This window comes from Rhizobium sp. 2MFCol3.1 (genome assembly GCF_000377565.1).
In the GTDB taxonomy this organism is placed as follows: Bacteria; Pseudomonadota; Alphaproteobacteria; order Rhizobiales; family Rhizobiaceae; genus Rhizobium.
The window spans coordinates 1-56,669 of record NZ_KB898369.1 but is presented as its reverse complement, the minus strand read 5'-3'; the positions used below and the strand labels follow the sequence as shown (position 1 = coordinate 56,669).

Here is a 56,669-nt window from a genome sequence, read left to right as displayed (position 1 = left end):
GCGGCCGGAAGAGACCCGATCCTGGCACCGCGCCTCTTGCGGGCGCCCGGATTGAAGCGTGGCCTGCTCGCTGCCTTGTTCTTTTACGCCTTTGCAGCATTCTGGCTGACGTTTTCGGTCTTTCAGCAAGCAGGCCTCGGCCGCACACCTTTTGAAGCCGGACTAGCAGTGCTTCCCGCAGCCGTCGGCTTCGTCCTCGGCCCCTTCGCAAGCGGACACATATTCCGGGTTTTTGGCAGATACTCCACTGCCGCGGGAATGTCCCTTGAAGCGGCAGGTCTATTCGGGACGGCGGCTTTGATCTCACTCGAGGCGTCGACGCTCCTGCCAATCGCATTGTTCTTCGTCGGCGCAGGGCAGGGCATCGCGTTGCCGAATCTTGTTCGTACAGTCGTGCAGCGCGTCGACCCGACGCAATCTGGTTTGGCCTCCGGGCTGGTGAATTCGATGCTACAGATCGGTGGAGCCTTGGCGACAGCTCTGATCGCTGGATTGTTCTTCTCGATCCTGGGTGCGTCCACCGACGCGACATCCATCGGCCACGCCTACTCCATCTCAGCGATAGCCATTGCTATCTGTCTACTTGTCGCAGCATGGCTTTCCGTCATCCACCCAATGAACGACGACGCTCGCCGCCCGAGCGATACACGCCTCGCGGGCAAGACATCGTGAGAGATACCCTGAAGGTCCAGCACAGATTGAGGGACACAACAATGCACAAGATAGATAACACTCCACTCGCCGGTAGCGAGCGCTCGTAACCGGGGCCGCCCGTGGGATCGGTGCTGCCGTGGCGCTGAAACTTGCCGAAGATGGCGCCGACGTCGCGATAACTTACGAGACGTCAGCCGAAAAGGCCAATGCCGTTGTCGCTAAGATCCGCGCGGTGGGCCGCAAGGCTATTGCCATTCAAGCAGACGCCGCGCTCGCCAAATCTGCGACGGCCGCCGTCAAGCAGGCAGCCGAAGAACTTGGCGGGCTCGACATCCTGGTCAACAATGCCGGCGTCCTGTTTGCAGGCGATTTCTCGACGCAGCCACTGCAAGAGATCGACGCGCAACTGAACGTCAATCTTCGTGGCGTCCTCCTGACCACACAGGCGGCGCTCAGATACATCCCAAACGGCGGGCGCATCATCAGCACCGGAAGCAATGCAGGATTGGCGGTTCCCTTTGCCGGCATCGCGGTCTACGCGGCGACGAAGTCAGCACTCGAAAGCTTCACGCGTGGTCTTGCACGTGAGCTCGGGCCTCGGGAGATTACTGTCAATCTGGTTCGCCCTGGCCCGATCGACACCGACATGAACCCTGCCGATGGCGCTCTCGCCCCCGCTATCCTGCCGAGCTTGTCGATCGGACGCTACGGCCGACCTAGGGAAGTGGCCGAGCCGGTCGCCTTTCTCGCTGGACCCGGTGCAAGCTACATAACCGGATCGGGCATCCTGGTCGACGGCGGCATAAGCGCCTAGTGCGACTTTGGCAGCGCTACCGCCAGACGCCGACGTGCAAAAGTCGTCGTCAACGAACGAGACAACTGCAGGGCTGATGGATGATGAAGCGGCGGTACCGCTTCGTCAAAGAGCAATCAGAGAGGACCATCCACATCGATGGCATATGTCAGCGGTGGCCGTGTTCGCTGGAGCGGTCACTTTCAGCGTTGCTAGGGAGGCAACGACTGCCAAGCAGAAACGCTCGAAATGCCGCTGCGTTGCGTTTCCCGCAACGCCGTGTGTCGTGGTCGACATCTTCTTTGTCGTAGAGGGGTGTGACAGGTTCCGCGAGAAAGACCTGCGACAGGACGGGTCCCAACCTCGCGGAACAGCATATGATAAAGAAGCTACTCATCGCATCCTTTGCGATCGCGACCATCTCCGTTTGTCGGGCAGAGACGAACCAGGGTTCTCCAGGGGCCGATCTCATCGTTTTCAACGCAAAGATATTCACTGGAAACGTCGGGCAGCCGGAAGCCTCGGCGCTCGCTGTGACGAAGGGACGGATCTATTCGGTCGGGTCTAATGCAGACATTCTGAGCCTCAAAAACGCCGGTACGAAAGTCATCGACGCGGGTAACCGGCGCCTCATCCCCGGCATCATCGACGCCCATACCCATGTGCTTAACGATAGCGGTTTCAACTTCAACATCCGGTGGGATGGCGTGCCGACGCTCGCCAGGGCGCTCGCGATGTTGAGTGAGCAAGCCTCGCGTACGCCTGACGGACAGTGGGTCAAGGTAATAGGAGGCTGGTCACCCTACCAGTTCACGGAAAACCGCCTTCCTACAATGGAAGAACTTGAACGGGCCGTGCCCGAAAAGCCGTTGATCGTTCAGTATGCTTACAATCAGGCCTTCTTGAACAAGCGGGCGATGGAAAAGCTCGGCGTCGGGACCGATCGGTTTCCAAAATTGGCCGACACCCAATTCGAACGGGATGGCTCCGGCAGATATACAGGCGTCGTTTTTGGCAACACGTGGACGTTCGTTGCTCTCGAGACCATGGTGCCGCAACTCTCCTTCGACGAAGAAGTAAGCTCGTTGACGTCGAGCATCAACGGGTTGAACCGCTTCGGTGTGACCTCGATCATCGATGCTGGCAGCAGGTGGGGATATCCGAAAGCGCAGGCAATGGTCGACGTTCTCTCGCGCGAGAAGCGATTGAATGTGCGCATGCCTTTCATCGTTTTGCAGCTGGGTAGTGGTTCCGGCGTCAGCATGACGGACTTGCAGCTTGAGGCAATCACCAAGACAGCGCCGATCAGTCCAGGGCAGAATCTGGATCCGTCGCTCGCCCACGGCCACGAGTATCGCGGCGCAGGCGAGGTCCTCGAGGCCGAAGTGCACGATCATGAGAACTTCGAGCGTCCGGCCATGATCATTCCGCCGGAGCAAATGCATCGGCTTGTGGACCACGAAATCAGGAAGCTCGTCCAAAGGCGAATGCCGTTCAGAGAGCATATCAGCTACGACGAGAACATCACTCCGTTCCTCGACGCACTGGAAGCGCTCAATCGGGAGGTTCCCTTCAATGGTTTGCGGTGGAGCCTCGAGCATGCCGAGACGGTCAGTCCGGAAAATATCGAACGGGTGAAAAAGCTCGGCGGAGGGATCGCGCTGGATCACAAGATGGCGCTTCATGGCGACGCTTTCATCAAGAGCCATGGACGAGATCAGGCCCTGCGGACGCCGCGCCTGCGCCAGCTTGTCGATAGCGGCATTCCGCTTGCAATGAGCACCGATGCATTTCGCGCCGCCACGTTCAATCCTTGGATCGGTGTGAGCTGGATGGTCACCGGGCGGTCGGTGTCTGGATCCGAAGTGCTTGCTCCGGAAAACAGGCTCACCCGCGAGGAAGCACTGATACTCTTCACCAAGGGGGGCGCCTGGTTCATGAACACGGAATCGGAGATGGGATTGATTGCGCCCGGCAATCTCGCTGATTTCGCCATACTGGACCGGGATTACTTCTCGGTTGCGGACGATCAGATCAAATTGGTCTCTTCAGTGCTGACCGTCATGGACGGCAGGGTCGTCTTCGGTGCGCAGGACTACGCCGCCCTTTCGCCGACCCTCCCAGCAATTTTGCCTGCCTGGTCGCCGGTCAAGTATTTCGGAACGTACTTTGGCGAGAAATGAGAGCTCGGATCCTCCAAGAATTCCTCACCCGGCGGCTGCCGCGCAGGTCATCTACGTCGCATGTTACGAGAACGCTTCCGCCCTGGCATTGCGACACATCCTCAACCCACGGAGAAAGACGATATGAAACCCTCACTCAGGCCTTCCGATGAAGACGAAGCCGCCACCTCGGCGCGGCAGCAAATAGAAAATGCGCTCGCGCAATACGAAGCCGCCTTGAATGCCTCGGACACGACCGCTGTCGCCAAAATGTTTGTCGCCGACGGCGTGTTCATGGCACCGAACAATCCGTCCGTCATAGGCACAGATGCGATCCAAAGGGCGTATGACGGAATATTCGAGACAATAAGCTTTGGTACGGAATTGACCGTGGCAGAGGTCGTGCAGACGGCATCAAACTGGGCGTTCGCGCGTACCAACTCGAAGGGCTTTGTCACCCTCAAAGCTCTCGAACAACGCGTGCCAGACGCAAATCACGAGCTGTTCATATTCCAGATGGATGCAAACGATCAGTGGAAAATAGCTCGCTACTCCTTTGCGACAACGAATCCGTTGCCGCGCTGATTTAGAGTTACGCAGTCGACGGCGCCCGAAGTGGCGCCAGCGGCCCTTCCTTGATGTGAGAGCGACATCAGATACTGCCGCTCTCGTCCCAAGGATGCCTGTCGTCGCACGGGCGACCGACATAGTCGATGAGCATCTGTGTGAGGATCTTCACTTTTTCCGTCGGGTAGGGATTGGGCGCCCGCACGACAAAAATCCCTGCCGGGGGCACGGGGTATCGGTTCATGACAGCGATCAGCGCCCCTGAAGCGATGTGATCTGCAACAAGTGGTTCCGGAAGATAAGCGAGCCCCACCCCCTCCAGGGCGGCTGCGACAAGTGACAGCGCATTGTCGGCGATGAAGCGTCCATTGGGGCGCACGGCAATGACATCTTCCCCATCCATGAATTTCCAAATCTCTGCCTCTCGCATGGCAACCCGATGGGTCACGATCTCCTGAGGCGTCTTTGGGACACCCTCAGCATCAATGTAGCTCGGGCTGGCTACAAGCTTGCCAACCATGGGTCCGATGCGCTTCGCAACGAGATTGGAATCTGGAAGATGTCCCACCCGGATTGCACAGTCGAAGCCTTCTCCTACGAGGTCTACGAAGCGATCAGTATATGATGAAATCACCATGAGCTTCGGATATCGTCGCGCCAGGGCGGCCAGAACCGGAGCGAAATGTGTAGGTCCAAACGATAGCGGAACGGCAATTCTCATTCGCCCCTGCAAATCGCCTGCCGGCGAAACCGCTTCCCGAGCCATGTCCACTTCGGCGCAGATGCGGGCGGCATACCCTCTAAACGTCGATCCGGTTTCGGTGACGATCATGCCGCGTGTTGTCCTTGCAAGCAGTTGCGCGCCCAGATCCGCTTCCAACTGGGTAATCCGTCGACTGATTATCGTTTTCGAGATGCCAAGACGGAGCGCCGCCGCCGAGACCCCACCCGCCTCAGCAACGTCCAGGAAAATCCTCAGATCTTCTATTTCCAAGGTGGATCCTTTCTTGACAGGAGACGGCGCAGGTTCGGGCTTTGTCGGATGCGCTCCTTGGCCCTTTGAGCAATGCGACACAGGACGGCCCGTCGTCCACCAGGGCCGTCCTTGAAATGAAGATGGCTCAGGCGATCGCGCCGCCATCCGCGGTAAGCGTTGCGCCCGTGATGACGCTTGCAGCCGAGCTTGCCAGGAACACCACGGCATTCGCGATCTCCTTCGGCTCGCCAAAGCGCCCGAGCGACGTCAGGCTTCGCTGAAAATCTGCTGCCCCGCCGTCGGCCGGGTTGGCATCCGTGTCCGTCGCACCAGGCTGCACGAGGTTCACGGTTATGCCGCTTGGTCCAAGTTCGCGAGACAGGCCGCGCGTGAAGGACGTCAGGGCTGCCTTCGACATTGCGTACGGCGTGAGCCCCGGGAAGGGCACCCGCTCACCGAGCGCGGAGCCAATCGTGACGATACGGCCGCCGTCGCGCAGATGCGGGATGACTGCTTTCGCAAAGAGCACCGGCGCACGCACGTTGACGTCCATCAAGGTTTGATAATCGTCGAGGTCCAGATCGGCGATGTTTCCTGAATGGCCGATCGCTGCGCTATTGACAAGGATGTCAAGCCCGCCCAACGCAGCCACGGCCGCTTCGACAGCCCGCGCGATCGCCTGCGGATCGGCGCTGTCGGCCTGGATGGCGACGGCTCGACGGCCGCGGCTTTCGACGGACCGGGCAACCGCCGCAGCCTTCTCGTTAGAATTTTGATAGGTGAACGCCACATCGGCACCATTTTGCGCAAGTGCTTCGACAATGGCCGCTCCGATGCCGCGCGAGCCGCCAGTTACCAAGGCGCGCTTTCCACTCAAATCGATCATAGGATTGGGTTCCTTTCTTCGTAGTCGTGAATTCGGGAGGGCCTCATCCTTGCGTTTGCTCCCGACGGATGTCGCCCATGTCGTGGATCTGTCGTTGCGATTGAAGTGGCGATGAATGCGACAGCCTGTTGCGCGGTGGGGAACGGCGCGCTCCATCCCGCTTGTTGCAAGTCGCGCAACACATCGTTGCCGATCGCAAACCCTTTCTCGGGATCACATAAAACCTACATGCCCCTACAAATTGCTCGAAACATGGAGTGAAGATGAAGGCCGCCGTCTACGACAATCCAGGACCACCGTCTGTCCTCAAATACGTCGATGTGGCTGATCCGGTCTGCGGGGCGGACGACATCCTCATAAGGGTGGAAGCAATCTCCATAGAAGGCGGAGATCTGATCAATCGCAGATCGACATCCCAGGTACCTCGGTGGGTGGTCGGATATGCAGCTGCCGGCACGGTCGTGAGTGTCGGCAAGGACGTGACCAACCGTGCCGTCGGCGACAAGGTCGCGGCTTTCAGCATGCAGGGATCGCACGCTGAGCTCTGGGCTGTCGCTGCTTCGCGAACATGGCTTGTTCCCGCAGGGCTGGAGATCGCAAAGGCGGCCGGCCTACCCATCTCATTCGGCTCGGCCTATCACAGCGTGATCACCCGAGGCGGTATCGGCAAGGGCGAAACCGTCCTCATCCACGCCGCGGCCGGAGGCGTAGGGCTCGCGGCAGTACAGCTTGCCAATAAGGCAGGAGCGACGGTCATCGCCGTCTTAAGTGGGCGCGAAAGGCAGGCGCGTCTGAGCGAACTCGGCGCCACCTTCGTTGTGGACCGAATGCAGCACGACGTCGCACGCGAAGCACGCCGCCTGACCAATGGGAGAGGCGTTGATCTGGTCATCGACCCGGTCGGCTCCACATTGCAGGCTTCACTTTCTGCGCTCGCACCGGAAGGGCGTCTGGTCTTCCTTGGCAACGCCGGCGGCGGAAAGCTTAATGTCGATTTGTGGCAACCAATGCAGAACAATCAGACGCTCCACGGCGTGTTCATGGGATCCATCTTCGAACGGCCATCTGTGCATGCAACCGTTGACGATCTCCTTGCCGCCGCCGCAGCCGGCAGGATCGAGTTGGTTATCGACCGATCCTTTATGCTCGAAGACGCCGCGCGGGCGCATCTCTATGCCGAGAGCGCCAAGCCGCTCGGGCGGGTCATCATGGTGCCATGAAATCGGAAGGTCCAACACATGCTGAAACGGGTTTCGTTCAAGAACAGAGGTATCGAAGTCGTCGGGAACATTCACCTGCCACCGAATTTTGACGAGGGTCGCGCGTATCCCGCGATCGTTCTTTCGACGCCCGGTAGCAGCGTCAAGGAGCAGATCGGCGCTATCTACGCCGAAAAGCTCTCAGGCCTGGGGTTCGTAGCGCTTGCCTTTGACCCGTCTTTCCAAGGCGAGAGCGGCGGCGAACCGCGTGATCTTGAAGATCCAGCCGCACGGGTCGAGGACATCCGTTGCGCGGTCGATCACCTGACGACGCTCGCCTATGTTGACGAGGATCGGATCGGACTTCTGGGGATCTGTGCGGGCGGTGGCTACGCGATAAAGGCAGCCCAGATCGAGCCGCGCGTCAAGGCAGTGGGCACCGTCGTTGCCAACGACATTGGCGAAGCGATGCGGCGGCTGCTTCCCGACTACCGTCAGACCCTCCGGGACGTCGCAGCCGAGCGAACCGCGCAGGCCCGCGGTGCCCCACCACGCAGAGATCCCTGGATTCCTGACAGCCTCGCGCAGGCCAAGTCCGCTGGGATCACCGATGCCGAATTGCTGGAAGCGGTCACGTTCTACCGGGAATCGCAGTATCGGCATCCGAATTCGACGAACCGCCTGCTATTCATTAGCTATGGCGGTTTGCTTGGTTTCGACGCATTCAGCCTTGTGCCGGACTTACTCACCCAGCCGCTGCAGGTCGTCGTTGGTGGACGCCGCGGGCCGACCGGTCAATACGAAACGGGCAGGCGGTTGTTCGACCTGTCTCCGTCGAAGGTGAAGCACTTCCTCGAAGTCGAAGGTGCGGGACATTACGACTTGTACTACAAGCCGGAATATGTAGATCCGGCAGTCGCACGGTTGGCCAATTTCTATTCAGAGCATCTGGCATCCTAGGATTTGAAGGCTTGCTAGGAGGCGCCGGAATCGAAACACTCGATCAACATCTCGGTCAGCACGCGGACCTTCTTGGCAGGATGCTGTCCAGGAGGCCTGACCACGAAGATGCCAGCGGTGGGAGGCGGATGGTTGGGCATCACTTCCACGAGTGTCCCGGAGGCGATGTGCTGGTCCGTCAGACCATTTGGAAGTCTCGCAATGCCTAGCCCTTCCAGGGCGGCAGCAAGCAATGCAACTGCGTTGTCGGCCTTGAAGCGGCCTTGCGGGCGCATGTTGACCACCTCATCGCCATCTGTGACCGGCCACACTTCCGTTCCCACCATGAGCGCTTCATGCTTGAGAAGTTCGTCCGGCCTTTCGGGCGAGCCGTTACGGGTAACGTAGTCGGGGCTGGCGACGAACTTCGCATAAAGCGGTCCAACGCGCCTCGCAACGAGATTGGAATCTGGCAGGTAGCCGATCCTGATCGCACAGTCGAACCCCTCGCTGATGAGATCGACGAAGCGGTCGGTGTAGCACGACGTGACCTGGAGTTGCGGATGTCGGCGCGCCATCTGAGACAAGACAGGGGCGAGGTGGGTCGGCCCGAACGACAAGGGAGCAGCGACCCTGATGCGCCCGCGAAGCTCGCCAGCAGGCAAGACGGTCTCGCGAGCCGCGTCAATGTCAGACGATATCCTCGCCGCGTAATCGCGAAACGTCTCGCCTTCTTCCGTCAATGCGATGCCGCGCGTCGTTCGTGAAACGAGCTGTACCCCAAGATCCGCCTCGAGACGCGCGATGCGCCGGCTGACCATGGACTTGGAGACGCCAAGCCGTTGCGCGGCAGGCGTGACGCCTCCAGCATCCGCGACTTCCACGAAGGTTCTGAGATCGTCAATGTCCATCCAGCGTTCCCCCTTCTGCAACACAGCTCGCGTTTTTAAGGGCTACCGCATCAGGGGGAGCGATGACAAGGTTTTCGTGGAGCGCTCGGTTGTGGGCGTTCAAACCCATATCGCCGAACTTTTAGCAACAAGGATGCTCCATGACCTTTCGTAACGGCCTCGCCTCGCTTCTGCGCCCCGAAGATTCCGTGCTCGTCCTCATTGACCACCAGCCGTATCAGCTTGCGAACGTCAACAGCCACGAGCCGACGATGGTGGTCAACAACACGGTCGGCCTGGCGAAGGCGGCAAAGGCCTTCAACGTTCCTACTATCCTGACGACCGTGATCGCGGAACGCGGCGGCAACCTGTTCCCGCAGATCGCCGACGTCTTCCCCGGCCAGGAAATCATCGACCGGACGCTCATCAACACCTGGCAGGACCCCAAGGTCGTCGACGTCGTGAAGGCGACGGGCCGCAAGCAATTGATCATCGCCGGCCTCTGGACTGAGGTGTGTGTCGCTATGCCGGCAATACAGGCCGCTGGCGAAGGCTGGGATGTAACCGTTATCACGGACGCCTCGGGAGCGGTTTCGCACGAAGCGCATCAGCTTGCAATCCAGCGAATGATTGCAGCCGGTGTCAACATGATGACGTGGCTGGCACTCGCAGCCGAGTGGCAGCGCGACTGGGCCCGTGCCGAACAGGCTGCGAAGATCACCGACGTCATCGTCCAGCATTCTGGTGGTAGCGGCATTGCCTATCTGTGGGAGCAGCAGCTGCTGAACACTCCCGCGCCCAAGGCTGGTGCTGGAGCCTAAGCACGTTTAAAAAGAGGAGTTGGTGCGACACGCGTCACCGCTCCCCGCCGTGAAGGGATGGTCATCGGCCGAAGAAAAGGAGTTTGATATGAGCTGGAATCCCGCGATCGAACCAGGATGCCCCGATGAGGTCGGCGTGGAGGCGATCGAGACCTTGATCGTTCCTCGCGCCCGCGACCTAGGCGGCTTCGAAGTCCGACGGGCATTGCCTGCGCCGAACCGACAGATGGTCGGCCCGTTCATATTCTTCGACCAGGCCGGTCCCGCCGAACTCCTAACAGGGCAGGGAGTCGACGTTCGACCCCATCCGCATATCGGTCTCGGCACAGTGACCTACCTATACCAGGGAGACTTCCATCACCGCGACAGCACCGGTGCCGACCAAATCATCAGGCCAGGCGAGTTGAACTGGATGGTCGCAGGCAAAGGCGTGTCGCATTCGGAGCGAACGAGTGTGGCGGCAAGAAGCGGCCCGAACAGCCTGTTCGGAATACAGACGTGGCTTGCTCTTCCTGATAGTCACGAGGATGTGGCGCCTTCCTTCGAGCACCACGGCAGGAACGCGCTTCCAATGATTGAAGACCAGGGCGTCTCGGCGAGGCTCATCCTCGGAAACGCCTACGGTGCGCGCGCTCCCGCCAGGATGTTCTCCGAGACCTTCTATGCCGACGTCAAACTGGATCCACAGGCCCGTCTTCCTATGCCGGACGATCATGAAGACCGCGCCATCTACGTCGTCGAAGGTTCGATCTCGGTCGCCGGCCAGGAATTCGCTAAAATGCAGATGATGGTCTTCCGTCCGGGTGACAGGATAACAGTGGCAGCCGGCGAACGGGGAGCCCGGATCATGATACTCGGAGGCGCTACCTTTTCCGGCTCGAGATACATCTGGTGGAACTTCGTAGCGTCGTCGATGGAACGTATCGAAGAGGCAAAGGAGCAATGGCGGGCCGGTAAGTGGGGCGAGGGCCGCTTTGACCTTCCTGCCGACGACCGCGGTGAATTCATACCCTTGCCCGATTGATGCCTAATGTAACATTTGGATGCGAGAGCCCGGCCTAATGCCGGGTAACAAACGGCGCTAATTCGTGGGAGAGGCTCATGCCGGCAACAATGGACGAAGTGCATCAGGCGGACGAGGCGTTGTTTCGGGCTGTTGATGCCGCGATCGACGCGGCCGTCCTTGCTACCGGCGACAAGCTCCGTTCCCTCGGTGTGCCTGCTTCGCCGCACGACTACTTCAGCGACGCTGCTCTTCGTCACCTCTTCCTTCGGCTGTGCGGCGCTGATCGCCGAACATTCCAGGACGGCGATCCCGAAGTCGCCTGGAAGATCCTCTACGCCGGCAGCAACGTCGCTAGACGGTGGGAGCGGCAGCAACGCCGGACGGCAACTGTTCGAAAGAGGCCGGACGGCCCAGAAGACATCGCGAAGGATCAGAGCGAAGAACAGGAGTTGGCAAGATCGGCGGAATCCTTTGCCCTAAGAGCCGTCCTTCGCACATTGATTGAGCACGCGCGTACCACCGATGCCCAGATCGACGCTCGGCTACGGGCGATGGTTGAAGCCCATGCCGCTGAGCCGACCGAAGGCTCCCAAGCAGAGCGAGTGTTTATAGAAACTGCGCGAAACTACATGTCGACCTTCACCAAGACGCCGGACTAGAGAAGCGCATTTCGCTGAAGGATAATAGCATGAAGAAACGAGGTGCTGTCGGCAGTGCCGCCGACAAGGAAATCGCCGATGTCATCACGGGCGCGGATCAGATGTTGGCCAAAGCCATTTCCGCCGCTCTACGAGAAGTGAGCGATAAAGTTGCCGAGAACATGGCGGCGATCGGACACCAGGCATCAACACCCGCGCTCGAATATTTCGCTGCGGTCGTTCATCAGCGCATGTATTGCCTCATGTGCGGCGCCGATCCGGACACATTGGCGGGAGGCGATCCTGAAATCGCATACCACGTCATTCGCAACAGTCAGAATATAGCGGTGCACCATTGGGGGGCTGAGATCGCGGTCTATCCGGCCAAATAATCGGATATGGATCGCTGAACAAGCGGAGAGGCGCCGAAAGAATTCGACCTATTTGCGAATTCGCTTTTGACTGTCCCTTGTCAGCTTGACTTGAGCGCTAGAGATAGCGCGTACCTTTCAGGTGGGCGTCAGTATCGATCGGTAGCTGCGGGTGGCTGGATCAAAGAGGAGATTCGATCACATGTCTCGACACAAAGGCATTCTTGTAGGGCTTGGATTGCTATGCATGGCAACTCCATCGCTCGCCGCCACCACGGTTCAGGTGACTGAAGGAGGAGAGGGCGGCGGACCGATGACATTGACGGTGGACCAGTCGACCGTGAAGGCTGGGGAAGTGATATTCAAAGTCCACAACGATGCGATGACGGAAGAACATGAAATGGTGCTGGTCAAGCTAAAGGCTGCAGACCAGCAGATCCCAATTATTCAGTCCAAACACCGGGTTGATGAGAAGCAGCTTAAGAGCCTTGGCGAGGTTTCCGACCTCAAGCCGGGAGCGGACGGCACCCTAAAGGCAAAGTTGGCACCAGGATCTTATCTCCTGCTTTGTAATATCAAGGGACACTACGAAGCGGGGATGCATGCCGTGCTGACAGCGGTTAAGTGATACTGCGCCGGCAGCGCCTTGCTGCCGGAACGCACTCTCGGCTGAGGAAAGCAGTCCACAGCACGGGGTGGGCGATGCGTGGTTGAAAACTCTACAACGGACCGACCTCCGCGACGTTGTCGAATCACTGTCGGTTTTGCGGCGTCCAGTGGTCAAAGCACTGCTGTCAGCGAGTCGTTCCAGCTGTTCAGCCCTAAGGCTCCGACACCAATCATGTGGTTCCCCGCTTCGCTCGACAGGCGTGTTCATCGACCTCGACGTGGCGCCACAACTCACGGTCCCGGCTGAGCTGCATCATTAAGAGCAGGAAAAGCTAAAGTAGCGTACCGCGCATTGCCGACAAAAAATGCCATTCTATTGACCCCTAGCAGGCTGTTAAGATAGGCGCTGGCAAATACGCTGTTGTCGTGTTTCACTCGTTTTATGGCGATTTGGAGATGACGGATGCGTGACTGCGATGTGAGGGCAGGCGAACTCTTCAGCTATGTGGATCTGGAGGCTTGTGTTCGAAAGGATCATCCTCTACAGGGCATCCGGCAGATCGTGAACGAGGCGCTCGTTTCCTTGCAACGCGAGTTCGCGGCACTCTATTCTCCGATTGGACGGCCCTTGATCGCGCCTGAGAAGCTTCTGCGGGCAAAGCTTCTGCAAGCCTTCTATTGGATCCGTTCCGAACGGCTTTTGATGGAACGGCTGAAATACGACCTTCTGTTCCGCTGGTTCGTCGAAATTGCTGACGATCCAGCATGGGATCATTCGGTGTTTTCAAAGAACCGCGACCGGTTGCTGGAAGGCGACATCTCCGCGAAGTTCCTGGGCGCGATCCTTTCCCAACCTAAGGTAAAACGGCTACTGTCCACAGACCATTTCTCTGTCGATGGCACGCCGATCGAAGCCTGGGCGTCGATCAAGAGTTTCAGGCCAAGGAATGGCTCAGGCGACCGACCATCCGACGGTGGCGGTCGAATGTGGAAGCAGGCTCATGGCGAAAGGCGTTCCAACGAGACGCATGCTTTAAAGACGGATCCAATTGCAAGGCTTTATAAGAAAGGCAAAGGCACGGAGGCCAAGCTGTGCTTCATGGAGCACGAACTGATGGGAAACCGCCGTTGCCTGGTGGTCGATGCCCATCTGACAGAGGCCAGCGGAAATGCTGAACGGGTAGCGGCGCTGCACATGATCGGGCCCTTCACCGACGGGACACAAGCGATCACGCTGGGTGCCGACAATGCCACCTATGACACAAACGACTTCGTTAAAGATCTACGGTCGATGAAGGTGACACCGCATGTGGCGCAGAACGTCAATGGTCGCCGCTCGGCTACCGAAGGACGCACAACACGCCATCCTGGCGACGGGGTTAGCCGCCGCATTCGCAAGCGCATTGAGGAGGCGTTTGGTTGGATCAAAACCGTCGCGGGACAGGGCAAGACGAAGTTGCGCGGACGCGACCGTGTCGGATGGGCTTTCACATTCGCGGCCGCCGCCTACACTCTTGTGCGGCTGCCGAAGCTCATGACGGAGACAGGCTGATGGCGAGAGTTCCTGCTTTCGCCAAGGCCTTCGCCGGTCGCTGGCGCATCGTCGAGATGGACAACTGGGACAATGACGCTCTCGATCTCGTAGAAGAGGCGCATCTGACATTCCAGGGCACGGCCGCCGGCGAAATCGCGTTCGTTGCTCTCAAGGGCTTTCTCGATGTCCGCTACGGCGCGCGCAGTGTATCAGCCTGTGCGGAGTTCTCGTGGGAAGGACAAGACGGGAATGACCGGGTCTGTGGTCGCGGATGGGCAGCACTTGGCTCTGCTGGACGCCTTGTCGGTCATATCTATATCCACAACGGAGACGATTTCGGCTTCGTGTGCGAACGCGACTGACGTCTTCAACACCCTGCAAGGGCACAGCCGACTGCGCATCAGAAAAGGACGTAATGCGGCACCGGCAAGCACCAACCGATGCCCCGCCAGCCGGAGACGGGTGGTAGTGCGTGGCGAACGATAATGCGCTTCTGTGAAGCCGCCATGCTTTCCGGAGCTCGCTCAAGCCGACGCGTGTCATGCGTCGGTGGGCGGCAGCAGCATTTCTTGGGCGCTGTTTCCATCGGGCTGCATCGCGTGACATCGGCATCCCGCGGGAACCGATTAAATCCTCGTGAGTTTCACGATGGTAAAATCAGGAGAAAACAAGATGTCAACTACACCGAGAGGCCGTTCGCAGGATCGCGCTCGCGTCGCAGCAGGCCAGGACCACGAAGTGAGATACGAAGCAAAGAAAGAAGAAGTCTCCAAGGAGGCCGTAAAAGGAGTCGTAAGGAAGGCGGGCAATTCCCGCAAAAAGGTAGAAGCTGAACTCGGTCGAAAATGAACATCGTCTCGGACCTTAGAACACTTCCACCACTCGAACGGCGCGCCGTTCTTGAGCGACTTGCAACCACGCTCTCTGACACCGCAGCACTTGCAGCCTCCGAAGGCGAAGACGCGCTCGAGTTGGTGATGCGCTCGGTTGGCTTGGCGTTGCGCGAAGTGGCAGCTGATTTGGCGACGGTCGACGTCGTTCTCGCTGAGGACGTCGCCGTGCGCGCGATGAGCCTCATTATGACATTCCACGCCCGACACCCTCATTTACTGGCCGGGCCGACGCTGCACTAAAATCGGTATCGTTTTATCGGCGCCCCGTCACCTCCGTCCGCAGACCATGTCCTTCGAACCTGGCAGCATAGCCATCAGGAGAATCAAAATGTCGATCAAAGTTGAAGGTAGCCAACACAGCATCGACGACGCATCACAGTGCGTCACACTCGTGGAGGTGGCGGTCATCTCCGCTGGTCAGCGTGTACCGATGGGCTTGATGAACAAGGACCAGGCCCTTGCGCTTCCGGATGAAATCGAGGTCGAGGTCTCTCATCCCGAACACGAAGCGGGTTCGACAGACACCTACATAAGCCGCGACGAACTCAAGGAGCATGTCGAGGTGAACGGAGGATGATTGCCTGGTCGCAGACCGATCCATGAGCATTTGCCCGACTGGCCGTGAACGACAAATCGGACCACTGTGGCCCACGCTCTCGGCACCTTTCTTCGACAAGCGGACAACGCTCCCGGCGGTTGAAGTTGCCGCGAATAGCGGTTTGGGTGCTTGTCAAGGTGGGATCGGTCTTCGTCGCACATTGACGAACACCGATCATCTCCTACCTCCTCTTTTCATGGAGGTTCCCATGCGCAAAGACAACGAAATTCCTCTGATGCATCCTGAGCTCAAAAATCGGCTTGGAGATTGTCGAGGGATTGTGCAAGACGCCAGCTCCGCTCCAACGTGCTGTGGCGGCCATCGTTGAAAATCTCAAGGTGAAGGACCACTAAAGGCCGCTGCCTAGTTCGCTACCTCCTTCGGCGATGATCTTCTGACGCTCCCTGGAATTGCAAAACCCGCGTTGTGACCTATCTCAAATGCTGCATTGCACAAGGAGAAAGAGATGGGTCCCGATCTGGCGATGGCTTGCGGCTGATGTTCCGATTTCCAAAGTCATTATCGAAGGTGCTGCGCACGCAGAGGAAGATTAGCAAGCTCTTCGAAGTCAAGGTGCGGGCGCCAAGGCGCAAAGCCGTGCGTACCACAAACGCCATATTCGAGATGACGTCAAAATTTGGCTCCAACCCTGGAAGGCTCCTCATGAAGTCCTTCGCAGCCCAGGACTTGCTGCCGAAATCGCCGCTCGTGGTCGTGCTGCACGGATGCCGCCAGACGCCGGAGAGCTTCGATGCCGCAAGCGGCATCACCCGGCTTGCGAAGGCGAGGGGCTTCGCCGTCCTGTTTCCGCAGCAGACGGCAAGCAACAATCCACACCGCTGCTTCAACTGGTTTCGGCCCAGCGCCGTCGCTCGTGACCGCGGCGAGCTGCTATCGATCAAGCAAATGATAGCGCATGCATGCTCCAAGCATCGCTGCAACCGCTCGCGGGTCTTCATCGTCGGCTTGTCGGCGGGCGGGGCTATGGCCGCGGCGCTCGTCGCCAATTATCCCGACACCTTCGCCGGTGCCGCCTTTGTTGCAGGAATGCCGGTCGGCTCGGCACGCGACGCCCTTTCGGCATTGGGGGCAATGAACAGGGGAGCGACTGCGCCTTCGTCAGGGTGGGGGAGCAACGTGACAGGGTTGTCCGACCTTAAGAGATCCTATCCACCGATTAGTGTCTGGCAGGGCACGCTCGACACCGTGGTCAATCCCAAGAACGCGGATGCCATGCTCGAGCAATGGCTGCAGGCCAGCAATGTGGATCCGCTTATACAGCGAACGGAAACGAAATCGTGGGGCACGCGCCGAACATGGGGCGCCAAGGGTAGCAACCCGATCGTATCTTATTCCATAAAAGGGATGGGACACGGGTTTCCGGTGAAGCGCACCTCGAGGAAAAGCTCGGGTGCAGGTGATCCGTATGTCTTGGCGGCAGGGGTGTCAGCGCCACTGGAATTGATGCATCTGTGGGGCATCTGAGTGAAACTCGAGATGCTCAGCGTCGATCAACGTAACAGGCTATCGCCCACTAACAGCTTCTCTTCGACTTCAGTACGGAAGATCCCGACCCCAGTCGTTGAGGTTTATCTAAACTGCGTCGTATGCGCGCGCGAGACGTTTCGATCAGCCGCGTTTTAAACCTGTGTTGAAAGCCTCGATGAAGGCAAGCGAGCGATGTCTGCATCTGGCGCTGAACCCTGGAGGTTTTGACGGACCGCGATCGAAATCTCGAACTCAAGCCGGGGGCGGTAGCGTTTGCAAACAAGGAATTCTTTCGTGGACGGCCAGGCCGATAAGACGCACCCTCGCGCTGCGTCAGCCTCCTGGCGTTGCAGTTGAGGGTCGTCGGGCAGATTGAACTGGAGACGATCAAGGTGCCGAACCTGCGATTTAAAGCCCCGGTGCGCCGGAGGCGCTGGCCTCTTTGCGGAACTCGCTCGTCTGGGCAGACCAGTTCGGCGCATCTCTGGCAACCACCAGAAGACGATTGATCCGCCGGTCTAGGCGTTGAGATGACCGAGCCGCCAACTCGAGGGGAAGAAACACCATCCTCGACAGGGGTGCTTGGCTACCGGTTGGCAAGCCCACAAGCCACCTCAAGAAATATCGATCGCGACGGCCGATTGTTCGCATTTTATTAAACATGTCGGCAAATACTCCGCGTCGAGGGGCAATCTAATTGTGGGCACGCGAGTTTATCTTGCGACGACCATCTAGCGGAGACTGCCATGTACCAGCGTACGGTTCTCATCGTCGAAGATGAAATCCTGATCCGAATGATGCTTGCCGACACCCTCCTTGAAGAAGGCTATGATGTCGTCGAGGCTGCGAACGTCCTTGAAGCCGTGGCTGTCCTTGGGCAGCGGAAAATAGACGCTGTCATAACGGACATCGATATGCCGGGCGGCCTAAGTGGCCTTGATCTAGCACGGATGATTTCCACCGCTCACGTGAAGGTTCCGGTCATCATCGCATCTGGCAGACATCGCCTTGGGCCCGCCGAACTGCCCGGAGACGCCGTGTTCGTCCCCAAGCCGTACGGACTGGATTTCATTGCAGAAATGGTTGCAAGCATGACTGAAAGCGAGGGCCGTCGGCTCGCGAGCTAAAGCGTGTCGCATCTATTCAGCCTCATATCCTGCTGCCTTGAAGAAGTTTCGGCATTCGGTGACGGAGAAGAGGGTGATGATGTCGCCGAGCGCTTTGGTGATTGTATCGAAGCTTCGAGCGGCCGCTTTCGCAGGAGTAACTTAAGTTTCGAGAATGCCATTTCGATGGGGTTCAGGTCCGGCGAACAGGGCGGCAGGAAGGGAAGCCTTGCGCCTTTTGTCTTGAGCAACTGTTCTGCCCTTTCGCTTGTGTGGAAGCCGACATTGTCGAGGATGACGACGTCGCCGGGCGATAGTGTCGGCACAAGTTGTGTCTCGATCCAGGTTTCGAAGATGCGACTGTTCATTGGAGCATCGACGATCCATGGTGCGGTCAGGCCATGGCAGCGTAGACCGGCAATGAAGGTCTGCGTCTTCCATTTCCCGAAGGGAGCATAGGCGGCAAAGCGACTGCCTTTGGCAGACCACCCAGTGCGTTTTGTCAGGCGGTGTTGGTCGACGTCTCATCGATAAAGATGAGCCGCGACAAGGCCTTGTTGAAGAACCGCTTTCGGCGGTTGATCCAAAGGTCACGAGCCTTGGCGATCTCCGGCCTGCGCTGCTCGCTTGCCTTGAGACTCTTTTTTATTGCTTAGCCCAAGCCGGTGCGAAAACCGCCCGACCGTAGCGCGATGGATTTCAATGCCGCGCTCCGCGAGTGCAACGCACAGCTCATCTAAAGTCGTTTCGCCATGCGCGGACATCCGCTCGCGAACCCAATCAGCATGAGCCATAAGCTTCGCGCCACCAGGAGGGTGGCCCTGCTTTGCGGCGGCGAGAGAACCGGATGACCGATGCAGGATTATCATGTTATTGACGAACCGAGGCGAAACCCGGAAATGCCGAGCGGCTTCACGGTTGCTATGCCCTTCATTTACAAACGCAACGACACGCTCACGCAACTCGATCGGATGCGGCTTGCCCATGGTGTGGCTCCTTCCATGGGCAAAAAGAATCACGGATCAACTGATTTGGAAATCCCGAAGCTGGTTTGGCGCGACACGCTTTAGAAAAGCGCCCGATCAAGTTGGGTGGGAAGCTCCGGATGATCGCGGTCAATCTCGTTCCATGTCCCTGCGACCGACTGTGGTCGCAGGGATCGGCGTCAGTCCCTGACTGTCGCGTCGGGCATGCTTAAGAGCCTGTCGAAAGCAGCACGAGGCTGCGGGGCGCCAGCCCGTAGATTTGCGCGTCCCCGACATCTTGGTTTTCCGTATCAGGATCGGCTGTCGTCAGCTTCACGACCCAGCCCTGTCCTGGAGGTTCAGGCAGACTGAAGTCAACGACGCCGTCGTGAGGATTGAATAAGATCAATACGTCGCTCATGCCTTCTGTCGAGGAACCCGCCGCCGTCAGGCGCAGGCCGATCGTCGTACTCCCCTGGTCGGCCCACTGCTCTTGTGTCTGCTCACCGCCGCCCGGATTAAGCCAGGTCACCGTGGTGCCGTCGCGCCAGCTATCGCGCCGAAGAATTGAGTTTGTCTGACGCAGTTCTATAAGCCTAGCAACGAAGTGGCGAAGGTGATCTGCCGATGCTGGCAGGTTCTCCCAATGCACCCAGCTCAACTCGCTGTCCTGGCAGTAGCCGTTGTTGTTGCCCATCTGGCTCCGGCCGAATTCATCTCCGGCGAGCAGCATGGGCGTGCCGTGCGACAGAAACAGAGTTGAGAGGAAATTTCGTTTCTGCCGGTCACGGACATCATTGATGCCCGGATCTTCTGTAGGACCCTCGACGCCATAATTGTAGCTACGGTTGTCGCTGTGGCCGTCCTTATTGTCTTCACCGTTGGCGTCGTTGTGCTTTTGGTCGTAGGAGACGACGTCGTTCAACGTGAAACCGTCATGCGCGGTTATGAAGTTCACCCCTGCCCATGGCCTGCGGCCACGAAGATCGTACACGTCGCCGGAGCCTAAAACACGCGCCGCAAAGTCGCCGGTAGTGCCGTCGGTGTTTTTCCAATAATCGCGCACGGTGTCACGGTACTTGTCGTTCCACTCGGCCCAACCTGGCGGAAAGCCACCGACCTGGTATCCTCCAGGGCCGATATCCCAGGGCTCCCCGACCAGCTTCAGGCGCGACAGCACAGGGTCTTGTCCAACGGCGTCAAAGAAACCGCCACGTTGGTCGAATCCCTCCGGCTCGCGGCCAAGGATGGTTCCCAGATCAAAACGGAAGCCGTCGACATGCATCTCCTGCGCCCAATAGCGCAAACTGTCCGTCACCATCTGCAGGACGCGCGGGTGGGAGGTGTTTACCGTGTTTCCGGTTCCAGTATCATTGATGTAGTAGCGCGGCTGGTCGGGCATCGTTCGGTAGTAGGAGAAGTTGTCGATGCCTTTGAAAGACAAGGTTGGTCCAAGCTCGTTTCCTTCGGCCGTGTGGTTATAGACCACATCGAGGATGACTTCGATCCCGCCGTCATGGAACGCGCGAACCATGTCGCGGAAGCCGTTGACGCCCTTTGGCCCGCAGTAGCGCGATGCCGGAGCAAAAAAGGCGAGGGAGTTGTATCCCCAGTAGTTCTTCAGTCCCTTGTCGAGCAGATGTGCGTCGTCCGGGAACCAGTGGATCGGCAGGAGCTCGACGGACGTCACGCCCAGGCTGCGGATATACTCGACGATCTTTGCGTGTCCCAATCCTTCGAAGGATCCACGCAGTTCCTCCGGAATGGCCGGATGAAGTTTGGTGAAACCCTTGACGTGTGTCTCGTAGAAGATCGTTTTTGACCAAGGAACTTGCGGTTTTGCATCGCTTTTCCAATCGTAACCTGCCGGATCGATCACGCGGCATTTTGGCATCGATTGCGCGCTGTCCGTCTCGTCGAAGGAAAGGTCTTTTTCCTCGCTGTCTAACTTATATGCAAACTGCGGCTGGCCCCAGTCGATGTCGCCGTCGAGTTCGCGCGCGTATGGATCGACAAGCAACTTGTTCGGATTGAATCGGTGGCCTCTTTCGGGATCGTACGGTCCGTGAACGCGGTAGCCGTAGAGTGTCCCAGGCTGAAGGCCGGGTACGTAACCGTGCCAGATCTCGTTGGTGAATTCCGGAAGTGTGATCCGGTCGGTCTCGGTCTTACCCGTCTCGTCGAAGAGGCAGAGCTCGACACGCTCGGCGTGCGCGCTGAAAATCGCAAAATTAACGCCATCGCCGTCGAAATTCGCGCCGAGGCGCGTCCAGTCGCCTGCAAGCACCTGTCTACTTCCGTGGTAATCTGTCATGGGAGTCCTCAAAGAGATTTGGCGCCTTGAAAACTCGGAGACTTAGAATTCGTTCCGCAACCTTTTCCAAGGCGGGGACGGGAACCTAATGAATGGAACGAAGTTGCGCAGACCAGGGTATCTGCCAAGGATTGAAGCCACGTGACACAGCTATCGTTCGGCCCTCTTTTCGAAGACGAAAACATCACTTTCCGGTTCTGGGCACCGAAGCACAAGTCCATCATTCTACGGCTGGCCGGTATGCCAGATCTGGCAATGGAGGCTCACGACAACGGTTGGTTCACTCGACGCGTGGACGGCGTCGCCCCCGGCTCGCGTTACAGCTTCGTCCTGAGCAACGGCCTCGTCGTTCCGGATCCGGCGTCGCGCTATCAGCCTGACGACGTCCATGGCGCCAGCGAGCTTGTGGGAGGAAAGGAATTTCCTTGGAGCCGGCCACAGTGGAAAGGCAGGCCGTGGAATGAGATGGTCATCTACGAACTGCATGTCGGCACTTTCACCGAGGCGGGAACGTTCACCGCCGCGATCGAGCGACTGGACCATCTTCGGCAACTCGGCGTGACTGCACTGCAGCTCATGCCTGTCGCCGACTTTCGAGGCGGGCGAGGCTGGGGTTACGACGGCGTTCTGCCCTACGCGCCAGAGAGCAGCTACGGGCGACCGGAAGATTTAAAAGCGCTGATCGACGCCGCCCATGAGCGCGAGATCTGCTGCTTCCTTGACGTCGTCTATAATCACTTCGGACCTGACGGGAACTACATCCCGGCATACGCTCCGCTGTTTTCGGACAAGCATTCCTCTCCTTGGGGCGACGGCATGAACTACGACGACGAGGGATCCAGCGAGGTTCGCAAGTTCGTCGTCGAAAACGTTGCCTACTGGATCAACGAGTTCCGCTTCGATGGGCTTCGGTTCGACGCCGTCCACGCAATCAAGGACGATAGCGATCAGCATCTGCTAGCGCTTATCGCTTCGACGGCCAAGGAAGCCGCGGGTGACCGCCATGTCCACCTCATCGTCGAGAACGAGGACAATTCGAGTGATCTGCTTGAGAGGGACGCGAATGGCATTCCCAAGCTCTACACCGCACAATGGAACGATGACATCCATCACGTCCTGCACTCGGCAGCCACCGGGGAGGACTTCGGCTACTATGCAGACTACGCTCACGACCCCGACAAAATAGCTCGGGCCTTATCGGAGGGCTTCGTCTTTCAGGGCGAGCAAATGCCATACCGAGGTTCGCGCCGCGGTCAACCCAGCAGACATCTTCCCCCTACAGCCTTTATCTCGTTCATTCAAAACCACGACCAGGTGGGCAACCGCGCGTTCGGCGACCGCTTGTCGAACGTAGCTTCCTTGCAGGCGATAAAAGCACTGGCCGGCGTCTATCTCTTGGCCCCTCAGATCCCCATGATCTTCCAAGGCGAGGAATGGAATGCGCGAACGCCGTTTCCGTATTTTTGCGACTTTGACGAAGAGCTGAACGAAAATGTTCGCAAAGGCAGGCGTGAAGAACTGTCTCGACTTCCCGGTTTCGACGACGAGAGTGCGAAATTGACCCCGGATCCGACCAGTCTTGAGACATTCTTGAGCGCGAAGCTGAACTGGCAAGAGCCAGCGCAGGCAGACAACGCGGCAATGCTCCATACTTATCGGGAACTCATGGCGCTGCGACATAGGGAGATCGTTCCCCATCTTGACGCCTGTCACACCGAGTACGCCAGAACATCGGGTCAAATCGTCGAAGTTTGCTGGTCGCTCGGTATCGATCGCCGACTCCGACTGGTCGCTAACCTTTCTTCAGAAGTCCAAAGACAACAGGGAGTTCCGGCGGGGCGATCGATATGGTCGACAGGCTTGATAGACACGCGCGCAATCGGAGCGTGGTCGGTTGTGTGGACCATCGACGGATAGGCTCGTCGATCCTGACGGCATTTACGCCCACGCCTCGCAAGTCAGGCACGCACAACGTGCGGATTAGCCTCGCAGAAGACGTCGCCACACCGCATTCTCAATCTATCGCGGGAACCCAGCCTAATCCTGCGAGTTGTGCGGTTTGGATGAGACGATGGGAACGGCCGACATGAGGCGATAGCTCCCAAAGTGGAAGGTACTCCATCCCGGCAACAGGTCGGGATCTGCGTTGTTGAACAATTTGAAAGGAGTTCGAAGTGGATAGTCGGAACGTCTGGATTATTAATCGCGCCTACGCATTGTGGGAGCAGGCGGGGCGTCCCTTTGGACAAGACGAACAGCAGTGGAGCCGAGCAGCAATGGAGTACGACTTGCGCGACGCGACGAGCGGGTCCAGCGACGGCGCGGAAGTCATCGAAGTGCCAAGCGACCAGCCTGCCTTGGCCGGCGATGTCAACCCAAACGTTTTGATCGTCGAAGACGAGCCACAGCTCAGATTTGATACCGTGGACTTCCTGGAACGGGCGGGCTTGCGCACTTTGGAAGCCTCGAATGCCGACGAGGCGATGGTACACATGAAGAATAATGACATCGCCATCCTTGTCACAGACATCAACATGCCGGGATCCATGGACGGGCTAGGTCTCGTTGCAACCGTACGCAGGCGCTGGCCCGCGACCCGGATCATCGTGACCTCCGGTCTGATCAGGCTCTCACAACGCGACCTGGACGATGGAGTGGCTTTCGTGCCAAAGCCTGCCGGCGGCCTTGAACTTCTCAACCTGGTTGCTCGGTCAGCATAGCCACAACTTACTTTGAGCGATCTCAGCTCCGCCGCCTACGGCGGAGCGACCTTGAAATTCACCAGATTGCGTAAGGTGCACAGCTATCCCAAGGCTCCAAAGGCAGCCCTTTTTTTGTGCAGTAGCGATGCTGTGTGCCGTCCAATGCCAGACGCCGTGAGGGTATAGCGCAACGTTACGACCCACCAGTCTTCGAAATCGGAACCAAGCGCCGGTCTAAACATTGCGGTTTCTAAAAGGAGTTGTACCACATGGAGCTTCGGGGAAAAACCGCACTCGTCACCGGTGCCGGATCCGGGATCGGTAAGGCGGCCGCAACGAGGCTAGCAGCGGAAGGCGCCCGCGTCGCGGTGCTTAGCCGCACGGCAGAAGAGATCGAGAAGACCTGCGCAGAAATCCGCTCGGCGGGCGGTGAAGCTATTGCATTGACCGCCGACACCAGCGATGAGGCGGTAATGCGCAATGCTGTCAGTGAGCTTGTGGGCCGGTTCGGCGGCATCGACATCGTCGTTGCCAATGCCGGCATCAACGGTGTTTGGGCGCCGATCGACGACCTTAAGCCGCAAGAGTGGGACAAGACGATAGCGATCAATCTGCGCGGCACCTATCTGACCTTGCATCTCACCGTGCCGCATCTGAAGGCGGCCGGCGGCGGCTCGATCATTGTCGTTTCATCGATCAACGGCACCCGCACCTTCACCACACCGGGCGCCACTGCCTATTCTGCGACCAAGGCAGCGCAGGTTGCGATGGTCCAGCAACTGGCGCTCGAACTCGGCAAGCATCGCATCCGCGTTAATGCCGTCTGCCCCGGCGCGATCGACACGAGTATCAGCGACAATACGGCCAGCCGAAACAAGCAGGAGACCGAAGTCCCGGTCATCTGGCCGGAAGGCGAAATACCAGTGACGGGCGGCAAAGCGGGAAAGGCCGCGGATGTCGCCGAGACGATCGCGTTCCTTGCCAGCGATCGGTCCCGTCACATTACCGGCACGCCGATTTGGATCGATGGCGGTCAGAGCTTGTTGCGCTAAGGAAGGTCCAATCCTTGGCTTCTTGAACTTGGATTTCTCTGTGCCGCCAGATGCCACGATGACATGATTTTTTCCCACCTTCGGACGGCAATCGTCGGGATCAAGGTTAGTCATCGCGGAACAAAAGATCGCTGGAAGGCATATCCGTGGCATATTTCATTTTTCGCGACCAGTGAAAGGAGCATCCGATGGCAACCGAAAAGGAAAACAAGACCTCAGCAGAAAATAGCGCAAAGATTGGCAGTCCCATTCCGCGCGCGGGGGTCGATAAGAGCGCGACATTGGGCGGCGTGCAGTCCCATGGCGACTTCGACGCGCAGGAAGAAATTAGTGCTCTGCGCAGAGAACTTGAGATCGTAAGACAGCAGTTCGTCACCGCTGCCGACGCGGTCAAGGGGGGCGCGCGACAGGTGGCACGCCAGACCGAGGCGACGGTCAAGCTATACCCGGTGTCGACGCTGGTGACCGTTGCCGCTCTCGCGGGAGCGTTCGCTTTTGCTGTCGCAGGTCTCAGGGCCACCCCCTCGCGCTCACGCTACGAGCGGACGCTAGACGATCTCCGCGACATGTTCGACAAAGTGCGAGACCGCTTCTAACCAAATGTCGCGATCGACGCCTATCCCGACGGCTTCACCATGAAGCCTCGGGGCACCGCTTGGCAAGTTTAACGTCCGGCCGCACGTGGCGTCCGCCTCACGCTGACGTAATCGGGCGTCGAGCGGTAAACCCGTCAGCGTCAAATGGAGTGCCATATGCAAGACGACGTTTGCTACACGGCCTGCCTGACGTTCTTAAAGCCCGAGACCGAGGTCGAAGCGGAGCGCTACAATCAGGCTCAGGCGCAAGTGCGGGCTGCCCTGGACAAACTTCTCGAAGCGGCAACCGATGCGGGCTGGGGCGCGCAAGAAATCGTGGTGGCGATCGTCGAGGGTGGAGCCTTCCTGAAGGAGACGCACATCGCAGCCTCCACCGGTCAACCGTCGGACTGATCGCTAGCACGGTACGCCATCGGACATTGGGCACGGGGTGCTCGCGACGACCGGAACCGTATCGCCAGCCACACGTTTCTATCGCTCGGTGTTACAACGTTTGCAGATTTCCCTCACAGAGTTCTCCGCAACGAGGTGGTCGCATCAAGACACAAGACCGTCTGATCCAAAGGCGTTGCATCCACGTAGCTTCTCCATTCCCAGCATTCCTCCCGGCGAAAGTTTCCATGACACGTATTGCCATCATAGGTTCAGGCCCCACGGGCATCTACACTCTCAAAGGACTGGTGAGCTCGCCGCGACCGATGTCGATTACTGTCTTCGAAGAGACGCCGGACGCAGGGAAAGGGACGCCGTACCATCCGGCCGTAAACGACCGGGCAATGCTCGCCAACATCGCAAGTATTGAACTGCCGCCGATCGTAGAAAGTCTTGTCGACTGGCTTCGCTCCCATCCTCTCGAGCGTCTCCAGGAACTGGGCATCGGAACGGACGACATCGGCGAGCGCGAATTTTATCCGCGCGTCGTTCTTGGCGAATATCTCGCCGACCAGTTCTGGAAGTTGGCGAAGAAGGGTCTTGAGGCCGGCCACTCGATAGATGTGAGGGCGAGCCATCGGATCTTGGACATCAAGCTCAATGCGACCGACATCGACCTGACCTACAGAAGCGGGCGCGGCGAGGAGGGGCGGGCGACCTTCGATCATGTCGTCATGGCGACCGGGCACGACTGGCCGGAAGACACGGAGATTTCTCCAGGATATTTCTCTTCTCCCTGGCCGGCTGCGGCGATCAAACGCATCGGCCCGGTAGCGGTTGGCGTTCTGGGGACCTCCTTGAGCGGTATTGACGCCGTCGTCTCCGTGGCGACCTCTCACGGGATGTTCCTGCGCGACGACGCCGGATCACTGAGGTTCGAGGCCGATCCGGATGCTTCCGGTTTTCATCTCACGATGATGTCGCGAAAGGGACTGCTTCCGGAAGCAGACTTCTACTGCCCGATCCCGTACCTGCCACTGACGATATGTACCGAAGAGGCTGTTCGCCGTCTTATCCGTGAAAAACCGGCCAGTCTTCTGGACGACGTGTTCGAACTCTTTAGGCAGGAAATCGCCTACGCGGACCCGGATTACGCTGCGTCTGTCGGACTAGGGCTTGCAACCGTCGAAACCTTCGCGGAGCGGTATTTCAAGGCCAGACAGGAGGCTGATCCATTCGTTTGGGCAGCCCGCAACCTCGCCGAGGCCAAGCACAACAAGGAGCATCGGATCACCGTCGAATGGCGCTACGCCATTTTGCGCATGCACGAAGTCGTTGCCATTGCTGTGCCGCACTTCAATGTTGACGATCTGAAACGCTTTCACAAGCACTTCAAGACGGTCTTTGTCGACGATTACGCGACCGTCCCGCATGCGTCTGTCGAGCGACTTCTCGCGCTCCACGTCGCGGGTCGACTTGAGGTCGTTGTGCTGGGTGAAGACTACGAGATCAAGCGACCTGCGCACGAAAGCGGGGCCGTGGTCGAGATCGCTGGCAGCGAGAAGAGGTTCGACGCCTTCATCGATGCGACCGGCCAGCATGCCCTTTCGGCTTCCGACCTCCCATTCCCCAGCCTTCGAAAGCCAAATGCGCTGAAGAAGGCCCAGACCATGGCCACCACCGTCGACGGTGATCAGACGCTGAAACGAACTGGTGGCATTGATATCGACGACGACTTCCGTCCCCGCGTCGACCCCGGCGTTTCGAACAAACTCTACTGCGTGTCGGTACCATTCCTCTTGCACAAGCTCCCGTTCGTGCAGGGCATCACGAGCGCACACGAAATGGGCCTGAAGGTGGCTTCTGCAATCACGGCTTCGCTGGACACCGGTTCAATGTTGCTTCAGTCCGGATCAACAAAGCAAAATTTGTCCCCAACGGAAATCGTCGCGGGTTCCGACACCGTCGCGTAGACCCCGAAACACCGGGCGCGCTTCCTGACAATGGTCCGTAGGATTTCCGGATCCTCCGGCAGCCCTATTTGCGGGATCATGGTCATCCCGCATCTTCTCGTTGCCTCGGTCATGGTCCCTTTCAAAACGCCGGCGGTGAAAGGCCTGCCAAGTACCTCATCGTCACGGAAAACTTCGTCGACGACGATATTCGGCCGAAACCTGCGCACATCAAGGTTGGCGCCGGGAACGGATGTCTGCAGTTCTTCGATGGCGGCTGAAGAGACAATGTGAAGGGGACTGACGTCGTAGCGTGATTGGATCATCACAGGCCCCGATTCAATTTCGATGACAGCGCCCAGTCGTCGGATCCCACACGGAAATCCGAAATGCGTGGACAGAGCGTCGTCAAGCGCCGGATCCGATAAATTGGCCGACCACGCTGGACCCGCCAGTACACCGCCGTCCCTGTGCGAGGCGACAAGTTCAAGGGCGGGTCGCCATCTTGCCAGTTTCTCCGGGGCAGCTATCTCCCCAGAGACGAGGTCCACGAGCATATACTCGCGATCACCGTCGACCCCTTTCGCACCGACCATGATCTCGTCGACGCTTTCACCTCCGACAGAGGCAACCGGATAGCGCCACAGTTCTCTGATCCTGGTCAATCAATCGTCTCACTGAGCTTGAACGGTCTCCGGCGGCTGACGCACGCCGGAGACCCTTTAGGATGCCTTAGCGCCGGATAAGCCTGCCAAGTGCGATCAGGATGCAAGCTCCGATGAAACCAGCGATGAGATAGCCCAGCCAGCCACCGAGCGCGATCCCGAACAGAGACAGGATCGCATTCGCGACGATAGCCCCGACGATGCCGAGGATGATGTTCATGAACACGCCCATGTTCGACTTCATGAACTGCTCTGCGAGCCACCCCGCGATGCCACCGATGATAATCGCTGCGATCCAGCCGACGCCTGCCTGTTCCATTTCGTGCTCCATGATCTTGAGTTGCAATGTCGAATTAGCGCGGCAGCGGTTCTGTTCAACGCTGCTCACTGCAAAAATTGAGGCGACACGAGGGCCCGCGGGCAATCTCATTAGGGCCGGATGGCAAAAAACGCCAAGCGCGGATCCAGAGCCCGGCACCGCGATTAGCGCGCGTAATCGAAAGCTCGACCGTCGATGAAATGTCGCGATATAAGAAATCAGAGTGTGGGCAGTGAGATTGGATCGCTCTGGACCGACATTCGGACAGGCGACTTCACCATTTAAACTCAATCTCGGAGGAGGGCCGGCCACGGAGATGAATGAGGACGCACGGACGGAACATTCTTTGTCGAGCAACGTATAACCAAACGGCCAAGATGCCGCAGTCCACGCCAGATAATTGAAGTAGCCGGATGAACTACCTAATCGATCGCCTCAGTGCTGCAGACCGCGACCACCTAATGAGCTTTCTCGAACCCGTGCGATTGCCTAAGGGGATGGTTCTATCCCGGCCGAATGAAAGCCCGTCATTGGTGTACTTCCCGTCGTCTGGAATCGCTTCTGTCGTCGTCGTTTCGCCCGAGGGACACCAGTCAGAAACCGGCGTGGTGGGTCGCGAGGGTTTCACACCATTGTCGGCGGTTCTTAAAACCGGATCTCTGCCATTCGAGATCTTCATGCAGGTCGATGGAGATGGTATGGCAATCTCGCCGGAGCGCCTGTCGGCTGTTCTAGACGCGCGGCCGACCATCTTGGCCCACCTGCTGCGATATTCCCAAGCCTTCTTCGTTCAAAGCGCGTTCACGTCGCTGTCAAACGCCAAGCACACCGTCGAAGAGCGTTTGGCACGATGGCTGCTCATGTGTCACGACAGGGTCGACGGGGACCGTATGTCCCTCACCCACGAATTTATCGCGTTGATGTTGTCAGTGCGACGCCCGAGCGTCACCACGGCCTTGCATGTCCTCGAAGGAAACCGGTTCATTACATCAAGTCGGGGTCTCGTCACCGTGCGTGATCGAACAGCATTGGAAGAATTTGCGTCAGACTCATACGGACTTTCGGAACGAGAGTACGAACGTTTGCTCGGACCACTCACAAAGGGAGCACGTCCCTGAATTTGACAGTAGCAACGACGGTGCCGTGAGCGTCGCTGATCTCAAAACTCTGACCGTTGATAGGCTCGCCGGCGCGAAGTTTCTCTGCCATCAAATCCCTGGCGCTCGCTTTAGCTTCTTCGATCGCAAGTTCGACGGTTTCGAACTCAGATCCGTCCGGATCAACAAGCAGGTCTTCGCCGTCTCGGATGTTTAAGAAATACCGCATGCCTATCGCCTTAAATGTATAAGGCCCGCGGGTTGGCGCGGGCCTTAGTTTTAATGGCTGTTCTTATGGCTTTGCTGGCCCGCCTTGACGTGCTGCTCATGCGACCCGCCCTGCTTGCCAGCAGACTTGCCGTCGGAAGACGCTGACTTAGCCGTCGAGGACTTGCCAGAAGAAGCCTGCTTCGAACTCGACTTGCTCTGACCAGCCTTCACGTGCTGCTCATGCGATCCGCCTTGATTTGCCATAGTGTTTCCTCCGTTTGTTCGAGACCTTCATGGTCCCTTTCTTCAAACTTCGTCATCTCGACCTTGTTCCGCGACTGATCCCAGTTTCGGCCGGACGAATGCACATGGGACTTCGATCGTAACCGGCCTGCGCCTGGCGGATCGCTCGCCTGGAGCGTCGTCTAAGCACTCACCTCGAACCTTTAAGACGCCTCACGAATGTGGCGGTGAAGACGTCGCTGGCAGTTTGAACCGGGCGAACTCTCGCCCTAATGGCGCCTGCGAGACTGAGGGGCACTATATTGCGGGTCTTCATCCCCGTTTTCCGCCATCGATGGTGGAACCTCGCTTCCATCATGGCGTTTCTCGTCGAAATCGTTTCGGAGATTATCATGGCTGAGCGAACAACCCGAACTCAAGGTGTCACACCAACCGTAGAAGACTTTATATCCGCCACGTCAGAAGTCAGTGGAGAGACGGACGAGGAAAAGATCGAACGCATTCGTTCGCGCGCCTACGAAATCTGGGAATCCGAAGGCAGCTTAGATGGCCGTCACGAGGACCACTGGCGGCAGGCCGAGCATGAAATAATGAATGATAACGGTCCTCTTCATGGCGACGACGTGCCGAACCTCGCCGCCTTGCGCGAGGCAGCGCGCCAGCATACCGACACCTTCTTGGTTGCCAGTGATCTTGAAGATGCAGATCAACGGGAAGCCACTCCAGGTGTTCGAGAGCAGAGCTAAGAAATCATCTGGCTTAGGGCCGGCAGAGAGCGCCAATGACCGCAAAACGAGTTCTCACATATAGCGTGCTCATTGTAGGCTTCGGTGCCGCAGGCTATCTCCTTTATCACACCTTCCGAGAATATTCGCTAAGCGACGTCATCGGATCTGTGAAAGAGATTCCTGCCCGAAATCTGGCCACTGCACTAGTCTTTGCTTTTTGTTCCTACTTTTGTCTTACCGGCTTCGATTGGGTTGGAGTTCGATACGTGAAGAACGATCTCGCCTATCCGAAGATCTCACTTGCTTCGTTCATCGCACTATCGATCGGTCAAAGCGTTGGGCTGGCTGGGCTAAGCAGCGGCGCATTGAGATACCGGTATTACGCCCATTGGGGGCTGAGTGCCGAAGATGTTGCGAAGATCGTGTTATTGTCGGGCGTGACCGTTGGCATCGGTTTAGGGACCCTATGTGGCATCGTTATGATCCTAAATCCTTCCGACGCTGCCAAGGTCCTGAGACTTAGTGAGGGCACTGTGACAGCAGCTGGTGTCGCCTGCGTTGCGTTTAGTGTGGCCTACCTTGGGTTGGCTGCCTTCGTCCGAACGCCTCTTCGAATTCGATCTTGGACGTTTCAGATGCCAACTCTTCGGCTTGCCGTCGCGCAGCTCATCGTAGGGACTGTGAATTTCGCGTTTGTGTCTGCCTGCTTGAGGGACGTAATGGCGGTCGGTTCGGATGTGACTTTCCTGAAAGCGGCGACAGCCTTTTCCATGGCGAACGTGGCTATCCTTGTTACGCATGCGCCCGGAGGCTTGGGCGTCCTTGAGGCGACGGTGCGCCACGTGATGGGCGATCAGGCGTCAATCGGTTCGCTAGTCGCATTCCGCGTAATCTACTTTTTCATCCCGTTTTTTATTGGCCTTCCGCTCGCTCTTATAGCGGAGGCTACATTCGGAGCACGAAAGGCGAGGGCTGGCGCGTCTGCGTCTCCTGGATGAAGGGGCTTCCACTCTCCTTGCTGGAAGAAAAAAATCGGCCCTGGCTGTCTTGCGGCCGCCATCCGAAGCAGCGATTTAATGATCTGACTATGGCAATGTCGGAGATCGTACGCATGACCGCAATCGGGCAGCTTTGACGGAGTTTAAGCGTTAGCCTCTGGCAAATGATCAGAGCCCTCATGAAAGCGTCAACGGCAGACATCAGGTAGATGACGATATCCGAGCGACAGGCAACGATCGAGCTGCTGGCCACAGCATTGCAGCGGAATGCGAAGCTGGCAATGGACGACGCGGATGATGCGCTGGGAATGATCCTGTACTCTGTCAGCATGGTGATGATGGCGACTGCAAACGATCTTACTGAGCAGGACATCGTTCTCGCCGAGAGTGTTGTTCTTCGAGCCCTTGGCCACCTCACTGCTTTTCTTTGCCGCCACCCGCACCACCCAGTCGGACCCATGCTCCATTGACCATACTCTGTGTGTGGAAAGCTGATGCACGACTGATAACCTTGGCTGGCAATTCGCCCAACGGCAGGGTATTTTCGTTTGGCTACCTCGACGCCCCTTAAGCTTTTTACTTTTCGTTAGCCATGTCTGGAGCCGTCTTGCGTGCGAAGGAAAACTCTCGTCTGTCGGGAACCTTCGACCGAGAACTGAGTTAACAAGTCGAATAGACCTGTTGAACTCGGGGATCTGTTCACTCTGCTAGCCCCTCAACAGCAGAGATCTGAAAAGCCCACGCCTCCACGTCGTGGGCTTTTCTTTTGCGTAAAATCGGGCGTAGGGTGCTGTCGAGGTGAGGGAAAAGGCCGCCCTATGCACATGCGTGAAACAAGGTGCCAGCGCCCTTCGCCTTTGTCGTGCTGGGGACGGTTTCGCCTAAGACGTGTAGATCTTCTGCCCAAGAGACTCTGGCATGACCGGCGCCGACAACCGCCGCGCCCTCCAAGCCCACCATGCGTAAACCGTCATCGTTTTAGTCAGTCTCTGTTTTGGCTCAGCCGTAACCTTCCAAACACCGAGGCCGTACGTGAGGCCAGTCCAGGATTTCAAAATTGCAGCGCAATCCAATCGCAATTCCACTGATAAAGAGCGTGGCATCGCCATCTGGTTTTGATCGGTCAAAGAGCGCTACGGCTCGAGCTTTTTGGTGCTATGCAATGTCTACGCGGCTACACCTTCACCATGTCGTCAAACGCGTCCTTCTCTATCCACGCGACCGTTCTTCAAGAATCCGCTTCCCGTCTTCGGTCAAAATGAGCGTTGGTTCGCCGTTGAACGCAACCTCGCGTAGGAGGGATCTCTGCTCAAGTGTAGCAATGGAGGCTGACGGGATACGCTTGTTGCCAACAAGCCAGCCCCGATTTGACCGGTGCTGACGGCGAAATCTCGCAATGGCACCCAAGTTGTCGATAGCAGTTTTCGAAATGGATCCACCTTTGACCATAAAATAGCTCCTGATCACGTTCTTCTAATGTTCATGTGCGCATGCGAGTGATTGTTTTCAAGTGGCTGGATATGGACGGGCCTGAGAGCAACGGCCTTGGAACTCCGAGGGGTCGCAGATGTTTGAGACTACCACGACATGCTCATGGCCGCCTCCCGCGTGAGCCTCGCAAGTCGTTCAGACCGGCCCTCGGGGAGCTAGGCGAGCGGGCCCTGAAATCAACCTGTTGCGGCCCTTGTGCGAATGCCGCTTCCTGCATAGGTCATTCAAATCGACTTCTCCTTGAAAGTGGGCCAGAGCGAACAATGATCCTCACCTTCGACGCCGTTCGCAAATCATACACATCCACGCAGGGATCGATTGAGATCCTGAGAGGAATCGATCTGAGCGTATCGGCCCGCGAGAGCGTCGCTCTTACAGGAGAGTCTGGAAGCGGCAAAAGCACGCTCCTTCACCTGGCTGGGTGCCTCGATCGGGCAGACAGTGGCTCTGTTGTCATTGACGGCGACGATCTGAGCCAGTTCTCCGAAGAACAACGGGCTCGATATCGAAGAAACAAAGTCGGCCTTGTGTTCCAGCAGTTCAATCTCATTCCGTCGTTGACGGTCGCGGCCAATATTTCCTTCCATGCGAAATTGGCGAAGCGACAAGACAGCACCTGGGAAACGACGCTGATCCAGGCTTTGGGATTGGAGCAGTACACCGCGAGGTATCCAGAACAGCTATCTGGAGGGCAACAACAGCGCGTCGCGATAGGTCGAACCCTCGCTGCCAAGCCTCGGCTCATCCTCGCCGATGAACCGACCGGGAATCTGGACGAACAAACCGGTGACGCCGTACTTGATTTGATGCTTGATCTGGCGAGAAGCACGGGAGCGGCGCTGCTGCTTGTTACGCACTCAACCCGCTTAGCGGCTCGACTGGATCGAACCGTACTCCTTCGTGATGGGAAGATTGTCGAATGAGCGTTGAAGCGTTCACCGCCCTTGTTTCGCATTGGCGCCGCAAACCCCTGCAGCTCCTTACGCTGGTGATGGGTATCGCACTCGCAACAGCGTTGTGGTCGGGTGTGCAAGCGATCAATGCCGACGCAAGGGCAAGTTATGCTCGGGCCGCTTCGGTTTTGCAGCAGGCAGGGTTAGCGCAGATCGTGGCTGAGGATGGTACCGGCATCTCAACCGACATCTATGGAAAGCTTCGGCGCTCCGGTCTTAAAGTCTCGCCGGTTATTGAAGGGATGGCGCGCCTCGGGACAGCCCGCATCCGCTTGATCGGCATAGATCTGTTGACCATGCCCCGAGATAGCCAACCGCTCACCATTGAAAGCGGAACCGACCTTACGAGCTTCTTCCACCCGGGAGGGCAGCTTTTGGTGTCCAGGGCCACAGCTGAACAGCTCCGTGGCAAAACGGATATGAACATGCGGATTGGCGAGAACGTGCCGGAGGGCGCAGCCTTCGTGGACATCGCTGTCGCAGATCGGTTGCTAGACAAGCACGGTCAGATCGATCGTCTGGTTGTGGCCCCGACAGAACGCCTAGCTGCGATTTCTCTCGATGAGCTCGCGCCTGGGCTTGTTGTTCGCAGACCGGCCGAGCAACCGGATGTCGCGCGATTGACCGACAGTTTTCATCTGAACCTAACCGCGTTCGGTTTCCTGTCGTTTGTTGTCGGTCTCTTCATTGTCTACTCGGCGACCGGTCTTACCTTCGAACAGCGACGTGGCACATTTAGAACCCTGCGATCGCTCGGCGTTTCGCTCCGTCAACTAACAGTAACGCTTATTGTTGAGCTTTCGATCATCGCTCTGGCATCCGGCATCATCGGGGTCATACTCGGATACGTGATTGCGTCGATCCTGATGCCGGGTGTCGCGGCGACCCTTCGCGGGCTTTACGGGGCCAATGTCTCCGGGTCACTCTCAATCCGCCCAGAGTGGTGGCTCGCGGGATTGGGGATAGCGCTTGCCGGGATGGCGATTTCTTCCGGTCAAAGTCTATACCGGGTCTGGACACTTCCTATTCTCGCCGCCGCGCAGCCAAGAGCTTGGGCGCGAGCGTCCGCACGGGGACTGATCATCCAAGCAGGGATTGGGGGTATGCTTGTGTTGCTTGGTGGCGCGTTGGCGCTGGCGGCTTCGGGCTTGGTGGCTGGTTTCGCGGTGCTTGGATGCCTGTTGCTGGGAGCAGCACTGATGCTTCCCTCGGTTCTAGCATCCATATTGATCGGCATGCAGCGTTTGTCACGCGGCGCCATAAGTGAATGGTTTTGGGCAGACACGCGAATTCAACTCCCCGGGTTGTCGCTGGCCCTTATGGCGCTTTTGTTGGCGCTGTCGGCTAACATTGGGGTTGGCACGATGGTTTCCAGTTTCCGGCTGACGTTCAACGCGTGGCTCGATCAGCGCCTTGCCGCGGAGCTCTACGTCACCGCCAAGGATGAAGCCCAGGTGGCGAGGCTAAGGGCCTGGCTTGCCTCACGCTCGATCTCCGTCCTGCCAATCTGGAGCACGGACGGCGATGTCGCAGGCGAGCAAGTTCAGGTTTTCGGGGTCGCGGACGACCCAACCTACCGCGAGCATTGGCCTCTGATCGCATCACAGGGTCACGTTTGGGACACGGTCGCACAAGGTGAGGGCGCCCTCATCAACGAGCAGATGTGGCGGCGCGGAGCAGCGAAAATAGGTGACCGAGTAACCATGCCCGGCGGCTGGAATGCAAAAGTCGTTGGGGTGTTTTCTGACTACGGAAACCCAAACGGACAGGTCATTATCGGGATTGACGCTTTGATTGCTCATTACCCGCAGGTCGCCAAACTCCGATATGGCGTGCGTGTCGATCCTGAAAAATCAGCTGATCTGAAGCGGCAATTGATCGAGGACTTCGGTCTCCCGGAGACTGGTGTTATAGATCAAGCCTCCTTGAAGAGACAATCGCGAGCGATTTTCGACCAGACCTTCAAGATCACGGGTGCGCTGAACGTCCTTACCTTGGCGGTAGCCGGGTTCGCCATGTTCTCCAGTCTCCTAACGCTCTCCGGAATCCGACTTCCCCAACTGGCGCCAGTTTGGGCAATGGGAGTACGGCGGCGTGATTTGGCTTTGTATGAGGTTGCCCGAACGCTGGCCCTGTGGCTAGCTACGTTTTTCGCAGCGATACCCGTCGGTCTGATATTGGCTTGGGTGCTGCTGGTGATCGTGAATGTTGAAGCCTTTGGATGGCGGCTTCCCATGTATATGTTTCCCATGGACTGGCTGTTGCTCGGTGCAATTGCCCTCCTTGCGGCTCTCGCTTCTGTGTTTCTTCCTGTCCGTCGTCTTTCAACGATCAATCCGTCCGACCTGCTTAGGATTTTTGCAAATGAACGGTAGATCAGCAGCTTTGATTTTGGTGGTCGCCATGATGGGTTCAGCGGGAGAAACGCGAGGGCAAGGCTTTGCCGGATTGGGATCGGACGCCCAAGGCTTCGCTATTCCAGAGCGCGTCCATGAACTAACTTTCCCGAAAGATCATGAAGCACATCCGGAGTTTCGCATCGAATGGTGGTACGTGACCGCCAATCTCAAGGGGCAGGACGGGAAGCTATACGGAGCGCAGTGGACGCTTTTCCGATCAGCACTTGCCCCGGCAAGCAAGGCTGGCTTCGCGGACCCCCAGATCTGGATCGGACATGCCGCTATCACGACCCGCGAACGCCAATACGTCGGGGAGCGACTAGGCCGTGGCGGCGTGGGCCAAGCGGGGGTCGAGGCTGCGCCGTTCCGCGCCTGGATAGATGAGTGGACAATGTCGGCCGACGACAATTCCACCTCCGATCCTATCGCCAACCTCTCACTCAAAGCCAGCGGGCTGAGCTTCAGCTACGCTTTGGACCTGAAAGCGAACGGCCCACTGGTACTCCAAGGCGATAGCGGGTATTCGGTGAAGTCGGCAAGCGGGCAAGCGAGCTACTACTATTCCCAGCCGTTTTACGAAGTCTCCGGAACAATCGAGGTGTCGGGGAAGCCCATCACGGTGAGTGGCAATGCGTGGCTTGACAGAGAGTGGTCCTCGCAACCACTGGCTTCAAACCAGAGCGGGTGGGATTGGTTTTCGCTGCACTTTGCCAGCGGCGAGAAGCTGATGGCTTTTCGTCTGCGCGATGACAAGGACGGCTATATCTCGGCAAACTGGATCTCTCCTGATGGACGCACAACACCGCTGACTGCAGACCAAGTTCATCTCACGCCACTGCGGACCACGACGGTCGATGGGAAGCAGGTCCCGGTCTCCTGGCGGATTGAAATCCCTTCGAAATCACTCGATGTGCAAACTCAGGCAATAAACGATCAGTCTTGGATGACTACATCCACGCCGTACTGGGAAGGTCCTATCTCGTTTAATGGCTCTACCACCGGCGTAGGTTATCTCGAAATGACGGGATACAGGTAAGCACCGCAAATAGTGGTTGAACATCGACCACCTCCGTTGCGTTGTGATTTTTAGATCGTCAACCGAAAGTCCGTTCTGACCATGCAGTGCGACAGGCCAAAAGACGAGATCCCATCAACGCGGCTCTGGCGTGCGCCATTATTCTTGCCAGTACTGTCCGCCGTTCTGCTCGCAATGGTGGCCGAAGCAATGGCTGGTAGCTATATGGCGCTTCTTGCTGTTCAAAAGATCGGGATGTCGCCCCTGGAGCTTAGTGCTTTCCTGACGGTGCCTGCAGTAACGGGTATTGCGGTCACCACACTGTTTGGCCATCTCCAGGATCGCAAGCCGGTCGTCTGGCCGTTGCTCCTGTCGCTTTTTGCAAAAGTTGTCGGCCTTGGTGCTTGTGCATACATCATGCAGACCTGGCTGCTGATACTCGGTGCAGGGATTTTCTTCGGTCTCAGCGCCGCTTCTTTCGCGCTATTATTCGCGGTTGCGAAGGCCAAACTTGATCAGCTCGGAGAGCCGGCTGTTTTGCGTGGAATGGCGCTATTAAGGCTCGTAGCTTCGCTTAGCTGGACCATTGGCCCTGCGCTTGGCGCAGTCTTGATCTTTGCGACGGGATATGAGGGCGTCTACCTAGGAGCGGCATCTTTGGCAGCTTCCGCTTTAGCCATAGTGACTTTCGCGCGTATGAGAGTGTTGCCGTCTGCCGACGAAAATAAAGCGCAACTGTCGGGAAGCACGCTACTGTGTGCCGCCCCAGCGCTACTTGCGCTCGCAGCGTTCCACACGGCGATGTTCATGGGATCAAACGCCATGTCGATCGTGGTTGCGCAAGACCTTGGTACACAGAGCGACGTTGGGATACTGTTTAGCTTATGCGCCGGTTTGGAAGTGATCGTGATGGGAGCTTTCGTTGCGTGGCCCTCTCTGTCGAGCAAGCATTGGCTTCTCTTGGTCGGCTTCCTGCTGTTCGGCGGATATTTTCTAATGGCAATCGCCTGGCCCACCATGTTGTCTCTCTACATCGGGCAGTTGCCAAGGGCAGGGGGAATCGGCATCATCAGCATCGTTGGCATGGAAATGGTGCAGGCCATGCTACCTGGCAGGCCGGGAACAGCATCAGCCCTTTTCGGGAACACTATTAGTGTCGGTTTTCTGCTGTCGGGTCTGGGCACCGGCACATATGCTGATGCCTTTGGATACTGGTCTCTGTTCACGCTTTGCGCAGCCCTTTGTGTGTTCGGGGCGATGGTCCTCGTGTTCCATGATGTTCGAACCTGGCGGCGGGACGGCGACGTTGCGCGGCAGTCGAATAGGGACGATCGGAAGTGACAGCATCTCACCATTTTTCGTTGCAAGTCGCCGTCGGTGGCCTTGGAAATTTGTCATGATACACCTCGCCTGCGGAATTTTCATGAGGGATGGCCATCTGCTTTTAGTTCGCCGATCAGCTTAAAGATTGGTACCCAAACCGATGGGACATCGTAGGCGGCCACGTCGAAAAAAATGAAACCGTCAAGGATGCACTCGTCCGGGAATGCGTAGAGGAGGTTGGTCTTAGCCCAACCAGCTATGCCTCTCTCGCCCAGTTGCCTGAACCAAAAGAAACGAAGCACGAGAAGGCCCGTTACCACGTGTTTCTAATAACTAAGTGGGAGGGCGGCGAACCAAGGCTGTTGGGCGACGAACATACCGAAATGCGCTGGATTGCCCCAAACGCAGCGGCTGCGCTTCCAGATCTTTCCCCCCGCAGTATGCCAGCGTTTTCCGAGCTTTGTCAGTACGAAACTGACCCCTACGACGTCAGCTGACCCATCGTCCGACAAGAATTTTCAGTTTTTAAGGGCACAATACCGGGAGGACGGACACAACGGTCTCTGCTGCAAGCGCGACTTCACTGCTTTCGCGGTGGCAGCACTATCGCCATGATATCGTTCCAGGCTTGGTCTCATCGTCGGGCGAAGTCCGCGCGCTCAAGACAGCCTGCAGTAGCAGGTCAGACAAATCCGAAACTGACCTAATTGAGAGCAGAGGCGTTGGCTTGCCGCCAGTGAGGATAGAACGTTTCGTCGCCGATGATTGGTCAGGAAAACAATCAACACGACAGATCGCAGAGCGGAATGCGACAAGCTCCAACAAGGCGTCGCCTAATCATCGACCAGGACGCTCCGATCATTGAGGAGATCAAGCCGGCCCGTCAACAATCTGAGCATCAAGCTCCACCGCTGAAAGCCAGCCGCAACTGCAGCAGGGCAGATTTTCCCGCGGCAAGGTCGACGAGAAAAATCCCTGCGATCTCCTTTAAGGTTACGAACCGTGATGCTGAACGTCGATCCCCGCGCAGAGAACTGACTACAGAGCGCCAAAGCGCCTGCACCAATGCCGCGCCTTTATCGGGTGGCTCCCCAGAACCATGCTACCGCAGCGACGATACCGACCGCGGTAAGCGGGCGTTCCTTGACGATGTCTTCAACACTCTTGAGGATTGACTTTGCTTCAGCCTTCCCAACAGCCACTGCACCGCTAGCAACTTCGGAAGCTTGGTCCGACAGGCGCTGAGCGTCACGGCGAAGAGCGCGGACGCCTCCATGATGCTCAAGCCCGCCGAGCTCACCGGTCGACCTCAAAGCTTCGTCTACAAGCGGAGCACCATCACGAGCATCAGTGGACTTTCCACCGACGGTGGAGGCGACTGACGGCTGGACCGCCGAAACGGGATCAGACGCAGGGAAGCTGTCTTCTAGGCCCTGTTCGATAGTATCGGGGTTTGCAGTGCGCCGCCGGGACTTCTCTGCATTGTACGACTGGACTGCGGGGGATTTGGTCGGATCTGCCATTTTCTGTTCCTTTTCTATTATGACTTTTATAACATCCGGCTGCGATTTAGGTTCCGGTGCAGACTCATTCCACGAGCAAGGCTTGGAGAGCCACAAGCAAAGCTTGGCGGGTGTAACGGCTCCGTCCTACGATCTCTTTTCGATCTGGTCGAACGTAAGTCTCAGTTCCACAATCGGTCTCCTTTCAGCGTCGAAAATCTCGATACTCATCATGTCTGCGAACTCATCGGGCGATCCTTTTGCCACCAACTCGCGGAGCAACGTCCTACCCTCGGAACGAGCTTCATCAAGAGTGTCGATCTCGTGCTGGATCTCAGTGACGTCGCCTACGCTCCCGTCTACAAGCTGAAAGATGAATGTGGGCATCAGTTTGGCTCACAGACTGATGTCGGCGACGATGACCTGAAACAACGGCTTACGGCGCTTGGCCGCCATCAAGAGGTCGAGCTCCACTGATGACGGCCCGAAGCGTTGGAACAGATCTTCGGCATCGTGCTGATCCAAGGCGTATTTCGCGCGAAACTCTTCGAGTGAATATGGCTTGCCTCGTAGAGCTCTCCCACGCTCTGAAACCTTTTCTTTCATTTTCAGCCTCCTTCGTTTGGCGGGCAAATGCCGATGAGAAGGATTTGTTCCGCTTGCAAAGCGTTGAAAGGGATTGGGATCGCACAAGCCAAGTCGCATCGCGCGGGCTGGCGTCTCGAATTTACGTTCAATGACCGGCGGTGGGAACGAAATCCGGTTCTAGAGGTTACCGCGAGATGAACCAGACCCTTACTGACATCGATACAATTGCCGTTGAGGCCAAGCTCGCGTCGGGCCTTGTCTACGTTCCTGGATTGGAGACAGGGATCACCCGAAAAATGGGAGCGAGGGGATTTCTGTATTACCAGCCGGATGGTCGTCGGATTACCCAGGCTGCCGAAATAGCGCGACTGAACGCGCTCGCCATTCCGCCTGCCTACACCGACGTCGTCATTTCCACGAACCCGTTCTCGCACCTGCAAGCTATCGGAAAAGATGCGCGAGGACGACGCCAGTATCGTTATCATGCTGACTGGCATGCTGAACGAGGCAAAGCGAAATTTGAGCGATTAGCAGACTTCGCGCACCATCTGCCAGATCTTCGTGAAAGGGTCGACAACGATTTGCGGTCGCGCGGGCTGAATATGAGTAAGGCGCTAGCAACAGTGGTCTGGATGCTGGATAACCTCTACATCCGCATTGGCAACGCCGCATATGCGCAGACAAACAAATCGTTCGGCCTCACCACCTTGCGAAACCGCCATGTGCAAGTCGAAGGCGGGAGTGTGAAGTTCCGCTTCAAAGGCAAATCCGGCAAGGAATGGAATTTGGCCCATAGTGACCGCCGGATAGCCAACGTCGTTCGCAAACTACAAGAATTGCCTGGCCAGCATTTATTCCAGTACGTCTGCGACGAGGGCGGCTGTCGTCAGATTGCCTCCAGTGATGTGAATGCGTACATCCAGGAAGTGACCGGCGAGGAATTCAGCTCTAGGCAGTTTCGGACCTGGGGTGCGACTTGCATGGCAGTGGAAGCATTAGCCTCGGCCGAGGTAGCGGACACAAAAAGAGCGCTCGCACGCCAGCTCAATGAGGCGGTAGATCAGGTCGCCGCCAAGCTCGTCAATACGCGATCCGTATGCCGGTCGTCCTACATACATCCAGCTGTCTTTGAGGATTTTGAAGCTGGCACTCTCAGAGAAGTGCTCAAGTTCAAAACGCGAAGCGAACGGCTCCTTCAGTGGATGGACGAAGAAGAAATTCGGGTCATCAAATGGCTGAAAGCGAGAAAGCTTAGCGACGTCGCTGAAGGTCCGCAGCCGGAAAAACGACCTTAGGTTTATTTGGTGTGCATGCCTCAGCGATTAAAGGGCGTCACGCCGGACCCAGACACTGACACTTCCGCCATTTGTGGGGAAATTGGCACGACCTTGTTCGTCGACAGTCACTTCAGCCTCATGATGACCCAAGAAGTCTATGAATAACGCATTAGACTGGTTTGGACCGAGATCAACCGAGATCTCTGCGGCCGCACCATTGGACATGACAACCACGCAGCCAGGCTCGGTTTCGGTTCCATGACGAGTGAAGCCAATCACGCTGGGATCATCGAATTGATCGAGCTGCGGCCCGTTAGCGAACCGCTGACGCGCCTCGATTAATTTGGGCAAGCAACCGATTGCTGGCATCTTTACCAGGTGCTGGCTCTCGTCGTTGCCCTTGTCGCTGTATTCCGCACCGTACAGATCCGGATAGAAAACGCATGGCGTTCCTTGTTCGCGAAGCAGGATCAGTGCGTAGGCCAGCGGCTTGAACCAAGGCTCAACAGTAGCTTCCAGCGACTGCAGTGGCTGTGTGTCATGGTTGTCGACAAGCGTCACGGCATGCTGGGGGTTGGCCGATACAAGCGACCCGTCGAAAATGGTCCGCATGTCGAAATCTCCACCCGCCTTGGAGGCATCATGGAAACGATGATGGAGCGCGACGTCAAAAAGCATAAGCTGCTTGTCGACGAGTTCCAGATAGTTCGTGAGCGTTCCCATATCGGGATGCCAATATTCGGCGACGACGAATAAGTCGTCGCCGACAGTGTCGCGCATATGGCCGACCCAGTCCTTGAAAAACCAAGCTGGAATATGCTTCGCCGCATCCAATCGGAAGCCCCCAACCGGAACCTGGTCGGAAAACCAGCGTCCCCAGTATTTCAGCTCTTCATAGACGGCCTTGTTGCGGAACTCGACATCAGCACCCATCAAGTAGTCGAAGTTTCCAAGCTCATCATCAACTTCGTCGTTCCACTGGCCTTCGCCATACTCATTCATCAGTCGGAACACACCACTTTCATTGGGCTCTTCGATCAGGTCGACGCCGCTGAAGCACTGTTTGTCCCAGATGAACTCTGAGTATTTTCCGCCGCGACCGGGGAAGGTGAAGCGCGTGTAGGCGAGAGCCTCCACGTCGTCTTCCGCGATTTGCCTACGATCGCCTGCATCGACGCGTCGAACGACCACCGGTTCTTTTTCGTCGGCACCCATCTTGTGGTTCAGTACGACATCGTGGATCGGACGAATGCCTTGATCCACAAGGGCCCGGCAGCTAGCCTCAAAGGCGGCCCTGTCACCATACTTGGTCGCCCTGCTCCCTTTTTGATCGAATTCCCCAAGGTCGAAGAGATCATAGGTATCGTATCCTACAGAGTACGCTCCTGATGCACCCTTGTAGGCGGGTGGCAACCACACGTCAGTTATCCCCAGCTCCGCGAGATCTGAAGCCTTCTCGGCAACCTCTTTCCAGAGACGGCTCTCGCCGAGCGAGTACCAGTGGAAGAATTGGAAGAGCGTCCGCTTGATCATCATTGCCCCTGAATGAAATTTGTTATGCGGTGGAATGACTTGGCCTCAAGGCACCATCTGCGGGAACGACTTACCGGACTTTGCCGGGCAGACGGCAGTTTGTCAGCAGCTCCTGGAGGGTTGCAAATTCTCCGAACAGCTTCAAAAGATCGCGTTTCTGCTTGTCGTCCAACCCCTGGTGGTCGGCAAACTCGACCACCCTCAGCACCTTGCGAACTCGGTCCGTTGTAAAGCCTGTAGTTTGAAAATGATTACTCACATTGCCCCCTCAAATTATGCGCGGAAGAAATGTGTTTCGCGGCAATTGGTTCCACAGGCATCGAGCGGAAAATGAGGAATGAAGCTTTTTTTGAGAAGCTAACCCAAGTTTATCATGGCCGCCTTGCTGGAAGGGGGTAGCGACTTTCGCGCAGCTCAAATTGAACCACTGTCAAGGACTTCTGGAATTGCGCTCGCAGCACCGCAATAATCTATTCTGCGATGATCAACGGTGATGATGGCAGTCGTCTAGGACGGATGCGACCACCAAAACCACCCTCAATTCAATCCAGGGCACCGTTGAAGTGGTTTCGGCTGGTCTAGCCTAAGTCACGGCGTGGGCCACAAAGCCGACAGGTCTATCGTCTTCTGTTTAATCGACGGAGTGGGCGTGGATTACCTACCGGGGTTGGCAGTTGCTCGACTGCGGCTTACGTTACGTCAGATCCCGCTGCCACAGATGCCACAGTCCGCCACCGAAAACGATGAGCACGACGGCTGCGAGTAGAAAGGCTGTGACTGGGGACGGCAGATACAGGTAAATGCATATCATAGCCATAATTGCGATCCCCCCAAGGGCGATAACGGTTCCACGTCCCATGTCAGCTCCCCTGGTCGTTGGTCTAAAAACGCTCCTTGAGACGCCAAGTTCCCTCTCTCCGATCGTCCGCTCGGCATCACTAGAACGCTTCCACACCCAGGTGGCAACTTAATCTCGTGAATGTCAGGCTTCACGCCAGTCATGTTAAATCCAAGTTTAGCGACCAAAGTTTAGAGGAAAGCTTTTACGGCCGAACGCGTTGAGATCGCACAACAATGCACGTTGTAGGTGGTGCGGGCGCAGCAGCCCGATATCAGAGGCGATCTCCTGGAACCATCCTTGCAAACGAAGCTTCTTTCCGCCCTGGTCATTGCGCTGACGAAGTGGCCGGCAGAAACTTCCGCCTTCTTCAAGCCAGGAGAGTATATCGGAGGCTCGAGTGCATCGCTCAGGCGAGGGACACAATCACCGAGATCCTGAACCTTTGGAACCGCCTCCATATCAGTCCGATCCACGACGACAAATATCGTAAACGCGGCTTGTCGGGATCCCAGGGTTCTGTCGTCAGCCGAGATCGTCTGCATTCAATAACACGTGAAAGCACTCGAACTGCCTGAGATCCGATCTAGATATTTGCTTTTTTGGAGAAATGAATGCGGGTTCTGATTGTCGAGGATGAAGCGCTTATCGCCTTAGAGCTTGAGCGGATTGTCACAGAAGCTGGGCACACAGCAGTTGGGCCAGTCGCCACCGTAGAGCAAGCGCTCGCTCACGCGCCTCGTGTGGATGTGGCACTAGTGGATTTGGGGCTATCCGATGGCATGAGTGGGGCAGTTCTGGCCCGTCGTCTCACGGACCGTTATGGGATCAGCGTGGTATTTGTCACGGGATCCCCGGGTGACGTCGGACACGGCCTTGATGGGGCAGTCGACGTAATCGGGAAGCCATTTTCGGATGATCGAATTAGGCAGGGGCTCGAAAAGGCCGACTCTGCATCGAAAGGACGAGCTTGGAACTCTTCCATACGTTGGTGATATCACGGATCATATCAATGATAGGGTTTTGCCTTGTATTTTCGGTGCGCGGCACGGCACCGGTGCCAAACGCGTATCACCAGAGCAGGTGCACCAAAGCGATGCGATCGATCTCCATCAGATTATTTCCCCGAAATGCCGTGCGAGTGTATGGAAGCTAGATCAAGCCTTAGAGGATGGATAGCAGTTGCTTCCCGAGGATCAAGCTTTACATATCGATCATCTCACAATGAGGAGTACGCCGATATGAATGCTTCGTCTGGCGACCGGTCCCAGCCTCTTGCACCGGCGCATGTCGCCATGATTCAGAAACTTGTTGCCGATTACTGTCTGGTATCCAAGGTGCAACCTGGCGGCGCTGAGGCGAGGGATGCCGCAAAAGAGCTGCTAAAATGGTTTCAGGCAGGAGAAACGGACGCTACCCGGCTTAGGGAGCTGCTGTATTCGCGAGGTCCTTCAGATGAGCATTCGAGACTTTAACTGTTGTCTCTCAGTAGCTCTAGCCGGATTTGAATCAGCGCACAGGATCGGTCGCCTATCTCACGTCACCCTTGCTCACGAGCTTAATTGGCAGGAAGGGGACCAACGCATTTCGTTACGCCCGCAGAGCATCAACAGGACATGACGATGCTCACTGACTACCCGAAAAAGCTAAAGAGGCGCTGCTACTGCTGACACATTACAAAATCACAGGCCCTACAAGGGTGCCGTGCTTGTTGTTTGACCTGTCGGCAGTGATCACAGACAAAACGGTTCACCTCTGTCGCGCAATTCAAAGATTGCAGTCCACGCGATGCCTCGAACCGCCGTCAACCTAAAATATTGGAAGCTCTATCTCTATTTAGAGCTGCGATGCTGCCGTAATCACCAAAGCGACATAGGCGGCTACATAAAGCTCGTTCGCAAAGCCCTCACCTATCATCCCTCCTGTGCTCGGCCCAGATCTGGCACGAGCACATTCCTGACGGCGACTATGCCCGAACCTTAGGCCCTAATGCAAAATGGAATGCAGAAACTAATTCGCCGTCATGCGCCTAATTTCTGAGAAGATATCTTCTGGGCGGTACGGTTTGCTGAAAAAAGGCGCGTTCACGGGTAAGAAAGCAGGATCAGGACTGCTATGGCCCGACGTCACGATGATATGGATAGGGGGCCAGCGGTCTCGAACGAATGCGGCCAAGCGCAAACCGTCCATCGTTCCGGGCATATCGACGTCTGTAAAGACGAGCTGGATCTCTAAATTCGCTTCGAGTACGGTGATCGCATCGTCGGCGTTGGCGGCTTCGAACACGATGAAGCCTTCATCTTCAAGGCCGGCGACAATTGACAAACGCGATAGGGGTTCGTCTTCGACCACGAGGACGGTAACAGGATCAGACATGGCAGCTCGCTGTTTCGGAGGAAGCTCCCGAACAGTTCGCGAGCATTTGTACGATATCGTACATAGGTGCCCTTATTAGTCGATATTGCAAGGTCTCAAAACTAAAAAATCCTTTCGACTTAGGGACTTCCGAATACCCCGCGCGATGAAATCTATCCGAAGTGGCTGCGTATGGTTTCTAGAGCGAGCTTTGGGTTTCACCTTAATGTTCCGCTTAAGTTCCCATCCATCTTTCATATCGCTCTGGAGTATGCGAAGTTCCCCTCCCGTATCTGAGGTAATATTCATGCATTCGAAAGGACCGCGGTGGCACTGTTAACCGATACCACCGAGTTCAGGAGTTCGCTCGCCAATTTGACGAGAGCGACGGCTGCTATTTCGCGCGCGCGCACGCTTGACGATGTAGTTGCGACGATCCGTGCAAGTGCGCGTTCCCTCGTGGGCTGCGAAGGGATCGCCGTTATTCGGCGCGAAGGCGACCTCTGTCACTGCGTCGAAGAAGACGCCATCGGGCCGTTGTGGAAAGGTGCGAAGTTTCCTGCGTCCGCATGCATCTCGGGCTGGTCGATGATCAACCGGCAGACTGTGGTCGTTCCCGACGTCCAGCAAGATGAACGTATTCCGCACGAGCTATACGCCGACACGTTTGTCCGGTCTGTTGCCATGGCGCCAATTGGCCTCGCTGACCCCGTCGGCGCGCCTACTGGTCGCAGCCCTACGAGCCGACACGCTGGGAAGTCGAAACACTAGAGGCCCTGGCCGAGGCGGCCGCTACTGCCGTTGATAACATCGGCTTTGCGGCAGGGTTGAAGTTAGACAGATCTCCAACGTCCCTATCTCCACGTTCAGCGGGCGACTACCGAGCCGACATCGAGGCAATCGCTGGGATAGCGGCTGTTCCGACGATGCTGGACGTCGCGCTTCGGACGACCAAGATGGGCTTTGCGGCGATCGCTCGGGTCACGGAGACGCGTTGGATCACCTGCAGCTCCCTGGACAACGTGGGCTTTGGGCTGAAGCCTGGCGACGAATTGCCTATCGAGAGCACGCTTTGCAACGAAATCCGTGATCACCGGCAGCCGATCGTCTTCGACGACGCCTCTGTGGATGGTCGCTACAGAGATCATCACACGCCCCGGATCTACGGCTTGAGAAGCTACATCTCCATGCCTATCATCCGCGAGGATGGCACCTTCTGGGGCACGTTGTGCGCGATTGACCCGAACCCGGCGAAGGTCAACGACCCGCAGGTCATCGGCACATTCAAGCTGTTTGCGGAATTGATCGCGCATCATCTGGACGCTGGCGACCGCCTCCGTGCTACTGAGGCATCTCTTGATTTGGAGCGGGAGCTCTCAGATCTGCGAGAGCAGTTCATCGCCGTTCTCGGCCACGACCTTCGCAATCCGCTCGCCGCAATCGACGCGGGAACCAGCCGCCTTCTCAAGGAAGGCTGGACTGAACGGAGCCCGCTCGTCCTAAGCCTGATGAAGGCAAGCATCTGCCGGATGACCGGCCTTGTAGACAACATCATGGACCTCGCCCGCGCGCGGCTGGGGGGCGGCATCTCACTGGACCTGAAGGAGGCTGATCTGGGCGAGACGTTGCAGATCGTGGCCGACGAAATTCGTTCCGCCCACCCCGCCCGTGCAATTCATCTCGAACTGGATTTCCAGCGGCCGGTAGTGGTCGACAGTCTCCGGATCGCACAATTGTTCTCGAATTTGGTGTCGAATGCCGTCACTCACGGGTTGCACGAGCATCCTGTCAAGATCGTGGGGCGGCATGGCCCTGACGGCGTTGAGGTCAGCGTGCGAAACGCGGGCCCAGCCATCGGCAAGGACGACATGGAAAAGCTGTTCCTCCCGTTTAAGCGCGGCGGTGCCTCTCGTGGAGGACAGGGCCTGGGTCTCGGCCTCTATATCGCTATGGAGATTGCGAAGGCTCACGGCGGAACGATCGACGTCTCGTCCGATGAGACAGCAACGGGTTTCACTTTCAAAATGCCGAACGGCCGCTAGAAAGCACGATGTCCGGAAGCGTGCGTGTAAGAATTGAAAGAGTGTTGTTCGATGCGCGGTCAACGACCGGATCACGCTCGATTTCAGTCGCTCTGCTCGAACCCGGCGATCGGACCCAGCATACGCTGCATCCTTGATCGTCAAAATTTCGGCGGGCTTCTTGCCAGAGAAACGGCTCGGTGTTCTCTCCGGGCAAGCCTGGGTCACCGGCACGCTTGAGAAAAGCCTCCTTGACGAACTGCGGCTTAAGGGGAGGGCGGTCTGTGACATAAGAATGTTACATTGTATCGCCTGCGGATACCTCGAGTCCTACGCCAGCGAGGCAAGCTCTCGCTAGCGATAGCCGCAGTCAACCGGCTTGTTTCGCGTCGAGCGTCAGACCATCGTTACCGCAAAGCCGGGGGTCGGATCGCTTCTGGAAAGTCCTGATAGGACTCCGGTCGCAGAAACCGATAGCTTGCAAGCCTCTTCCATCGGCTGTGGCTGGATATGCACCACCATGAACCATAGGAGGCGATACCTCGACCCCCGTGCCGAAGCCGTTCACGAGCAACCGGCCGGCAAGCATCTCCAGTCTCGGGATGAGGGGCGAGCGTCGTCCAGATCGTTATTGTCAACGTGAAGCGCGACGGTGAGCTGGCCTTCGGAGGGCGCCGACACCTGTTCCAGCTTGTCGAAATCCTTGCAGCGTACGACAAGCCCCGCCGCGCCCTTCTTGCAGCTCATGATGCGCGAGTAGCGAGGCGGCCGACGTTTGAAACAGTGCCACAACCCCGTCGTACGCGCCACCAGTCTTTCCCTTGGCGAGCATGCAAACCTCGGCATGTCGTTCGAGACGGCCGACGCCCTCGCCAAACGCCTTGGCGATCGAAGGCGTCAGCATCGTCTGTGCACTGGTCTCAGGAAGCATCTCCCTAGCTCTTGCAATGACGGTTTCTAGCCCTTTGCCGTCAACGGCCAGGATCAACCCAGGATTGGTGCGGAACTGGCCTGCTCCGAGTGCTAAGGATGCTGCGATATCCTCGGCACGGCTAGCCAGCGCGACCGGAAACACCATGACGGAATTGATGCTGCTCATTTCAGCGTAAACGGGGATCGGATGCTTGCGTTCGGACGCGATCTTCATCAGCGCCGTCCCGCCTCTTTGCGAGCCTGTGAAGCCGACTGCGCGGATCCTTGGGTCGGCGACGAGCTGCTGCCCGACATCAAAGCCGGTGTCGAATAGGAGCGCGAACGTACCCGCGGGAAGCCCTGCCAACAACAGCTCGTGTTACGAGCCTTCGGTGAAGAGTTTGTCGCCATAAAGAGATCTGGCCTTCCTGTGAGAACGCGCGCCGCCAGCGAGCTTAATGCTGGCGGCCAATGCTCCACGGTCGCGCTGCTAAAGCCTTCAGGCGGCGCGACTTTCTTCCTTTTCGGGGCGGAACGCCGCGTCCTTCGTCATCTTAATCAGATAGGCCACGAAAGTCATTTTGTTCAATTCGGCAAGTTTCAATGCGGCATCGAGATGATCGAGAAGATGCAACTTTGTCATGGTGCTTCCAGAATTTTAAACATATTTATGTTCGCAACTAAAACTTAACTGAAGCTTACGCTTAGGTTGTAAAATATAGCGGCCGCTGAAACAGGAAGCTGCAAGCATTGAACCAAGTCGGCATCTGCGCGGGTTAACGCATGACTAGCGAGGCTAGCAGATAATACTTCAATTCTACACACACGCTCGACCCTCCGACGGCCAGTTGTCTGGCTGTTATACGGCCAGTATGACGGCATCATTGCAGCCGCGCTTGCTGAGCATCGTTCAATCCGCAGAAACCTTAAGGTTTCCATGCTTGGTGCGAACGTGATAATTGAAGGCTACACAACCAGCCTCGAGGAGGAGTCCTTCGCTTTGGAGCTAGCCCGCTCGATCACGACCTCATGCCAAGTAGTGTCCCGGATGCTCGTTCATCCCGCAACCTAGCTTGTAGGAATGGCTGCCCAAATCCAGCTTTTGGCGGCGGCGTACGACGGCTGCCATCACGCTTTACTGTTTCTACCCAAGATGTAACCGTCTCGCTGTTCGTCGATATCCACGCGGGTCAGACGGGAGTTTGTCTGCGCTTGTGCCTGTCCAGCGCGTTCATGACGATGCAAAGCGAGGTCGATCCGTCCTCGAGCATAAGGGTGGTTGGTCGCCCGCAATATTCAGCCGGAAAACCAGTGAACTTATCGAAGATCGTCCAAGTTCCGTCGGGCTCCATACGGGTCGAATATCGGTCAGTGACGTAGGATCGCATCGTTATCTTCCGTTTGTAGATCGCACGCTAGACGCCCCTCGATGACGCAGAATTAACACAATCGAGCCGTTGGCTTGCGCATTCGTCTCAATTCTGCCTCACCGAAAGCACGGTCTCAATCTATTTTAAGGTGCAGTCTCTGCAAAAGGAAACTTACTGTGACCGAATTGTTTCGGTGGAGTGCCCATGCTCGCAGAACCGGATCGCCCTCCAGCCAAGTTCCTTGAGGTGTGCATTCACGCGCATATCCCTTGCCCGATTGCGCTCGATCTTGGTGATCCAGAAGTCAGTGGTCTTCTTACTCAACGGCAGATGAACTTCGCACCCCTGCCACAACAGCCCTCAAGAAATACGGCGATCTTCAAGCCCGGAAGCGCGAAATCGCAGGTTACCCGCTTCATGCCTGGGATTGGATAGTGAATTCGATATCGGAGCCTGTAGACGTGAACCCGAGACCGGACCGCGCGCTCGAGGCGTTGTCCTAGCGCGGTGTTCGTTGCATCCGGCAGCGAAGTACTTCGTTGGCTTGGAGGTCTACGCACATGTCGATGGCTTACTGGCGACCTGCGGCAAGAGCACGAGGTGAACGCCGCAACATCTTTTCGCCCACACCGGAAACAAGAACTTTTTTTTAATAGGTTATCCGCGTTTGTTGGCATATTGAGTCCGGGAGACTTAGGCTCAGAAAGAATTCGCCGCCCTATGGCGTAAGGTCACCGACGCAACAAATTGGAATCTCGCACGTTTCTGCGTCTGACCCAGATGGAGAACACCCATGTCAAAGCGCGAACTTCTCGATACCGCAACTGACAAGCTCTACGTGCGGCGCGATGAAAAGGGACAGTTCAAGGAGTCGACGGACGTCGGCCGCTCGCTGTCGGCAGACCAACGCCAAAAGTCCAAGACGGTCGCAAAGCCTGGCGAAGGTGACCGCGGCGATCATCAAGGCAAGCACTGAACCTCCGAACGCGAATGGCACGCACCGTTCTTATCTCAGGTGCCAGCATCGCTGGTTGCGCTGCAGCCTGGTGGCTAGGCAGAAACGGCTTCGACGTCACCGTCATCGAGAAGGCTTCAGAGTTCCGCGACGGCGGGCAGAACGTCGACGTGCGCGGCGAGGGCCGCAAAGTCCTACGACTGATGGGCTTGGAAGACGCAGCGCTCGCTCTCGGCACCGGCGAGACGGGGATAGCCTGGGTCGACGAAAACGATGACGTGGTCGCGAAGATCGTCACCGAAAAACTCGGCGCAGACGGTCCGACGGCCGAGATGGAAATCCTGCGAGGCGACCTATCGGGTCTCCTCTACGAGCCGGCTCGCGCGCGGGCGGACTTCCGTTTCGGCGAGACAATCAAGTCAGTCTCCCCCGCCAGCGGGGGCATCTCCGTTAGCTTCGAGAGCGGTACGAATGAGGAGTATGACATCGTCCTCGTAGCGGAAGGCGTCGGCTCCTCGACGCGCGATCTGGTTTTCAGCGGCCAGAACAATCCGCGCTGGATGGACATGACGATGGCCTATTTCACAATCCCGCGGGAAGAAGGTGACGACCAGCTATGGCGCTGGTTCAACGCCCCCGGCTGCCGAAGCGTCTCGATCCGTCCCGACATGCACGGAACGATGCGGGCGAACCTCGCGATCCATAGGAAGAACGGTGACGAAGCAAGCTGGGATCAGAGCCGCCAGAAGGCGTGGCTTCGCAACGAGTTCCGCGATGCCGGTTGGCAGACGGCGCGTGTCCTTGATGCAATGGGGACGACGCAGCACTTCTATCTTGACGTCCTGAGGCAGGTTCAGATGCCGAGGTGGTCGCGGGGCAGGGTGGTGCTGCTCGGAGACGCGGCGTGGTGCGTCACGCCTTTGGGCGGCGTCGGGGCGACGCTCGCTATCTGCGGCGCCTACGTGCTGGCCGGCGAACTTGCGACAAACGGTGATGTCGAGGACGCATTCCGTAAATACGAGAACGTCATGCGGCCGTTCGTCAAGAAAGCCCAAGGAATTCCAAAGATCGTGCCGAGGCTGGTGCATCCGCGCACCCGAATGGGCATTGCCGCGCTTCACGGAGTCCTTCGCATCATGGCTTCGCAATCTCTGCAAAAGGTGTCAGGCGGCCTCTTTGCGGGCAATGCGGAAGCGGCAGACCTGCCTCAGTATCCGGCCCTCTCAATTTGAGCGAGATTGATGTCGGTCCCGTCTCCAATCGCTCGCCGCGCGCTCCGCTTCCGAAGACCGGCGTATTCGATACCATGTTGTGGGAGGTACGTCATGAGCAGCGGTGAAAGCTCCGAGGAACTCGACACCGAGCGTCCAGAAAAGAAACGGTCGTTCGACCTGGTCGAGGCGACCGCTCACGTCGCGGTCGACCATCACTCGTTCGAGCGGGTCCCACCCGCCGCGACCGTTGGCTCGCATCTGCCGTTCGATCTTGACCCGATACCAAAGGTCATCACTTTCGATTGCTACGGCACTCTGGTGCGGTGGTACGAGGTCCTGCTGCGGGAGATAGCCTCGACGCTGACCGAGTACGGACGAACTGACACCGACGCAAAGGTGGTTCTCGACGACTTCTCCGCTATCGCCAAACAAATGACGGCGGACAAGCCCCATAGGCTCTACAAAGAAATCCTCCGCTCAGGGTTCGACACCGCCTTTCGAAATCACGACGTCGAGCTCAGCTCGGACAATATCGAACGTATCGCCAACGCGCCCATGATGATGGGTCCGCATTCAGACGTTCCGGATGCCCTGCGGCGGCTCCGGGAACGCTACAAGCTCGCGATCTTCACGAACTCCGACGATGACCTCATCGCACCGACGGTCGAGCGTATCGGCGTTGCCTTCGACTACGTCATCACTGCGGAGCAAGCGCAGGCCTACAAACCGTCGCGCGAATTCTTCGAGCACGCCTATCGAACGATGGGCGTCAGTGCCGACGAAACCGTTCATGTCGCAATGGGAATGTACTGGGACATGAAGGCGCGCCACGAAGCGGTGGCCCGGCCTCGAGCGGCAAGCGCTTGACATTGCCAAAAAACCTGCTAGGGTGAAAGGTGAAGAAATGTGTGAACTTGCCCTCAAAAAACTGACCCCGCTGGGTCGAATTACCGGCTTGTGCGTCCTCGCATTCGCCGCAGCGTCCATGGTTGCCATGGCGTCGGACGTGAAGCTGGACCTGTCCATGCGGATCGCGCGCCACGGAGACCACGCCGAGGTTGCACTTGCGGCCTAGGTGCCTGTCGTCGCGGCTCTGCCGAGCTGGGCTTGCGTGGCGTCTGGGTCAACCGGCGTGGGGAGCAGGGAAACCCGGACTGGCGGCCTTATGCCGAAGTTCCAGACGTCGGCAAGGCGGCCGAATTACTGTTGGCTCCATGAAAACGCGTCCCTCCGCGCGCTGTCAGAACGACGCTGTTTGCCCATGGAGGTCGAAGGAACGTCGCGAAAGTGATGAAGCGCCGAACGAATCCGACGCTTCCAATGTTCGATCAGGCGCTGCGCGCCTGTTCCGGGTGTCGACCTTCGCCGAATTCCTCAACGATTTTTGCGCAGAACGCTGTAAGGTCATCAGGCTTCCGGCTCGTGACTAATCCCTGATCGGTCACGACCTCCTGATTGACCCAGGTGGCCCCTGCGTTCTCAATGTCTTTGCGAATCGACGAGTAGGACGTGACCGTGCGTCCCTTTAGAACGTCCGCTTGCACCAGGAGCCAAGGCCCGTGGCAGATCACGCCGACAGGCTTGCCCTGCTCGAAAAAGGATCGCACGAACGAAACGATATGATCGTCCGCCCGCAGCTTGTCGGCGCCGACGGTACCGCCAGGAATTACAAGTCCGTCGAAATCGCTTGCCGAAACATCCTTTACGGCCTTGTCCACGGCGTATCTGCCGCCCGGATCGAGATCGCCGTTGTTGGTCTTGGCCTCGCCGGCCTCGATCCCGACGACCGTGACCGTCGCGCCGGCAGCTTCGACTGCTACCTTGGGCTGCTTGAATTCGGGTTCCTCGGTGCCGCGCGGTGCGATCAGGACGGCGATCTTCTTCCCTTCGAGGGTCATGGCTATCTCCAGTTTGAAATGAGGTTGGGACGGGAGTGTCGAAGTTGAAACACGCCTGTATGTTCGAAGTTCCGTCCGAGCATGCCCTAAATTCAAGTACGGTAGAGATCGTAGAAAGTCTTCACGGGTTGCAGGTAGCGGGCGTCGCCGAATTCGATCAACGGTGGACGTTCGACCCTTTCTCGGCGATGACGCCAACAGCAGCCCCGCCATGCGCCGGCGGGCGATCTTGCGCCGTTCATCCATATCGATGTGGGAGTAGGTGTGTTTCACTGCAGCTTCCTTGCGAGGGACAACCCATTGGTGTCATTCGTAGGTCGCACTTCATCCTTGAACCCACCCGGTTTGGCATGTCGCACTTGGAAATAGAATGTACCCGGCTACAATCAATGTCAAAGCTGAATAGGGCTGCGACGTTGTCAGCCATTTAGAAACGCGACACTGGCTGCTCGGATCAGCCCCCGATCCGACCGGCTGGGCCGGGTTGAAAGGGCGGAGCGGGGGCGGGTGATGACGCTCCCTTTCGGCTTTAGCTTTCTCTGTGGCAATTGTTTCGTCGTCGGCTGATACTCGCTTTTATCTGAATAGAGCGGGTAAGGATCAAAGCTGCACGATGCTTCCGGAAATCAAGCTGCAGGGTGACGTCGATGTCGCCGCGCTGTCACCTCTTCTTCGCGGCATG

At 57.5% G+C, this 56,669-nt stretch carries 57 protein-coding genes and 1 pseudogene (1 of these 58 running past the window's edge); 39 read left to right on the top strand and 19 right to left on the bottom strand.

What is annotated here, in order from left to right; genetic code table 11:
* From D460_RS0125175 to D460_RS33770, 4 genes are all read left to right on the top strand, one after another.
* A protein-coding gene (locus D460_RS0125175; protein ID WP_018901371.1) for an MFS transporter crosses the window boundary here: on the top strand, positions 1-672 show its 3' end. It extends 780 nt beyond the left edge of the window; 672 of the gene's 1,452 nt are visible here — the last part of the coding sequence; the start codon falls outside the window, past its left edge; the stop codon is at positions 670-672.
* A gap of 118 nt (positions 673-790) precedes the next feature.
* Entirely contained in the window at positions 791-1,468 is a 678-nt protein-coding gene (locus D460_RS0125170) for an SDR family oxidoreductase (protein ID WP_018901370.1), read from the top strand.
* 356 nt (positions 1,469-1,824) lie between these two features.
* Positions 1,825-3,630: an amidohydrolase gene (locus D460_RS0125165; protein WP_018901369.1), complete on the top strand. Its 1,806-nt coding sequence runs from the start codon at positions 1,825-1,827 to the stop codon at positions 3,628-3,630.
* A gap of 123 nt (positions 3,631-3,753) precedes the next feature.
* Positions 3,754-4,194 (top strand): SgcJ/EcaC family oxidoreductase, encoded by a 441-nt coding sequence (locus D460_RS33770; RefSeq protein WP_018901368.1) that lies wholly within the window; start codon positions 3,754-3,756, stop codon positions 4,192-4,194.
* Between the two features lie 67 nt (positions 4,195-4,261).
* Here the strand turns inward: D460_RS33770 and D460_RS33765 are convergent, their stop codons facing one another.
* A complete protein-coding gene (locus D460_RS33765; RefSeq protein WP_018901367.1) occupies positions 4,262-5,170 on the bottom strand; it encodes a LysR family transcriptional regulator in 909 nt (302 codons plus the stop codon).
* Positions 5,171-5,297: 127 nt separating this feature from the next.
* Positions 5,298-6,038, bottom strand: coding sequence for an SDR family oxidoreductase (locus D460_RS0125150; protein WP_018901366.1), 741 nt, complete (start codon positions 6,036-6,038; stop codon positions 5,298-5,300).
* 263 nt (positions 6,039-6,301) lie between these two features.
* On the opposite strand from D460_RS0125150, the gene D460_RS0125145 reads away from it, so the two are divergent.
* Positions 6,302-7,258, top strand: a complete 957-nt coding sequence (locus tag D460_RS0125145; protein WP_018901365.1) for a zinc-binding alcohol dehydrogenase family protein — start codon at positions 6,302-6,304, stop codon at positions 7,256-7,258.
* An 18-nt stretch (positions 7,259-7,276) separates the two neighbouring features.
* Complete coding sequence (locus D460_RS0125140; protein WP_018901364.1) at positions 7,277-8,197, top strand: alpha/beta hydrolase; 921 nt, start codon at positions 7,277-7,279, stop codon at positions 8,195-8,197.
* 14 nt (positions 8,198-8,211) lie between these two features.
* Here D460_RS0125140 and D460_RS0125135 read toward each other — a convergent pair whose 3' ends face one another.
* The gene (locus D460_RS0125135) at positions 8,212-9,087 is read right to left on the bottom strand and encodes a LysR family transcriptional regulator (RefSeq protein ID WP_018901363.1); all 876 of its coding nucleotides are present in this window, start codon (positions 9,085-9,087) and stop codon (positions 8,212-8,214) included.
* Between the two features lie 140 nt (positions 9,088-9,227).
* On the opposite strand from D460_RS0125135, the gene D460_RS0125130 reads away from it, so the two are divergent.
* The 12 genes from D460_RS0125130 (at position 9,228) to D460_RS0125080 (ending at position 18,151) form a co-directional block, all read left to right on the top strand.
* Positions 9,228-9,887 (top strand): hydrolase, encoded by a 660-nt coding sequence (locus D460_RS0125130; RefSeq protein ID WP_018901362.1) that lies wholly within the window; start codon positions 9,228-9,230, stop codon positions 9,885-9,887.
* A gap of 88 nt (positions 9,888-9,975) precedes the next feature.
* Positions 9,976-10,911 (top strand): pirin family protein, encoded by a 936-nt coding sequence (locus D460_RS0125125; RefSeq protein ID WP_018901361.1) that lies wholly within the window; start codon positions 9,976-9,978, stop codon positions 10,909-10,911.
* 77 nt (positions 10,912-10,988) lie between these two features.
* Positions 10,989-11,552: a hypothetical protein gene (locus tag D460_RS0125120; RefSeq protein WP_018901360.1), complete on the top strand. Its 564-nt coding sequence runs from the start codon at positions 10,989-10,991 to the stop codon at positions 11,550-11,552.
* A 29-nt stretch (positions 11,553-11,581) separates the two neighbouring features.
* Positions 11,582-11,923, top strand: a complete 342-nt coding sequence (locus D460_RS36885) for a hypothetical protein (protein ID WP_018901359.1) — start codon at positions 11,582-11,584, stop codon at positions 11,921-11,923.
* 226 nt (positions 11,924-12,149) lie between these two features.
* Positions 12,150-12,530 (top strand): sulfocyanin-like copper-binding protein, encoded by a 381-nt coding sequence (locus D460_RS0125110; RefSeq protein WP_245267803.1) that lies wholly within the window; start codon positions 12,150-12,152, stop codon positions 12,528-12,530.
* A gap of 444 nt (positions 12,531-12,974) precedes the next feature.
* The gene (locus D460_RS0125105; protein ID WP_018901357.1) at positions 12,975-14,063 is read left to right on the top strand and encodes an IS5 family transposase; all 1,089 of its coding nucleotides are present in this window, start codon (positions 12,975-12,977) and stop codon (positions 14,061-14,063) included.
* Positions 14,063-14,407, top strand: a complete 345-nt coding sequence (locus D460_RS0125100; protein WP_018901356.1) for a hypothetical protein — start codon at positions 14,063-14,065, stop codon at positions 14,405-14,407. Before D460_RS0125105 ends, D460_RS0125100 begins: the two co-directional genes overlap by 1 nt.
* A 310-nt stretch (positions 14,408-14,717) precedes the next feature.
* Entirely contained in the window at positions 14,718-14,894 is a 177-nt protein-coding gene (locus D460_RS35410) for a DUF3606 domain-containing protein (protein ID WP_081619971.1), read from the top strand.
* The gene (locus D460_RS0125095) at positions 14,891-15,178 is read left to right on the top strand and encodes a hypothetical protein (RefSeq protein WP_018901355.1); all 288 of its coding nucleotides are present in this window, start codon (positions 14,891-14,893) and stop codon (positions 15,176-15,178) included. Before D460_RS35410 ends, D460_RS0125095 begins: the two co-directional genes overlap by 4 nt.
* Positions 15,179-15,266: 88 nt before the next feature.
* Entirely contained in the window at positions 15,267-15,515 is a 249-nt protein-coding gene (locus D460_RS0125090; protein WP_018901354.1) for a hypothetical protein, read from the top strand.
* 519 nt (positions 15,516-16,034) lie between these two features.
* Complete coding sequence (locus tag D460_RS0125085; protein WP_348625658.1) at positions 16,035-17,021, top strand: PHB depolymerase family esterase; 987 nt, start codon at positions 16,035-16,037, stop codon at positions 17,019-17,021.
* Positions 17,022-17,770: 749 nt separating this feature from the next.
* Entirely contained in the window at positions 17,771-18,151 is a 381-nt protein-coding gene (locus D460_RS0125080) for a response regulator (RefSeq protein WP_018901352.1), read from the top strand.
* Here D460_RS0125080 and D460_RS36880 read toward each other — a convergent pair.
* The 3 genes from D460_RS36880 to glgX form a co-directional block, all read right to left on the bottom strand.
* A complete protein-coding gene (locus D460_RS36880; RefSeq protein ID WP_245267809.1) occupies positions 18,148-18,636 on the bottom strand; it encodes a transposase in 489 nt (162 codons plus the stop codon). The two genes, D460_RS0125080 and D460_RS36880, sit on opposite strands and share 4 nt — an antisense overlap.
* Before the next feature lie 84 nt (positions 18,637-18,720).
* Positions 18,721-19,116 carry a transposase gene (locus D460_RS36875; RefSeq protein ID WP_245267802.1) on the bottom strand — a complete coding sequence of 132 codons (396 nt, stop codon included), beginning with the start codon at positions 19,114-19,116 and terminating at the stop codon, positions 18,721-18,723.
* Between the two features lie 208 nt (positions 19,117-19,324).
* Positions 19,325-21,409 (bottom strand): glycogen debranching protein GlgX, encoded by a 2,085-nt coding sequence (gene glgX / locus D460_RS0125070; protein WP_026283516.1) that lies wholly within the window; start codon positions 21,407-21,409, stop codon positions 19,325-19,327.
* Positions 21,410-21,550: 141 nt separating this feature from the next.
* On the opposite strand from glgX, the gene treZ reads away from it, so the two are divergent.
* From treZ to D460_RS0125040, 6 genes are all read left to right on the top strand, one after another.
* Positions 21,551-23,326: a malto-oligosyltrehalose trehalohydrolase gene (gene treZ, locus D460_RS0125065; RefSeq protein WP_018901349.1), complete on the top strand. Its 1,776-nt coding sequence runs from the start codon at positions 21,551-21,553 to the stop codon at positions 23,324-23,326.
* Positions 23,327-23,583: 257 nt separating this feature from the next.
* A complete protein-coding gene (locus D460_RS0125060) occupies positions 23,584-24,129 on the top strand; it encodes a response regulator (RefSeq protein WP_018901348.1) in 546 nt (181 codons plus the stop codon).
* A gap of 251 nt (positions 24,130-24,380) precedes the next feature.
* Complete coding sequence (locus D460_RS0125055; protein ID WP_018901347.1) at positions 24,381-25,163, top strand: SDR family NAD(P)-dependent oxidoreductase; 783 nt, start codon at positions 24,381-24,383, stop codon at positions 25,161-25,163.
* 188 nt (positions 25,164-25,351) lie between these two features.
* The gene (locus tag D460_RS0125050; RefSeq protein WP_018901346.1) at positions 25,352-25,759 is read left to right on the top strand and encodes a hypothetical protein; all 408 of its coding nucleotides are present in this window, start codon (positions 25,352-25,354) and stop codon (positions 25,757-25,759) included.
* Between the two features lie 156 nt (positions 25,760-25,915).
* Positions 25,916-26,152 (top strand): hypothetical protein, encoded by a 237-nt coding sequence (locus D460_RS33760; protein WP_018901345.1) that lies wholly within the window; start codon positions 25,916-25,918, stop codon positions 26,150-26,152.
* A 227-nt stretch (positions 26,153-26,379) separates the two neighbouring features.
* Complete coding sequence (locus tag D460_RS0125040; protein ID WP_037112109.1) at positions 26,380-28,104, top strand: FAD/NAD(P)-binding protein; 1,725 nt, start codon at positions 26,380-26,382, stop codon at positions 28,102-28,104.
* Here D460_RS0125040 and D460_RS0125035 read toward each other — a convergent pair.
* Both D460_RS0125035 and D460_RS0125030 read right to left on the bottom strand, forming a co-directional pair.
* Positions 28,035-28,748, bottom strand: a complete 714-nt coding sequence (locus D460_RS0125035) for an MOSC domain-containing protein (protein WP_026283515.1) — start codon at positions 28,746-28,748, stop codon at positions 28,035-28,037. The two genes, D460_RS0125040 and D460_RS0125035, sit on opposite strands and share 70 nt — an antisense overlap.
* Before the next feature lie 67 nt (positions 28,749-28,815).
* Positions 28,816-29,067 (bottom strand): GlsB/YeaQ/YmgE family stress response membrane protein, encoded by a 252-nt coding sequence (locus tag D460_RS0125030; RefSeq protein ID WP_018901343.1) that lies wholly within the window; start codon positions 29,065-29,067, stop codon positions 28,816-28,818.
* Positions 29,068-29,480: 413 nt separating this feature from the next.
* On the opposite strand from D460_RS0125030, the gene D460_RS0125025 reads away from it, so the two are divergent.
* Positions 29,481-30,185, top strand: a complete 705-nt coding sequence (locus D460_RS0125025) for a Crp/Fnr family transcriptional regulator (protein WP_018901342.1) — start codon at positions 29,481-29,483, stop codon at positions 30,183-30,185.
* Here the strand turns inward: D460_RS0125025 and D460_RS33755 are convergent.
* Positions 30,163-30,393 (bottom strand): hypothetical protein, encoded by a 231-nt coding sequence (locus D460_RS33755; RefSeq protein WP_018901341.1) that lies wholly within the window; start codon positions 30,391-30,393, stop codon positions 30,163-30,165. The two genes, D460_RS0125025 and D460_RS33755, sit on opposite strands and share 23 nt — an antisense overlap.
* A gap of 50 nt (positions 30,394-30,443) precedes the next feature.
* Positions 30,444-30,638, bottom strand: a complete 195-nt coding sequence (locus tag D460_RS33750) for a hypothetical protein (RefSeq protein WP_018901340.1) — start codon at positions 30,636-30,638, stop codon at positions 30,444-30,446.
* A 281-nt stretch (positions 30,639-30,919) separates the two neighbouring features.
* Between D460_RS33750 and D460_RS35400 the strand changes: the two genes are divergently transcribed.
* From D460_RS35400 to D460_RS0124980, 7 genes are all read left to right on the top strand, one after another.
* Positions 30,920-31,363 (top strand): DUF2934 domain-containing protein, encoded by a 444-nt coding sequence (locus D460_RS35400; protein ID WP_245267801.1) that lies wholly within the window; start codon positions 30,920-30,922, stop codon positions 31,361-31,363.
* Between the two features lie 35 nt (positions 31,364-31,398).
* Complete coding sequence (locus D460_RS0125005) at positions 31,399-32,343, top strand: YbhN family protein (RefSeq protein WP_018901338.1); 945 nt, start codon at positions 31,399-31,401, stop codon at positions 32,341-32,343.
* 209 nt (positions 32,344-32,552) lie between these two features.
* Positions 32,553-32,813: a hypothetical protein gene (locus tag D460_RS33745; RefSeq protein WP_018901337.1), complete on the top strand. Its 261-nt coding sequence runs from the start codon at positions 32,553-32,555 to the stop codon at positions 32,811-32,813.
* Between the two features lie 1,284 nt (positions 32,814-34,097).
* Positions 34,098-34,757 (top strand): ABC transporter ATP-binding protein, encoded by a 660-nt coding sequence (locus D460_RS0124995; protein ID WP_018901336.1) that lies wholly within the window; start codon positions 34,098-34,100, stop codon positions 34,755-34,757.
* Positions 34,754-37,162 (top strand): FtsX-like permease family protein, encoded by a 2,409-nt coding sequence (locus D460_RS0124990; RefSeq protein ID WP_018901335.1) that lies wholly within the window; start codon positions 34,754-34,756, stop codon positions 37,160-37,162. The genes D460_RS0124995 and D460_RS0124990 overlap by 4 nt, the downstream gene beginning before the upstream one ends.
* On the top strand, positions 37,152-38,222 hold the full coding sequence (locus tag D460_RS0124985) for a lipocalin-like domain-containing protein (RefSeq protein WP_018901334.1): 1,071 nt from the start codon (positions 37,152-37,154) through the stop codon (positions 38,220-38,222). The genes D460_RS0124990 and D460_RS0124985 overlap by 11 nt, the downstream gene beginning before the upstream one ends.
* 81 nt (positions 38,223-38,303) lie before the next feature.
* A complete protein-coding gene (locus D460_RS0124980; RefSeq protein WP_018901333.1) occupies positions 38,304-39,542 on the top strand; it encodes an MFS transporter in 1,239 nt (412 codons plus the stop codon).
* A 1,058-nt stretch (positions 39,543-40,600) separates the two neighbouring features.
* Here D460_RS0124980 and D460_RS33740 read toward each other — a convergent pair.
* The 3 genes from D460_RS33740 to D460_RS0124960 form a co-directional block, all read right to left on the bottom strand.
* Positions 40,601-41,047 carry a hypothetical protein gene (locus D460_RS33740; protein ID WP_018901331.1) on the bottom strand — a complete coding sequence of 149 codons (447 nt, stop codon included), beginning with the start codon at positions 41,045-41,047 and terminating at the stop codon, positions 40,601-40,603.
* 126 nt (positions 41,048-41,173) lie between these two features.
* Positions 41,174-41,413 (bottom strand): hypothetical protein, encoded by a 240-nt coding sequence (locus tag D460_RS0124965; RefSeq protein ID WP_018901330.1) that lies wholly within the window; start codon positions 41,411-41,413, stop codon positions 41,174-41,176.
* A 9-nt stretch (positions 41,414-41,422) separates the two neighbouring features.
* On the bottom strand, positions 41,423-41,632 hold the full coding sequence (locus tag D460_RS0124960; protein WP_018901329.1) for a hypothetical protein: 210 nt from the start codon (positions 41,630-41,632) through the stop codon (positions 41,423-41,425).
* Between the two features lie 176 nt (positions 41,633-41,808).
* Between D460_RS0124960 and D460_RS0124955 the strand changes: the two genes are divergently transcribed.
* Positions 41,809-42,909 (top strand): DNA topoisomerase IB, encoded by a 1,101-nt coding sequence (locus D460_RS0124955; RefSeq protein ID WP_018901328.1) that lies wholly within the window; start codon positions 41,809-41,811, stop codon positions 42,907-42,909.
* A gap of 27 nt (positions 42,910-42,936) precedes the next feature.
* Here the strand turns inward: D460_RS0124955 and amyA are convergent, their stop codons facing one another.
* Entirely contained in the window at positions 42,937-44,424 is a 1,488-nt protein-coding gene (amyA, locus tag D460_RS0124950) for an alpha-amylase (protein WP_018901327.1), read from the bottom strand.
* Positions 44,425-44,494: 70 nt separating this feature from the next.
* Positions 44,495-44,683 carry a hypothetical protein gene (locus D460_RS0124945; RefSeq protein WP_018901326.1) on the bottom strand — a complete coding sequence of 63 codons (189 nt, stop codon included), beginning with the start codon at positions 44,681-44,683 and terminating at the stop codon, positions 44,495-44,497.
* A gap of 1,193 nt (positions 44,684-45,876) precedes the next feature.
* On the opposite strand from D460_RS0124945, the gene D460_RS0124930 reads away from it, so the two are divergent.
* On the top strand, positions 45,877-46,257 hold the full coding sequence (locus D460_RS0124930; protein ID WP_018901324.1) for a response regulator: 381 nt from the start codon (positions 45,877-45,879) through the stop codon (positions 46,255-46,257).
* Between the two features lie 1,015 nt (positions 46,258-47,272).
* Here the strand turns inward: D460_RS0124930 and D460_RS0124925 are convergent.
* Positions 47,273-47,638 carry a response regulator gene (locus tag D460_RS0124925; protein WP_018901323.1) on the bottom strand — a complete coding sequence of 122 codons (366 nt, stop codon included), beginning with the start codon at positions 47,636-47,638 and terminating at the stop codon, positions 47,273-47,275.
* Between the two features lie 905 nt (positions 47,639-48,543).
* On the opposite strand from D460_RS0124925, the gene D460_RS0124915 reads away from it, so the two are divergent.
* Positions 48,544-49,659, top strand: coding sequence for a GAF domain-containing sensor histidine kinase (locus D460_RS0124915; protein WP_018901322.1), 1,116 nt, complete (start codon positions 48,544-48,546; stop codon positions 49,657-49,659).
* Positions 49,660-50,045: 386 nt separating this feature from the next.
* Here the strand turns inward: D460_RS0124915 and D460_RS33730 are convergent.
* Together D460_RS33730 and D460_RS36140 are read right to left on the bottom strand one after the other, a co-directional pair.
* Positions 50,046-50,911 (bottom strand): annotated as a pseudogene (locus D460_RS33730) (aldehyde dehydrogenase family protein); the annotation flags it as partial.
* 138 nt (positions 50,912-51,049) lie between these two features.
* A complete protein-coding gene (locus D460_RS36140; RefSeq protein ID WP_018901321.1) occupies positions 51,050-51,193 on the bottom strand; it encodes a hypothetical protein in 144 nt (47 codons plus the stop codon).
* A gap of 931 nt (positions 51,194-52,124) precedes the next feature.
* Here D460_RS36140 and D460_RS36135 point away from each other — a divergent pair.
* The 4 genes from D460_RS36135 (at position 52,125) to D460_RS33715 (ending at position 54,956) form a co-directional block, all read left to right on the top strand.
* Positions 52,125-52,355, top strand: a complete 231-nt coding sequence (locus D460_RS36135; RefSeq protein WP_155947851.1) for a hypothetical protein — start codon at positions 52,125-52,127, stop codon at positions 52,353-52,355.
* A gap of 358 nt (positions 52,356-52,713) precedes the next feature.
* On the top strand, positions 52,714-52,896 hold the full coding sequence (locus tag D460_RS0124880; RefSeq protein ID WP_018901318.1) for a hypothetical protein: 183 nt from the start codon (positions 52,714-52,716) through the stop codon (positions 52,894-52,896).
* Between the two features lie 14 nt (positions 52,897-52,910).
* Positions 52,911-54,107: an FAD-dependent monooxygenase gene (locus D460_RS0124875; protein WP_018901317.1), complete on the top strand. Its 1,197-nt coding sequence runs from the start codon at positions 52,911-52,913 to the stop codon at positions 54,105-54,107.
* A 93-nt stretch (positions 54,108-54,200) separates the two neighbouring features.
* Complete coding sequence (locus D460_RS33715; RefSeq protein WP_018901316.1) at positions 54,201-54,956, top strand: HAD-IA family hydrolase; 756 nt, start codon at positions 54,201-54,203, stop codon at positions 54,954-54,956.
* Between the two features lie 461 nt (positions 54,957-55,417).
* Here D460_RS33715 and D460_RS0124865 read toward each other — a convergent pair whose 3' ends face one another.
* Positions 55,418-55,987, bottom strand: coding sequence for a type 1 glutamine amidotransferase domain-containing protein (locus D460_RS0124865; protein ID WP_018901315.1), 570 nt, complete (start codon positions 55,985-55,987; stop codon positions 55,418-55,420).
* Positions 55,988-56,669 lie beyond the last annotated feature (682 nt).

Excerpts from the sequence above, each read along its gene's own strand:
- D460_RS0125165 (WP_018901369.1), top strand. The coding sequence starts at position 1,825 with ATGATAAAGAAGCTACTCATCGCATCCTTTGCGATCGCGACCATCTCC.
- D460_RS33770 (WP_018901368.1), top strand. The coding sequence starts at position 3,754 with ATGAAACCCTCACTCAGGCCTTCCGATGAAGACGAAGCCGCCACCTCG.
- D460_RS0125150 (WP_018901366.1), bottom strand. The coding sequence starts at position 6,038 with ATGATCGATTTGAGTGGAAAGCGCGCCTTGGTAACTGGCGGCTCGCGC.
- D460_RS0125145 (WP_018901365.1), top strand. The coding sequence starts at position 6,302 with ATGAAGGCCGCCGTCTACGACAATCCAGGACCACCGTCTGTCCTCAAA.
- D460_RS0125140 (WP_018901364.1), top strand. The coding sequence starts at position 7,277 with ATGCTGAAACGGGTTTCGTTCAAGAACAGAGGTATCGAAGTCGTCGGG.
- D460_RS0125135 (WP_018901363.1), bottom strand. The coding sequence starts at position 9,087 with ATGGACATTGACGATCTCAGAACCTTCGTGGAAGTCGCGGATGCTGGA.
- D460_RS0125130 (WP_018901362.1), top strand. The coding sequence starts at position 9,228 with ATGACCTTTCGTAACGGCCTCGCCTCGCTTCTGCGCCCCGAAGATTCC.
- D460_RS0125125 (WP_018901361.1), top strand. The coding sequence starts at position 9,976 with ATGAGCTGGAATCCCGCGATCGAACCAGGATGCCCCGATGAGGTCGGC.
- D460_RS0125120 (WP_018901360.1), top strand. The coding sequence starts at position 10,989 with ATGCCGGCAACAATGGACGAAGTGCATCAGGCGGACGAGGCGTTGTTT.
- D460_RS36885 (WP_018901359.1), top strand. The coding sequence starts at position 11,582 with ATGAAGAAACGAGGTGCTGTCGGCAGTGCCGCCGACAAGGAAATCGCC.
- D460_RS0125110 (WP_245267803.1), top strand. The coding sequence starts at position 12,150 with ATGGCAACTCCATCGCTCGCCGCCACCACGGTTCAGGTGACTGAAGGA.
- D460_RS0125105 (WP_018901357.1), top strand. The coding sequence starts at position 12,975 with ATGCGTGACTGCGATGTGAGGGCAGGCGAACTCTTCAGCTATGTGGAT.
- D460_RS0125100 (WP_018901356.1), top strand. The coding sequence starts at position 14,063 with ATGGCGAGAGTTCCTGCTTTCGCCAAGGCCTTCGCCGGTCGCTGGCGC.
- D460_RS35410 (WP_081619971.1), top strand. The coding sequence starts at position 14,718 with ATGTCAACTACACCGAGAGGCCGTTCGCAGGATCGCGCTCGCGTCGCA.
- D460_RS0125095 (WP_018901355.1), top strand. The coding sequence starts at position 14,891 with ATGAACATCGTCTCGGACCTTAGAACACTTCCACCACTCGAACGGCGC.
- D460_RS0125090 (WP_018901354.1), top strand. The coding sequence starts at position 15,267 with ATGTCGATCAAAGTTGAAGGTAGCCAACACAGCATCGACGACGCATCA.
- D460_RS0125085 (WP_348625658.1), top strand. The coding sequence starts at position 16,035 with ATGTTCCGATTTCCAAAGTCATTATCGAAGGTGCTGCGCACGCAGAGG.
- D460_RS0125080 (WP_018901352.1), top strand. The coding sequence starts at position 17,771 with ATGTACCAGCGTACGGTTCTCATCGTCGAAGATGAAATCCTGATCCGA.
- D460_RS36875 (WP_245267802.1), bottom strand. The coding sequence starts at position 19,116 with ATGGGCAAGCCGCATCCGATCGAGTTGCGTGAGCGTGTCGTTGCGTTT.
- glgX (WP_026283516.1), bottom strand. The coding sequence starts at position 21,409 with ATGACAGATTACCACGGAAGTAGACAGGTGCTTGCAGGCGACTGGACG.
- D460_RS0125055 (WP_018901347.1), top strand. The coding sequence starts at position 24,381 with ATGGAGCTTCGGGGAAAAACCGCACTCGTCACCGGTGCCGGATCCGGG.
- D460_RS0125050 (WP_018901346.1), top strand. The coding sequence starts at position 25,352 with ATGGCAACCGAAAAGGAAAACAAGACCTCAGCAGAAAATAGCGCAAAG.
- D460_RS33760 (WP_018901345.1), top strand. The coding sequence starts at position 25,916 with ATGCAAGACGACGTTTGCTACACGGCCTGCCTGACGTTCTTAAAGCCC.
- D460_RS0125040 (WP_037112109.1), top strand. The coding sequence starts at position 26,380 with ATGACACGTATTGCCATCATAGGTTCAGGCCCCACGGGCATCTACACT.
- D460_RS0125030 (WP_018901343.1), bottom strand. The coding sequence starts at position 29,067 with ATGGAACAGGCAGGCGTCGGCTGGATCGCAGCGATTATCATCGGTGGC.
- D460_RS0125025 (WP_018901342.1), top strand. The coding sequence starts at position 29,481 with ATGAACTACCTAATCGATCGCCTCAGTGCTGCAGACCGCGACCACCTA.
- D460_RS33755 (WP_018901341.1), bottom strand. The coding sequence starts at position 30,393 with ATGCGGTATTTCTTAAACATCCGAGACGGCGAAGACCTGCTTGTTGAT.
- D460_RS33750 (WP_018901340.1), bottom strand. The coding sequence starts at position 30,638 with ATGGCAAATCAAGGCGGATCGCATGAGCAGCACGTGAAGGCTGGTCAG.
- D460_RS0125005 (WP_018901338.1), top strand. The coding sequence starts at position 31,399 with ATGACCGCAAAACGAGTTCTCACATATAGCGTGCTCATTGTAGGCTTC.
- D460_RS33745 (WP_018901337.1), top strand. The coding sequence starts at position 32,553 with ATGACGATATCCGAGCGACAGGCAACGATCGAGCTGCTGGCCACAGCA.
- D460_RS0124995 (WP_018901336.1), top strand. The coding sequence starts at position 34,098 with ATGATCCTCACCTTCGACGCCGTTCGCAAATCATACACATCCACGCAG.
- D460_RS0124990 (WP_018901335.1), top strand. The coding sequence starts at position 34,754 with ATGAGCGTTGAAGCGTTCACCGCCCTTGTTTCGCATTGGCGCCGCAAA.
- D460_RS0124985 (WP_018901334.1), top strand. The coding sequence starts at position 37,152 with ATGAACGGTAGATCAGCAGCTTTGATTTTGGTGGTCGCCATGATGGGT.
- D460_RS0124980 (WP_018901333.1), top strand. The coding sequence starts at position 38,304 with ATGCAGTGCGACAGGCCAAAAGACGAGATCCCATCAACGCGGCTCTGG.
- D460_RS33740 (WP_018901331.1), bottom strand. The coding sequence starts at position 41,047 with ATGGCAGATCCGACCAAATCCCCCGCAGTCCAGTCGTACAATGCAGAG.
- D460_RS0124965 (WP_018901330.1), bottom strand. The coding sequence starts at position 41,413 with ATGCCCACATTCATCTTTCAGCTTGTAGACGGGAGCGTAGGCGACGTC.
- D460_RS0124960 (WP_018901329.1), bottom strand. The coding sequence starts at position 41,632 with ATGAAAGAAAAGGTTTCAGAGCGTGGGAGAGCTCTACGAGGCAAGCCA.
- D460_RS0124955 (WP_018901328.1), top strand. The coding sequence starts at position 41,809 with ATGAACCAGACCCTTACTGACATCGATACAATTGCCGTTGAGGCCAAG.
- amyA (WP_018901327.1), bottom strand. The coding sequence starts at position 44,424 with ATGATCAAGCGGACGCTCTTCCAATTCTTCCACTGGTACTCGCTCGGC.
- D460_RS0124930 (WP_018901324.1), top strand. The coding sequence starts at position 45,877 with ATGCGGGTTCTGATTGTCGAGGATGAAGCGCTTATCGCCTTAGAGCTT.
- D460_RS0124925 (WP_018901323.1), bottom strand. The coding sequence starts at position 47,638 with ATGTCTGATCCTGTTACCGTCCTCGTGGTCGAAGACGAACCCCTATCG.
- D460_RS0124915 (WP_018901322.1), top strand. The coding sequence starts at position 48,544 with ATGCTGGACGTCGCGCTTCGGACGACCAAGATGGGCTTTGCGGCGATC.
- D460_RS36140 (WP_018901321.1), bottom strand. The coding sequence starts at position 51,193 with ATGACAAAGTTGCATCTTCTCGATCATCTCGATGCCGCATTGAAACTT.
- D460_RS36135 (WP_155947851.1), top strand. The coding sequence starts at position 52,125 with ATGCTCGCAGAACCGGATCGCCCTCCAGCCAAGTTCCTTGAGGTGTGC.
- D460_RS0124880 (WP_018901318.1), top strand. The coding sequence starts at position 52,714 with ATGTCAAAGCGCGAACTTCTCGATACCGCAACTGACAAGCTCTACGTG.
- D460_RS0124875 (WP_018901317.1), top strand. The coding sequence starts at position 52,911 with ATGGCACGCACCGTTCTTATCTCAGGTGCCAGCATCGCTGGTTGCGCT.
- D460_RS33715 (WP_018901316.1), top strand. The coding sequence starts at position 54,201 with ATGAGCAGCGGTGAAAGCTCCGAGGAACTCGACACCGAGCGTCCAGAA.
- D460_RS0124865 (WP_018901315.1), bottom strand. The coding sequence starts at position 55,987 with ATGACCCTCGAAGGGAAGAAGATCGCCGTCCTGATCGCACCGCGCGGC.